The 56,974-nt window shown below is 72.7% G+C and carries 51 protein-coding genes (1 of these 51 only partly in view); 26 read left to right on the top strand and 25 right to left on the bottom strand.

Annotated elements, in window-relative coordinates; genetic code table 11:
- Window positions 1-50: 50 nt before the first annotated feature.
- Entirely contained in the window at window positions 51-1,298 is a 1,248-nt protein-coding gene (locus tag QQM67_RS11970) for an aminotransferase class I/II-fold pyridoxal phosphate-dependent enzyme (protein ID WP_399066293.1), read from the bottom strand.
- A gap of 227 nt (window positions 1,299-1,525) precedes the next feature.
- Between QQM67_RS11970 and bioB the strand changes: the two genes are divergently transcribed.
- The 4 genes from bioB to QQM67_RS11950 all read left to right on the top strand — a co-directional run bounded on the left by bioB (window position 1,526) and on the right by QQM67_RS11950 (window position 5,451).
- Window positions 1,526-2,608, top strand: coding sequence for a biotin synthase BioB (gene bioB / locus QQM67_RS11965; protein WP_314173679.1), 1,083 nt, complete (start codon window positions 1,526-1,528; stop codon window positions 2,606-2,608).
- 13 nt (window positions 2,609-2,621) lie between these two features.
- A complete protein-coding gene (locus QQM67_RS11960; protein ID WP_314173785.1) occupies window positions 2,622-3,968 on the top strand; it encodes an adenosylmethionine--8-amino-7-oxononanoate transaminase in 1,347 nt (448 codons plus the stop codon).
- 3 nt (window positions 3,969-3,971) lie between these two features.
- The gene (bioD, locus tag QQM67_RS11955) at window positions 3,972-4,700 is read left to right on the top strand and encodes a dethiobiotin synthase (protein WP_314173678.1); all 729 of its coding nucleotides are present in this window, start codon (window positions 3,972-3,974) and stop codon (window positions 4,698-4,700) included.
- 73 nt (window positions 4,701-4,773) lie between these two features.
- Window positions 4,774-5,451, top strand: a complete 678-nt coding sequence (locus tag QQM67_RS11950; protein ID WP_314173677.1) for a class I SAM-dependent methyltransferase — start codon at window positions 4,774-4,776, stop codon at window positions 5,449-5,451.
- Between the two features lie 57 nt (window positions 5,452-5,508).
- On the opposite strand, the gene QQM67_RS11945 is transcribed toward QQM67_RS11950, so the two are convergent.
- Window positions 5,509-5,880, bottom strand: coding sequence for a fic family toxin-antitoxin system, toxin component (locus tag QQM67_RS11945; RefSeq protein ID WP_314173676.1), 372 nt, complete (start codon window positions 5,878-5,880; stop codon window positions 5,509-5,511).
- Window positions 5,877-6,122, bottom strand: coding sequence for a toxin-antitoxin system HicB family antitoxin (locus QQM67_RS11940; protein ID WP_314173675.1), 246 nt, complete (start codon window positions 6,120-6,122; stop codon window positions 5,877-5,879). The genes QQM67_RS11945 and QQM67_RS11940 overlap by 4 nt, the downstream gene beginning before the upstream one ends.
- Before the next feature lie 165 nt (window positions 6,123-6,287).
- Between QQM67_RS11940 and QQM67_RS11935 the strand changes: the two genes are divergently transcribed.
- The 6 genes from QQM67_RS11935 (at window position 6,288) to mug (ending at window position 12,470) form a co-directional block, all read left to right on the top strand.
- Window positions 6,288-6,668 carry a hypothetical protein gene (locus tag QQM67_RS11935; protein WP_314173674.1) on the top strand — a complete coding sequence of 127 codons (381 nt, stop codon included), beginning with the start codon at window positions 6,288-6,290 and terminating at the stop codon, window positions 6,666-6,668.
- Window positions 6,669-7,009: 341 nt separating this feature from the next.
- Entirely contained in the window at window positions 7,010-8,359 is a 1,350-nt protein-coding gene (locus QQM67_RS11930; RefSeq protein ID WP_314173673.1) for a hemolysin family protein, read from the top strand.
- Complete coding sequence (locus tag QQM67_RS11925) at window positions 8,356-9,384, top strand: hemolysin family protein (protein WP_314173672.1); 1,029 nt, start codon at window positions 8,356-8,358, stop codon at window positions 9,382-9,384. The genes QQM67_RS11930 and QQM67_RS11925 overlap by 4 nt, the downstream gene beginning before the upstream one ends.
- Window positions 9,385-9,429: 45 nt before the next feature.
- Window positions 9,430-10,347, top strand: a complete 918-nt coding sequence (locus QQM67_RS11920; protein ID WP_314173671.1) for an SGNH/GDSL hydrolase family protein — start codon at window positions 9,430-9,432, stop codon at window positions 10,345-10,347.
- A 33-nt stretch (window positions 10,348-10,380) separates the two neighbouring features.
- Complete coding sequence (gene purB, locus QQM67_RS11915; RefSeq protein ID WP_314173670.1) at window positions 10,381-11,811, top strand: adenylosuccinate lyase; 1,431 nt, start codon at window positions 10,381-10,383, stop codon at window positions 11,809-11,811.
- A gap of 56 nt (window positions 11,812-11,867) precedes the next feature.
- Window positions 11,868-12,470 carry a G/U mismatch-specific DNA glycosylase gene (gene mug, locus QQM67_RS11910; RefSeq protein WP_314173669.1) on the top strand — a complete coding sequence of 201 codons (603 nt, stop codon included), beginning with the start codon at window positions 11,868-11,870 and terminating at the stop codon, window positions 12,468-12,470.
- On the opposite strand, the gene QQM67_RS11905 is transcribed toward mug, so the two are convergent.
- Window positions 12,467-12,907, bottom strand: a complete 441-nt coding sequence (locus QQM67_RS11905; protein ID WP_314173668.1) for a hypothetical protein — start codon at window positions 12,905-12,907, stop codon at window positions 12,467-12,469. The two genes, mug and QQM67_RS11905, sit on opposite strands and share 4 nt — an antisense overlap.
- A 161-nt stretch (window positions 12,908-13,068) precedes the next feature.
- On the opposite strand from QQM67_RS11905, the gene QQM67_RS11900 reads away from it, so the two are divergent.
- On the top strand, window positions 13,069-14,232 hold the full coding sequence (locus QQM67_RS11900) for an ROK family protein (RefSeq protein ID WP_314173667.1): 1,164 nt from the start codon (window positions 13,069-13,071) through the stop codon (window positions 14,230-14,232).
- A gap of 22 nt (window positions 14,233-14,254) precedes the next feature.
- Here QQM67_RS11900 and QQM67_RS11895 read toward each other — a convergent pair whose 3' ends face one another.
- Entirely contained in the window at window positions 14,255-15,067 is an 813-nt protein-coding gene (locus tag QQM67_RS11895; protein ID WP_314173666.1) for a GntR family transcriptional regulator, read from the bottom strand.
- A gap of 219 nt (window positions 15,068-15,286) precedes the next feature.
- Between QQM67_RS11895 and QQM67_RS11890 the strand changes: the two genes are divergently transcribed.
- Complete coding sequence (locus tag QQM67_RS11890; RefSeq protein ID WP_314173665.1) at window positions 15,287-16,045, top strand: SDR family oxidoreductase; 759 nt, start codon at window positions 15,287-15,289, stop codon at window positions 16,043-16,045.
- 76 nt (window positions 16,046-16,121) lie between these two features.
- Here QQM67_RS11890 and QQM67_RS11885 read toward each other — a convergent pair whose 3' ends face one another.
- The gene (locus QQM67_RS11885; protein WP_314173664.1) at window positions 16,122-17,015 is read right to left on the bottom strand and encodes an RNA polymerase sigma-70 factor; all 894 of its coding nucleotides are present in this window, start codon (window positions 17,013-17,015) and stop codon (window positions 16,122-16,124) included.
- Between the two features lie 170 nt (window positions 17,016-17,185).
- On the opposite strand from QQM67_RS11885, the gene QQM67_RS11880 reads away from it, so the two are divergent.
- Window positions 17,186-18,058, top strand: coding sequence for an alpha/beta fold hydrolase (locus QQM67_RS11880; protein ID WP_314173663.1), 873 nt, complete (start codon window positions 17,186-17,188; stop codon window positions 18,056-18,058).
- 94 nt (window positions 18,059-18,152) lie between these two features.
- Here the strand turns inward: QQM67_RS11880 and QQM67_RS11875 are convergent, their stop codons facing one another.
- The 4 genes from QQM67_RS11875 to QQM67_RS11860 all read right to left on the bottom strand — a co-directional run bounded on the left by QQM67_RS11875 (window position 18,153) and on the right by QQM67_RS11860 (window position 22,584).
- Complete coding sequence (locus QQM67_RS11875; protein WP_314173662.1) at window positions 18,153-19,199, bottom strand: glutathione S-transferase family protein; 1,047 nt, start codon at window positions 19,197-19,199, stop codon at window positions 18,153-18,155.
- Window positions 19,200-19,300: 101 nt separating this feature from the next.
- A complete protein-coding gene (locus QQM67_RS11870) occupies window positions 19,301-19,735 on the bottom strand; it encodes a VOC family protein (RefSeq protein WP_314173661.1) in 435 nt (144 codons plus the stop codon).
- A gap of 189 nt (window positions 19,736-19,924) precedes the next feature.
- On the bottom strand, window positions 19,925-21,451 hold the full coding sequence (locus tag QQM67_RS11865) for an amino acid permease (RefSeq protein WP_314173660.1): 1,527 nt from the start codon (window positions 21,449-21,451) through the stop codon (window positions 19,925-19,927).
- A gap of 113 nt (window positions 21,452-21,564) precedes the next feature.
- Window positions 21,565-22,584 (bottom strand): hypothetical protein, encoded by a 1,020-nt coding sequence (locus tag QQM67_RS11860; RefSeq protein ID WP_314173659.1) that lies wholly within the window; start codon window positions 22,582-22,584, stop codon window positions 21,565-21,567.
- A 672-nt stretch (window positions 22,585-23,256) separates the two neighbouring features.
- On the opposite strand from QQM67_RS11860, the gene QQM67_RS11855 reads away from it, so the two are divergent.
- From QQM67_RS11855 to QQM67_RS11840, 4 genes are all read left to right on the top strand, one after another.
- Window positions 23,257-24,855: an alkaline phosphatase D family protein gene (locus QQM67_RS11855; protein WP_314173658.1), complete on the top strand. Its 1,599-nt coding sequence runs from the start codon at window positions 23,257-23,259 to the stop codon at window positions 24,853-24,855.
- An 89-nt stretch (window positions 24,856-24,944) separates the two neighbouring features.
- Window positions 24,945-25,550, top strand: a complete 606-nt coding sequence (locus QQM67_RS11850; RefSeq protein ID WP_314173657.1) for a DUF1990 family protein — start codon at window positions 24,945-24,947, stop codon at window positions 25,548-25,550.
- A gap of 254 nt (window positions 25,551-25,804) precedes the next feature.
- Window positions 25,805-27,163 (top strand): GNAT family N-acetyltransferase, encoded by a 1,359-nt coding sequence (locus QQM67_RS11845; RefSeq protein ID WP_314173656.1) that lies wholly within the window; start codon window positions 25,805-25,807, stop codon window positions 27,161-27,163.
- 89 nt (window positions 27,164-27,252) lie between these two features.
- The gene (locus tag QQM67_RS11840) at window positions 27,253-28,956 is read left to right on the top strand and encodes a DUF885 domain-containing protein (protein ID WP_314173655.1); all 1,704 of its coding nucleotides are present in this window, start codon (window positions 27,253-27,255) and stop codon (window positions 28,954-28,956) included.
- Window positions 28,957-29,137: 181 nt separating this feature from the next.
- Here the strand turns inward: QQM67_RS11840 and QQM67_RS11835 are convergent, their stop codons facing one another.
- From QQM67_RS11835 to QQM67_RS11805, 7 genes are all read right to left on the bottom strand, one after another.
- Window positions 29,138-29,968: an SDR family oxidoreductase gene (locus QQM67_RS11835; RefSeq protein WP_314173654.1), complete on the bottom strand. Its 831-nt coding sequence runs from the start codon at window positions 29,966-29,968 to the stop codon at window positions 29,138-29,140.
- 81 nt (window positions 29,969-30,049) lie between these two features.
- Window positions 30,050-33,238, bottom strand: coding sequence for an SMC family ATPase (locus tag QQM67_RS11830; protein WP_314173653.1), 3,189 nt, complete (start codon window positions 33,236-33,238; stop codon window positions 30,050-30,052).
- Window positions 33,235-34,506 carry an exonuclease SbcCD subunit D gene (locus tag QQM67_RS11825; RefSeq protein WP_314173652.1) on the bottom strand — a complete coding sequence of 424 codons (1,272 nt, stop codon included), beginning with the start codon at window positions 34,504-34,506 and terminating at the stop codon, window positions 33,235-33,237. Before QQM67_RS11825 ends, QQM67_RS11830 begins: the two co-directional genes overlap by 4 nt.
- Window positions 34,507-34,781: 275 nt before the next feature.
- Entirely contained in the window at window positions 34,782-35,594 is an 813-nt protein-coding gene (locus QQM67_RS11820; protein ID WP_314173651.1) for an SDR family NAD(P)-dependent oxidoreductase, read from the bottom strand.
- A gap of 35 nt (window positions 35,595-35,629) precedes the next feature.
- Window positions 35,630-37,474 carry an asparagine synthase (glutamine-hydrolyzing) gene (gene asnB, locus QQM67_RS11815; RefSeq protein WP_314173650.1) on the bottom strand — a complete coding sequence of 615 codons (1,845 nt, stop codon included), beginning with the start codon at window positions 37,472-37,474 and terminating at the stop codon, window positions 35,630-35,632.
- A gap of 180 nt (window positions 37,475-37,654) precedes the next feature.
- Window positions 37,655-39,229, bottom strand: coding sequence for a DHA2 family efflux MFS transporter permease subunit (locus QQM67_RS11810; protein WP_314173649.1), 1,575 nt, complete (start codon window positions 39,227-39,229; stop codon window positions 37,655-37,657).
- A gap of 155 nt (window positions 39,230-39,384) precedes the next feature.
- Window positions 39,385-40,011, bottom strand: coding sequence for a YigZ family protein (locus QQM67_RS11805; RefSeq protein WP_314173648.1), 627 nt, complete (start codon window positions 40,009-40,011; stop codon window positions 39,385-39,387).
- Between the two features lie 75 nt (window positions 40,012-40,086).
- On the opposite strand from QQM67_RS11805, the gene QQM67_RS11800 reads away from it, so the two are divergent.
- Window positions 40,087-40,494: a CoA-binding protein gene (locus QQM67_RS11800; RefSeq protein WP_314173647.1), complete on the top strand. Its 408-nt coding sequence runs from the start codon at window positions 40,087-40,089 to the stop codon at window positions 40,492-40,494.
- A 34-nt stretch (window positions 40,495-40,528) separates the two neighbouring features.
- Window positions 40,529-41,020, top strand: a complete 492-nt coding sequence (locus tag QQM67_RS11795; protein WP_314173646.1) for a GNAT family N-acetyltransferase — start codon at window positions 40,529-40,531, stop codon at window positions 41,018-41,020.
- A gap of 51 nt (window positions 41,021-41,071) precedes the next feature.
- Here QQM67_RS11795 and QQM67_RS11790 read toward each other — a convergent pair whose 3' ends face one another.
- Both QQM67_RS11790 and QQM67_RS11785 read right to left on the bottom strand, forming a co-directional pair.
- A complete protein-coding gene (locus QQM67_RS11790; protein WP_314173645.1) occupies window positions 41,072-41,623 on the bottom strand; it encodes a YbaK/EbsC family protein in 552 nt (183 codons plus the stop codon).
- A gap of 43 nt (window positions 41,624-41,666) precedes the next feature.
- Window positions 41,667-42,239 carry a helix-turn-helix domain-containing protein gene (locus QQM67_RS11785; RefSeq protein WP_314173644.1) on the bottom strand — a complete coding sequence of 191 codons (573 nt, stop codon included), beginning with the start codon at window positions 42,237-42,239 and terminating at the stop codon, window positions 41,667-41,669.
- Window positions 42,240-42,361: 122 nt separating this feature from the next.
- Between QQM67_RS11785 and QQM67_RS11780 the strand changes: the two genes are divergently transcribed.
- Window positions 42,362-43,231, top strand: coding sequence for a DMT family transporter (locus QQM67_RS11780; protein WP_314173643.1), 870 nt, complete (start codon window positions 42,362-42,364; stop codon window positions 43,229-43,231).
- Between the two features lie 49 nt (window positions 43,232-43,280).
- Here the strand turns inward: QQM67_RS11780 and QQM67_RS11775 are convergent, their stop codons facing one another.
- Window positions 43,281-44,084, bottom strand: a complete 804-nt coding sequence (locus tag QQM67_RS11775; protein ID WP_314173642.1) for an acyltransferase — start codon at window positions 44,082-44,084, stop codon at window positions 43,281-43,283.
- Between the two features lie 57 nt (window positions 44,085-44,141).
- Here QQM67_RS11775 and QQM67_RS11770 point away from each other — a divergent pair, with 57 nt between their 5' ends.
- A complete protein-coding gene (locus tag QQM67_RS11770) occupies window positions 44,142-44,684 on the top strand; it encodes a gamma carbonic anhydrase family protein (protein ID WP_314173641.1) in 543 nt (180 codons plus the stop codon).
- A 40-nt stretch (window positions 44,685-44,724) separates the two neighbouring features.
- On the opposite strand, the gene QQM67_RS11765 is transcribed toward QQM67_RS11770, so the two are convergent.
- The 4 genes from QQM67_RS11765 to tuf form a co-directional block, all read right to left on the bottom strand.
- On the bottom strand, window positions 44,725-45,426 hold the full coding sequence (locus QQM67_RS11765) for a DedA family protein (protein ID WP_314173640.1): 702 nt from the start codon (window positions 45,424-45,426) through the stop codon (window positions 44,725-44,727).
- A 214-nt stretch (window positions 45,427-45,640) separates the two neighbouring features.
- Window positions 45,641-46,096, bottom strand: a complete 456-nt coding sequence (locus QQM67_RS11760) for a DUF4442 domain-containing protein (protein ID WP_314173639.1) — start codon at window positions 46,094-46,096, stop codon at window positions 45,641-45,643.
- Between the two features lie 64 nt (window positions 46,097-46,160).
- Entirely contained in the window at window positions 46,161-47,009 is an 849-nt protein-coding gene (locus QQM67_RS11755; RefSeq protein ID WP_314173638.1) for a spermidine synthase, read from the bottom strand.
- Between the two features lie 93 nt (window positions 47,010-47,102).
- The gene (tuf, locus tag QQM67_RS11750; protein ID WP_314173637.1) at window positions 47,103-48,278 is read right to left on the bottom strand and encodes an elongation factor Tu; all 1,176 of its coding nucleotides are present in this window, start codon (window positions 48,276-48,278) and stop codon (window positions 47,103-47,105) included.
- Window positions 48,279-48,750: 472 nt separating this feature from the next.
- Here tuf and QQM67_RS11745 point away from each other — a divergent pair, with 472 nt between their 5' ends.
- From QQM67_RS11745 to QQM67_RS11725, 5 genes are all read left to right on the top strand, one after another.
- Entirely contained in the window at window positions 48,751-49,509 is a 759-nt protein-coding gene (locus tag QQM67_RS11745) for a TVP38/TMEM64 family protein (protein ID WP_314173636.1), read from the top strand.
- A 78-nt stretch (window positions 49,510-49,587) separates the two neighbouring features.
- A complete protein-coding gene (locus QQM67_RS11740; RefSeq protein WP_314173635.1) occupies window positions 49,588-50,484 on the top strand; it encodes an undecaprenyl-diphosphate phosphatase in 897 nt (298 codons plus the stop codon).
- 177 nt (window positions 50,485-50,661) lie between these two features.
- Window positions 50,662-51,654, top strand: a complete 993-nt coding sequence (locus QQM67_RS11735; protein WP_314173634.1) for a DMT family transporter — start codon at window positions 50,662-50,664, stop codon at window positions 51,652-51,654.
- 1,286 nt (window positions 51,655-52,940) lie between these two features.
- Entirely contained in the window at window positions 52,941-55,022 is a 2,082-nt protein-coding gene (locus tag QQM67_RS11730) for a bifunctional polysaccharide deacetylase/glycosyltransferase family 2 protein (RefSeq protein WP_314173633.1), read from the top strand.
- 574 nt (window positions 55,023-55,596) lie between these two features.
- A complete protein-coding gene (locus tag QQM67_RS11725; RefSeq protein ID WP_314173632.1) occupies window positions 55,597-56,562 on the top strand; it encodes an LCP family protein in 966 nt (321 codons plus the stop codon).
- Between the two features lie 45 nt (window positions 56,563-56,607).
- Here the strand turns inward: QQM67_RS11725 and QQM67_RS11720 are convergent, their stop codons facing one another.
- Window positions 56,608-56,974: the final stretch of an IlvD/Edd family dehydratase gene (locus QQM67_RS11720; RefSeq protein WP_314173631.1), read on the bottom strand. Its footprint extends 1,412 nt past the window's final position; only the last 367 of its 1,779 coding nucleotides appear in the window; its start codon lies off the right edge, out of view — the gene reads right to left on this strand; it ends in the stop codon at window positions 56,608-56,610.

Here is a 56,974-nt window from a genome sequence, read left to right as displayed (position 1 = left end):
GGCCGCAGTCGCACGAGGGTTGTCATGGGTGCGGGAGGCGCACCGCCCGTTCAGCGCGCGCCGGGCGGTGCGCTCCGCACGACCGTACGGGCCGCCGACTCCAGTTGCGCGTCGCTCAGATCGGCCCGCGCCGTCAGACGCAGCCGGGAGACCCCGTCCGGCACCGACGGCGGGCGGAAGCAGCCCACTTGGACTCCGGCGGCACGGCAGTCCGCGGCCCAGCGCACGGCGTCCTCGGGCGTGGGCGCGCGTACGGAGATGACCGCCGCGTCGGGGCGGCCCGCGTGCAGCCCGCCCGCGCTCAGCCGCTCGTACAGGGTGGCGGCGGCGCGACGCACCCGCACGGCGCGCTCCGGCTCACGCCGCAGGATCCGCAGCGCGGCGAGCGCCGCCCCGGCCGCCGCGGGAGCGAGCCCCGTATCGAAGATGAACGTGCGGGCGGTGTCGACGAGATGGCCGATGACGTGAGCCGGTCCGAGCACCGCGCCGCCCTGGCTGCCGAGGGACTTGGAAAGGGTGACGGTCGCGACCGTGCCCGCGGAACCTGCGAGACCGGCGGCGTGCACGGCTCCCCGGCCGCCGTCGCCGACCACTCCGAAGCCATGGGCGTCGTCGACGACGAGCGCCGCGCCGTGCGAGCGGCAGATCGCGGCGAGGGCGGACAGCGGTGCCGCGTCGCCGTCGACGGAGAAGACGGAGTCGGTGACGGCCAGCGCCCGGCCGTCGTGGCCGTCCAGCACCTTGCGAACGGCGTCGGGGTCGGCGTGCGGGACGACGGCGGTCTCCGCCCGCGAGAGGCGGCAGCCGTCGATGAGGGACGCGTGGTTGCCGGCGTCGGAGACGAGGAGGCTGCCGCGCGCGGTGAGAGCGGTGAGGGCGGCGAGGTTCGCCGCGTAGCCCGAGGAGAAGACGAGCGCCGCCTCGAAGCCGCAGAACGCGGCGATCTCCGCCTCGAGTTCGGCGTGCAGGGCAGTGGAGCCGGTGACGAGGCGCGAGCCCGTCGAGCCCGCGCCCCATTGGCGGGCGGATCCGGCGGCGGCCTCCGTGACCTCAGGGTGGCGGGCCAGCCCGAGGTAGTCGTTGCCCGCGAGGTCCAGCACGACGGAGCCGGCCGGGCGGGGCCGCAACTCGCGCACCAGCCCGGCCCGTTCCCGCGCGGCCCGGGCCTCGCCGGTCCAGGCGAACGGGTCGGCGTACGCGTCGCGGGGCGGCACGGGCGGCCCAGGCGGCGCAGGCTCCCCGGAGGCACCGGACGCGCCTGACGAGCCGGTGGCGGGGGCTTCTGGCTCATCGGGCATGGCGGTGTCCTCCTCGGATTCCGTCCGGTCCGCGGCGGGCGGCGACCGGACGGCACCGGGGTCCCGGAACGCGCATCCGGAACTCCGGCACGTGCTTTTGTCGGCAGTCCATAGACCGTAATCCCTGCCCGGGCGGCCTGTGATGTGGCGATACACACACCCTCCGCGGGCGGTGTTGTGCGTTCTCTCCTTGGCCTTGAGCGGGGAAATCGGCAAGGATCGCCGTCATGGACCTGCTGAACACACTGGTGGACAAGGGCCTGCGACGCGAACTTCCGGAACGCGACGAGGCCCGCGCCGTTTTGGAGACCTCCGACGACGAACTGCTCGATGTCGTGGCCGCCGCGGGGAAGGTGCGGCGCCACTGGTTCGGCCGGAGGGTGAAGCTCAACTATCTCGTCAACCTCAAGTCGGGCCTGTGCCCTGAGGATTGCTCGTACTGTTCGCAGCGGCTCGGTTCGAAGGCCGAGATTCTCAAGTACACGTGGCTGAAGCCGGACGAGGCCGCCTCGGCCGCCGAGGCCGGCCTCAAGGGCGGTGCGAAGCGGGTCTGTCTGGTGGCAAGCGGACGCGGGCCGACCGACCGCGACATCGACCGTGTCTCGCAGACGATCTCCGCCATCAAGGACCAGCACGAGAGCGTCGAGGTCTGTGCGTGCCTCGGGCTGCTGTCCGAGGGCCAGGCGGCGCGGCTCCAGGAGGCCGGGGCCGACGCGTACAACCACAACCTCAACACGTCCGAGGCGACGTACGCCGACATCTGCACGACGCACGACTTCTCCGACCGGCAGGAGACGGTGCGCCAGGCGCAGGGCGCCGGCCTGTCGGCCTGTTCCGGGCTGATCGCGGGCATGGGCGAGAGCGACGAGGACCTGGTGGACGTGGTGTTCGCGCTGCGCGAGCTGGACCCGGACTCGGTGCCGGTCAACTTCCTCATCCCGTTCGAGGGGACGCCGCTCGCGGACGAGTGGAACCTGACGCCGCAGCGCGCGCTGCGGATTCTCGCGATGGTGCGCTTCGTGCATCCCGACGCCGAGGTGCGGCTCGCGGCCGGACGCGAGGTGCACCTGCGCTCGATGCAGCCGCTCGCGCTGCACCTGGCCAACTCCATCTTCCTCGGCGACTACCTCACCAGCGAGGGGCAGGCAGGCCAGGCGGACCTCGACATGATCGCGGACGCCGGGTTCGTGGTCGAGGGCACCGACACCACCACCCTGCCCGAGCACCGCGAAGGCGCCGGGAACCGCGCCGGGGACCTGGTCGCCGTGCGCCGGCGCGGAGCCGGCACCGCGCTGCCCCCCAATGCCTGAGACCGGATCGCCCATGGCCCGCACCGCCGCCGCTGCCGCCCTCGCCGAGGGAGCCGCCGAACACCCGCTGAGCGCGGGCGAGTTGCTCGACCTGGACCGGCGGCACGTATGGCATCCGTACGGGCCCATGCCCGGCCGCAGCGCGCCGCTGGTCGTCGAGTCGGCGGCCGGGGTGCGGCTGCGTCTGGCCGAGGAGTTCTGCGGGCACCGGGAGCTCGTGGACGGGATGTCCTCGTGGTGGTCGGCCGTGCACGGCTACAACCACCCGGTGCTCAACAAGGCCGCCCGCTCCCAGCTGGAGCGGATGAGCCATGTGATGTTCGGCGGGCTGACGCACGAGCCTGCGGTGCGGCTCGCGAAGCGCCTCGTGGAGATCACCCCGCAGGGTCTGGAGCACGTCTTCCTCGCGGACTCCGGATCGGTCTCGGTCGAGGTCGCGGTCAAGATGTGCCTCCAGTACTGGCGTTCGCGGGGGCGGGGTGCCAAGCGCCGGCTGATGACGTGGCGCGGCGGATACCACGGCGACACGTGGCAGCCGATGTCGGTGTGCGATCCGGAGGGCGGCATGCACGAGTTGTGGTCGGGCGTGCTGCCGCGGCAGGTCTTCGCGGACGCGCCGCCCGGCGGTTTCGACACCGCCCCGGACGAGAGTTACGTACGTCATCTGCACGAGACGGTCGCCGCGCACGCCGGCGAACTGGCCGCGGTGATCGTGGAGCCCGTGGTGCAGGGAGCGGGCGGCATGCGCTTCCACTCCCCCGCGTACGTACGGGCGCTGCGCGAGGCGTGCGACGAGCACGGCGTACTGCTGGTCCTCGACGAGATCGCCACCGGATTCGGCCGCACGGGAGCCCTGTTCGCGGCGGAGCACGCCGGGGTCACACCGGATGTGATGTGCGTGGGCAAGGCGCTCACGGGCGGCTACCTCACGCTCGCGGCGGCCCTGTGCACGCCGCACGTCGCCGAAGGGATCTCGCAGGGCGAGGTGCCGGTCCTGGCGCACGGCCCGACGTTCATGGGCAATCCGCTGGCCGTCGCCGTCGCGGACGCCTCGATCGGGCTGCTGCTCTCCGGGGGCTGGGAGGACGACGTGCGCCGCATCGAGGACGGGCTGCGCAGGGGGCTGGCCGGTGCCACGGAGTCGCCGGGCGTGACGGACGCCCGGGTGCTGGGCGCGATCGGCGTGCTCCAGCTGGACCACGAGGTCGACGTCGCCGCGGCGACGCGGGCGGCGGCGCGCCACGGCGTGTGGCTGCGTCCGTTCCGCGACATGGTCTACGCGATGCCTCCGTACGTCACGGGCGACGAGGACGTGGCGGCGATCTGCGCGGCGATGCGCGCCGCGGCGGCGGAGGGCTGAGGCATGCGGGGAATCACCGTCGTCACCGGGACGGGCACGGAGGTCGGCAAGACCGTCGCCACGGCGGCGATGGCCGCGGCGGCTCTGGAGCGGGGGCTGTCGGTGGCGGTGCTCAAGCCCGCGCAGACGGGTCTGGCCCCCGGCGAGCCAGGAGACGTCCAGCACGTGCGGCATCTCGCGGGCGGGGAGGTCACCGTCGCCGAACTCGCCCGCTATCCCGAGCCGTTGGCGCCCGCGACGGCCGCACGGCGGGCCGGTCTTCCGTACGTCGGGCCGGTCCAGATCGCCGGGGAGGCGCGGCGGCTCTCGGAACGGCACGACGTCGTCCTCATCGAGGGAGCGGGCGGGCTGCTCGTGCGGTACGACGAGGCGGGCGCGACGCTCGCCGACACGGCGCGGCTGCTGGAGGCCGGGGTGGTCGTGGTCGCCGCCGCCGGTCTGGGCACCCTCAACGCCACGGCGCTGACGACGGAGGCGCTTCGCTCCCGCGGCCTGCGCACCCACGGGGTGGTGATCGGCAGCTTCCCCGCGGAGCCCGACCTGGCGACGCGCTGCAACATGGACGACCTGCCGGAGGCCGCCGGCGCCCGGCTGCTCGGCGTGCTGCCCGCCGGGGCGGGCGGCATGGCACCCGCCGACTTCCGTGCGGCGGCGCCGAGTTGGCTCGACCCCGCACTGTGCGGCAGCCACGAGGGACGCTGGGCCTCTCCCGCCCACCTCCTCCTCCCCTGACCGCCGGACGGGCAGAATCGGAGGCATCCTGCCGCGCAACCCGGCGCGGCAGGCGTCGACGGAGGAGACGGCCATGCCCGCACGGAACGAGGAGTCGCCAGGCAGGACCTCTGTCCGTCACCCGTTGTTCGCGCGCTTCTACGAGCGGCTGAGCGAATCGGCCGACGCGCGGGCCGGGGTGCGGGCGCACCGGCAGGAGCTGCTGGCCGGGCTCACCGGCCGCGTCATCGAGATCGGGGCGGGCAACGGCCTCAACTTCGCGCGCTACCCCGAGGGCGTCTCGGGGGTCACGGCCGTAGAACCCGAGCCGCGTCTGCGCGCATCGGCCGTCGAGGCGTCCCGCAGCGACCGCGTACGGGTGCCGGTGCATGTGGTGGCGGGCACGGCGCAGGCACTGCCCGCGGAGGACGAGTCGTACGACGCGGCGGTCTGCTCGCTGGTGCTGTGCTCGCTGCCGGATGTCTCCCTGGCTCTGGGCGAGGTGCGGCGGGTGCTGCGGCCGGGCGGGGAGCTGCGCTTCTACGAGCACGGCCGCGCCGAGGGGCGGCCCGGCATGCGGCGGTTCCAGCGCGCTGCGGACGCCACGGTGTGGCCGCTGCTCTTCGGGGGCTGCCACACGTACCGCGACCCGGTCGGGGAGATCGAGGCCGCGGGCTTCACCGATCTGTCGTTCCGGCGGCTGCGCGTGCCGGAGGACGGGCCGGCGCTGCCGGCCTCGTTCCACGTGCTGGGCAGTGCGCGCCGGCCCTGAACGCCCGGATTCCGCGGGCCGGTCGGGAAAGTGCCCCGGCTGGCAGGGGGCGCCGTGTCAGCGCGTCCAGCCGCGCAGTTCGAGGGCGATGTCGCGCACGCCCGCGGAGCCGTCCTTGACCAGCCAGGCCAGGTCGCGGATCTTCTCCGGCGAGGTGCTGACCGACAGGCCGCTCGCGACGAGGTAGCCGTAGGCGACGGCGGACGCGAAGAGGGCATTGCCGCGCTCCAGCGCCGGGACGTGGAGCAGCAGTTGCAGCAGCGCGGCGGCGCGGTCGTGCGGTTCCGCGTAGACGGGTCGCTCGAATATGGTCGCTTCGTGCCTGCTCACGGCCGCGACGAGGGCACCGTAGTCGGTGACCCGGGGGTCGCCCGGGGCCTTCGCCTCCGCCACCATCAAAAGCCAGGCGAGGTCGATGCGGAGAGTCACGTACGCGGAAGGCCCTCGCTCTCGCGCCGGCCGGGTTCGGGGAATTCCTCCGCGAAGACGGACTCATAGCTCTTCATGAAGTCCGACGCCGCTTCAACGAACGTCTGGCCCGCCTCGCCCGCGTCCCGCTCGACGAGCTCCTCGATGTAGCGGTTCATGCTCACCCCCCGCTCCAGGGCGCGCTCGCGCGCGGTCTGTGCGGTCGCCTCGTCCACGCGGACGTTCAGCTGAGTCTTCGACACGCCTCCACGCTAGCACCGATCCGCTAGCAACGGCCAGGGCGCCTGCGCGGAGGCCTCGGCGGCCGGGCCACCGGCCGGTGTCAGTGCCCGGCTCTAGTGTTCTGGGCCTCGGGGAAGCTGCGGGGCCGATCCGCCGGACAGGCGGGAGGCAGAGGGGGAAGAGGCGTGCACTGGGCGGGATGGATCGTGGTGGCGCTCGTCGCGGTCACGGGCGGGTGGATGCTCTTCGACGGGCTGCACGCCCTGATCGCGGGCGACTTCGTGACGCCGGGCAGCGGCGCGCACGCCGGGCGGTTGGGCCCGTGGGCGCAGCTGGTCTCGGGCGCCGGGCTGGAGCCGCGGTCGCTGCTGGTCAAGTGGCTCTTCGTCGGCTATGCCGCGGCGTATCTCATATCGGCCGCCGCCTTCGCGGCCGGGACGGCGGGGGCATGGTGGGCGATGACCGTCCTCGCCGTGCTCGGGCTGTGGTATCTCCCCGTCGGGACGGTCGCGAACCTCGCGGTGCTGGCGCTCCTGCTCACGCCGTCGCTGCGGATACGCGGCTGACGGACCGCGCGGCCGCACCGGCTGCCATACCGGAGCCCGAGGCGCGTGGATCCTCCGGGCGGGCGCCTGGTCCGGGCGCATATTGGCGCCGTTCCCGGGGAACTCGCCGCCGCACTGTCCGGCTACGATGAACGACCGACGTCACTGCACCGGCTCACCCCAGTGACGCCCGCGCCGCCGCGCTCAGCGGGGGCGGCCCTGACCGAAAGGTGTGAGAGTCCGCCCATGGGCGACCCTCCCAACAGCACACAGCACCAGCGGCACCGCGTGCCCGCCACCGACAGCGCCCCGCCGCTCTCCGCGTCCCGCCCGGCCTTCCCGTCGGCAGTGGAGGCGGCACCGTGACCGAGGTGCTCTTCCTCGTCGTCGCACTTCTGCTCGCCGTGGCCTGCGGTGCCTTCGTCGCCGCCGAGTTCTCGCTGACGACGGTCGAGCGCGCCGATCTGGAGCGCGCCGTGCAGCGCGGCGAGCGGGGTGCGCACAGCGCCATGGCGGCCGTCCGGTCGCTGACCTTCCAGTTGTCCGGGGCTCAGCTCGGGATCACGGTCACCAACCTCGTCGTCGGCATGCTCGCCGAGCCGTCGATCGCCAAGCTGATCGCGGGCCCGCTCCGGGCGGCCGGTGTGCCGTCCTCGGCCGCGCCCTCGGCCGCGCTCGTCCTCGGCACCGCCCTGTCCACGCTCGTCCTCATGGTGATCGGCGAGCTGGTGCCGAAGAACTGGGCGATCTCCCGTCCGCTGCCCATCGCCAAGGCGGTCGCCACACCGCAGCGCGTCTTCTCCGCGGTCTTCCGCCCCCTGATCCGGCACCTGAACAACACGGCCAACCGGATCGTGCACATGATGGGGCTCGAACCCACCGAGGAGCTGGCCTCGGCCCGCTCACCGCGCGAACTGGCCGCGCTCGCACGCCACTCGGCGAAGGAGGGCGCGCTGGAGCCGGACACCGCCGACCTGTTCGTCAGGACCCTGCACCTGGCGGAGCTGACCGCGGAGAACGTGATGACGCCGCGAGTGCAGGTCACGTCGCTGGACGTACGGGCCAACGCCGAGGACGTCGCCAACGCGACCCGCGCCACGGGCCTGTCCCGCTTCCCGGTGGTGCGCGGCGGGCTCGACACCGTCGTCGGGATCGTACGGATCAAGGACGTGCTGGCGGTGTCCGCCGACGAGCGTCCCCGCTATCCGGTGACGGAGCTGATGACGGAGCCGCTGCTCGTGCCGGAGTCGCTCACCGTCGACCGGCTGCTGGACCGCATGCCCGGCGGCGAGCGCAGCATCGCCGTCGTCATCGACGAGTACGGGGGCACGGCGGGCGTTGTCACCCTCGAGGACATCATCGAGGAGGTCGTCGGCGAGGTCCGCGACGAGCACGACCCCCAGGAGCCCCCGGACCTGGCCCCCGCGGGCCACGATCCGGACGGGCGGCGGGTGTTCGACGCCGACGGCGCCACCCGCACCGACCATCTGGAGGCCATCGGCATGCGCGCCCCGGAGGGTCCGTACGAGACGCTCGCCGGGCTCGTCGCCACCGAGCTGGGGCGGATCCCCGAGCGCGGCGACGCCCTCGATGTCGCCGGCTGGCACATCGAGGTCGTGGACGCGCACGGGCGCCGGGCCGCCCGCGCGCAGCTGACCGCTCCGCCGGAGCCCGACGACGAGGACGAGACAGGCGCGGAGGAGGAGCGATGACCGCGGTACAGCTGTTCATCGGCCTGCTGACGCTCGTCGCCAACGCCTTCTTCGTGGGAGCCGAGTTCGCCCTGATCTCGGTGCGCCGGGCGCAGATCGAGCCGCGCGCGGAGGCGGGCGACCGCCGGGCGCGCAGCGTCATCTGGGGCCTGGAGAACGTCTCGGCGCTGCTGGCCGCCGCGCAGCTGGGCATCACGCTGTGCACGCTGGTGCTCGGTGTCGTCGCGGAGCCCGCGATCGAGCATCTCCTGGAGCCGCTCTTCCACTTGATGGGGGTCGGCGACGGGCTCGCACGGATCATCTCCTTCGTCATCGCGCTGGCGGCGGCCACGTACGCGCACATGCTGCTGGGCGAGATGGTGCCGAAGAACGTCGCGCTCGCGGGTCCGGAGCGCGCGGCTCTGCTGCTGGGGCCCTCTCTCGTCGCCCTGTCGCGAGCGCTGCGGCCGGTGATCTTCACGGTCAACGCGTTCGCCAACAGCCTGCTGAAGCTGCTGCGGGTCGAGCCGAAGGGCGCGGTCGAATCGACGTTCTCGGACGACGAACTGGCGCAGATGGTGGCCGACTCCAGCGAGGCGGGACTGCTGGACGAGCGCTCCACGGAGCGGCTGCGCGACGCGCTGGAGCTCGGGCGCCGTCCGGTCGGCAGGATCGCGAAGCCGACCGAGAACGTCGTCGCCGCGCGCCTCGGGGTGACCCCGGAGGAGCTGGAGCAGCTGTCGGCCAGCTCGGGCTTCTCCCGCTTCCCCGTCGTCGACAGCAAGGGCCGCGCGCTCGGCTATCTCCACGTCAAGGACGCGCTGGACGCCCTCCCCCGCGACGCCGCCTTCCCGGCGACGGCGATGCGCCCGATCGCGCGCGTCCGCGCGTCGATGCCGCTCGACGACGTGCTGGGAGCGATGCGCTCCAGCAGCACGCATCTCGCGGCGGTGATGGGAGAGGACGGACGCACTTCGGGTGTGGTCACGATGGAGGACGTGCTGCGCGAACTGGTGCGCCGCAGGCCGGAGGACGTACCGCAGTGAGAGCGGTGAACGGCCGCTCAGCGCAGGCGGATACGATGGCCTGCCGTGACCAGCACGCAGGACTCTCCCAGGCCCAACGATTCCACGGGACCCGCCGCGACCCCCGTCCGGAGCTTCGTCGCTCTCGGGGACTCCTTCACGGAAGGCATGTCGGACCGGCTGCCGGACGGCAGCTACCGAGGCTGGGCCGATCTGCTCGCCGCGCGCCTCGCGGCCCGTGCCGCCGAGGCTCCCGGGCGCGCTCAGACGTCCGGGACCGGCAAGGCACCCGAGGGCGGCGAGACGCCCGACGACGCCGGGAGCACCGAGGACGGACGGGCCTTCCGGTACGCGAATCTCGCCGTGCGCGGCAAGCTCATAGGGCAGATCGCCGCGGACCAGGTCGACGCCGCGGCGGCCATGGACGCCGATCTGGTCACGCTGGTGGGCGGCCTCAACGACACCCTGCGTCCGCGGTGCGACATGGCCAGGGTGTGCGGCGTACTGGAGGAGTGCGTCGAGAAGCTCGCTCCGCGCTGCGGCCGGCTGGTGCTGATGCGCAGCCCGGGCCGCGAGGGCCCCGTACTGGAGCGCTACCGCGCGCGCATGGAGCAGCTGTTCGCGTTCATCGACGAGCTGGCGGAGCGGCACGGCGCGACCGTCGTGGACCTCTACACCGGTGCGCCGCTCGCCGATCCGCGGCTGTGGGCCGACGACCGGCTGCATCTGAGCGCCGAGGGCCACCGCCGGGTCGCGGAGGCGGTGTGGCAGCGGCTCGGCTACCCCGCCCTCTCGGACTGGCGTACGCCGCTGCCGCCCTCCCCCGCGCCGTCGTGGCTGGCGCGGCGGCGTTCCGATCTGCGCTTCACGCGCGAGCACTTGGTGCCCTGGATAGGCCGGCGGCTGACGGGCCGCTCCAGCGGCGACGGCCGCGCCCCCAAGCGCCCGGAGCTGACGGCGCTGGCCTGCGAGGACACCCCGTAGGAGGCCGGGCGCTACCCCGTAGAATCGGGCGGTGTGACTGACAAGCCGCGCATCCCCGACGTACTGGCCTCCCGCTACGCCTCCGCCCCCCTGGCCCGGCTGTGGTCCCCGGAAGAGAAGGTGGTGCTGGAGCGGCGGCTGTGGCTCGCGGTGCTGCGGGCCCAGCGCGATCTGGGCGTCGACGTGCCGGAGACGGCGGTCGCCGACTACGAGCGCGTGCTCCACGACGTCGATCTGGCGTCCATCGCGGAGCGGGAGCGGGTCACCCGGCACGATGTGAAGGCCCGCATCGAGGAGTTCAACGCACTGGCGGGGCACGAGCACGTGCACAAGGGCATGACCTCCCGGGATCTGACGGAGAACGTCGAGCAGCTCCAGATCCGGCGCTCCCTGGAGCTGGCCCGCGACCGCTGCGTGGCGTTGCTCGCGCGGCTGGGACGGCTGGCCGGCGAGCACGCCGAGACCGTCCTCACCGGGCGGTCGCACAACGTCGCCGCGCAGGCCACCACCCTCGGCAAGCGCTTCGCGACGGCTGCCGACGAACTCCTCGCCGCGTACGGGCGGTTGACGGACCTGCTCGCGCGCTACCCGCTGCGCGGCATCAAGGGCCCGGTCGGCACCTCGCAGGACATGCTGGACCTGCTGGACGGCGACGAGGGCAAGCTGGCCGAGCTGGAGCGCAGGGTCGCCTCGCACCTCGGGTTCGCGCACGCGCTCACCTCCGTCGGGCAGGTCTATCCGCGCTCGCTCGACTTCGAGGCCGTCTCGGCGCTCGTGCAGCTCGCCGCCGCGCCGTCGTCGCTGGCGAAGACGATCCGGCTGATGGCCGGGCAGGAGCTGGTCACGGAGGGCTTCAAGGAGGGCCAGGTCGGCTCGTCGGCGATGCCGCACAAGATGAACACCCGCTCGTGCGAGCGCGTCAACGGGCTGATGGTCGTGCTGCGCGGCTATGCGTCGATGACGGGCGAACTGGCCGGCGACCAGTGGAACGAGGGCGACGTGTCCTGTTCCGTCGTGCGGCGCGTGGCCCTGCCGGACGCCTTCTTCGCCTTCGACGGGCTGATGGAGACGATCCTGACGGTCCTGGAGGAGTTCGGCGCCTTCCCCGCCGTCGTGGAGCGCGAGCTGGACCGCTATCTCCCCTTCCTCGCCACGACGAAGGTGCTGATGGCGTCCGTACGTGCGGGGGTCGGCCGGGAAAGCGCACACGAGGTCATCAAGGAGCACGCCGTGGCCTCGGCGCTGGCGCTGCGCGCGGGCGCCGAACGCAACGAGCTGCTGGACCGGCTGGCCGGGGACGAGCGGATCCCGCTGCGGCGCGAGGAGTTGGCGGCCCTCATGGACGACCGCCTCGCCTTCACCGGCGCCGCCGCCGGTCAGACCGCCGCGGTGATCGCCCGCATCGAGGAGATCACGAAGGAGCACCCCGAGGCCGCGGCCTACGCGCCGGGGGCGATCCTCTGACCGGCGATCCCACGACGCCGCGCGCTCCCCGCGGCTCCCCCTCGGTTCGCCGGGAAGTGCCCCGCGGGGAGGAGCTGGAGGCCGCCCGCGGCAAGCTGGTCCCGGATGTGGCGGCGGAGGGGCTCCGTGTGCTGTTCTGCGGCATCAACCCCGGCCTGATGTCGGCGGCCACAGGGCACCACTTCGCCCGGCCCGGCAACAGGTTCTGGCCGGTGCTGCACGCCTCCGGGTTCACACCGCGACGCCTGCGGCCGGACGAGGAGCGCGAGTTGCTCTCGTACGGTCTGGGCATCACCAACGTCGTCCCGCGGGCCACCGCCCGCGCCGACGAGCTGAGCGACGAGGAGTACCGGGAGGGCGGACGGCAGCTGGCCCGGAAGGTCTCCCGGCTGCGGCCGGCGTGGCTGGCCGTGGTCGGCGTGACGGCCTACCGGACGGCCTTCGGCGAGCGCGGCGCTCAAGTCGGGCCACAGGAGCGGCTGTTCGGCACGACGCGGGTGTGGGTGCTGCCCAACCCGAGCGGTCTCAACGCGCACTGGACGCCGCAGGCGATGGCGGAGGAGTTCTCCCGCCTGCGGGATGCGGCGGACGCTCAGGGGACGGCGGAACGGCAGGCCGGGGCTACGGAGCCGCCGGCCGGCGCCGAACGCCCCGCCTAGGGCGGGTCGTTGACGGTGACGGCGGCGATCAGCTGGAACGGCAGCTCGCGGTCCTGCTGCGAGACGCCGACCGCTATCCACCGTCCCTCCGCCCGCCACAGCTCCACGTACGGAATGCCGGCGCTCATGCCCTGCCAGGGCTCCGGTATCTCCTCGCCCTCCGTACTGCGGATCAGGGCGCTGTTCAGGCTGAAGCGCTGCGGCTCGCCCCAGCGTCGGGTGAGCAGGGCGCTGAGCGCGCCGCACTCCGCCTCGTACTGCTCCTCGGCCGCGAGCCGCCCCGTACCGTCGTCCTCCCAGAACTCCTCGCTCGTGGACAGCTCCGCGAAGTGATAGCCGGGACCGCTGACCACACCGTCCTGTCTGCCGTGCCGTGCCGGGAAGGCACGGGCACGTAACAGCTCGATCGTGGCGAGGTGTCGGGCGAGATCGCACATGCTCCAAGTAAACCGTCCGGGGCCGACGATGGGCAGGTCACCGTACCTGCGTGCGACGGCACGGGGGCGCTCGCCGGTCGCACGCTGACGGGAACCCCGTACTCGCGGTAACCGCGGGTACCCGATACGATCCGGCCCAGGGCACAGGCAGGGAGGCGGACTTGGCGCGGCTCTCCGGCAGAGACCCTTCTCTGCTGCGACGTATCAACTCGACCGCCGTGCTGCGCGTGCTGCGCTCGGAGTTCGGCCGGGCGCCGCTGACTCTGACGGACCTCGCCCAGGCCACCGAGCTCTCCCGGCCCACCGTCGAGGGCGTGATCGAGGGACTCGTCGACGCGGGTCTCGCGGCGGAGGCGCAGGAAGCTCCGGGAGGCGGCGAGCACGCCGCGCGGCGCGGGCGTCCCGCGCGCCGGTTCCGCTTCCGCGCGGAGGCCGGCCACGCGATCGGCGTCGAGATCGGATCCCGTCGCATCGCCGCCGTGATCTCCGATCTCACGGGCGGGATCACCGGCAGGGTCACACACGACGTCGACGAGGAGGCACCGGCGGCGGAGCGGCTGCAACAGGCGCACAGCACCGTCTCCGAACTCATCAGCGTGAGCGAGGTGGGCTGCGAGTCGCTGCGGGCGGTGGGCGTGGGCACCCCCGGCGTCATAGAGGCCGACGGCACCGTGCGGCTGAGTACGGCGCTGCCCGGCTGGACCGGGCTGGCGCTCGGCGAGAAGCTGCGCGAGGCGGCCTTCGACTGCCCGGTGATCGTCGAGAACGACGCCAACGCCGGTGTCCTCGCGGAGCATTGGCAGGGCGCGGCGGCCGGCGCCGAGGACGCCGTCATGGTGCTGGTCGGGCTGAGCCCCGGGGCCGGTTCGCTGATCGGCGGCCGGCTGCACCGCGGCTTCGGCGGTGCGGCCGGGGAGATCGGCGCACTGCATCTCCTGGGACGCGAGGCCACCCCCGAGCGGCTGCTCTCCACCACGGGCGAGCCGCTGCACCCCCTGGACGAGACGGCCGTGGCACGGGTCTTCGCCCTGGCACGCGCGGGCGACGAGCGCGCCGAGCGGGCCATGGAGCGGTTCGTGCAGCGGCTCGTCCACGACGTGGCGGCGCTGGTGCTCGCCCTCGATCCGGAGCTGGTCGTCGTCGGCGGCTGGGCCTCGGGCCTGGACGACGTACTGGAGCCGCTGCGGGGCGAGTTGGAGCGCTACTGTCTGCGGCCGCCGCGCGTGGCCCTGTCGATGCTGGGCGAGGCGGCGGTGGCGACCGGCGCGCTGCGGCTCGCTCTCGACGAGGTCGAGAGCGAGCTGTTCAGCGTCAACGCCGACTGAAGAGTCAGATCCGGCTGAGCCGTCAGATACGGCTGAGCCGCGCTCCGGGGCGGTGCCGCCGGGGAGCCGACTCGTGCGCGGCGCCCTCGGAAGCGGCCCTGACCGGCTCGGGCACCCTGTCGCCGAAGGTGAGGCGGCAGGTGTCGGCGCGGTAGGTGGAGACCGCCACGGCCGCGGTGGTGCCGCCCTGCGCGACGTAGCGCGTGGTCACGACGAGCACCGGGGCTCCGGGCAGCCGGTCGAGCTGGCGTGCGTCGTCGGCGCGTGCCGAGCCGAGCTCCACCGTCCGCTCCTGGCCCGCCAGTTCGAGGCGTTGCAGCTCGCGCAGCACCTCACGGCCGCGCGCGGCGCCGCCGGCGGACGCCGAGGCGGGCAGCCCGGGAACCGAGGACTCCGGCACGTAGAGCAGCTCCGTCGCGACCGGCTGGCCGTGCGTCATGCGCGTACGGCGCACGGAGTGCACGGTCTCCCCCGTGTCCTGGCCGAGGAATTCGGCGACGTTGGCGGGCGGCGCGATCTCCTCGCTCTCGCCGGTCTGCCACGCGTCGTCGGGAGTGCCCGGCCAGCTCTGGTCGACCGACCCGACGTCCACGCCGAAGCGCGGCGGGGCGACGGTGGTGCCGACCCCGCGCCTGCGCTGGAGGCGGCCTTCGAGTTCGAGCTGTTCGAGCGCCTGCCGGAGGGTGGCGCGGGCGACGCCGAAGCGGGCCGCGAGTTCGCGCTCGTTGGGCAGGATCTCGCCGACCGCGAACTCGGAGTCCAGCGCGTCCGACAGCACGGTCTTCAAGTGCCAGTACTTCGGCTCCGGCACCGCGTCCAGCTGTGTGGTCCCCACTGTGGCTCCGCCTTCCCCTGCATTCGCTGCATCCGCCGGCCCCGTGTGGGCGGGCTTTGTGCGTGCTTGTTTTTTAAAGGTCCTTGCGTATGCCCCGACCCTAGGGCTGGCCTGCTGGTTGGTCAAGACCAATCTGCCTGGGGACAGGGCTGGCCGCCGACTGTCCCGGGTGACATGATCGATCATCGTTCAGAAAACCCGGACATCGGGGAGGTCCTCATGGCTGACACTCCGCGGATCACTGTGGTCACGGGCGCGAGCCGGGGCATCGGTGCGGCCGTCGCCGTCCGCCTCGGGCGCGACGGGCACCACATCGCCGTCGGATACGAGCGCGCCCGCGGCGCGGCCGAGGAGACCGCGCGCGCCGTTCGAGCCGAGGGCGTCCCAGCGCTGCCCGTACAGCTGGACACCAGCGTCGAGGAGGACGTGGACCGTCTGTTCGACACGGTGCGCGAGGAGTTGGGGCCCGTGACGGGGCTGGTGAACAACGCCGGAGTGACAGGCCCCCTGGGGCGCTTCACCGAGACGTCCCCGGACGTCATGCGCCGCGTCCTCGACGTGAACGTCCTCGGTGCGCTGCTGTGCGCGCGGCGCGCGCTGCGGGAGATGTCGACCGCGCACGGCGGCGCGGGCGGCTGCCTGGTGAACATCTCCTCCGGGGCCGCCACCCTGGGCGCCCCGGGCGAGTACGTGCACTACGCGGCGTCGAAGGCCGCCGTCGACGCGATGACGGCCGGCCTCGCCAAGGAGTTCGGAGGGGAGGGCGTACGGGTCAACTCGGTGCAGCCGGGCGCCGTCCTCACTGGGATGCACGCCACGATGGGCGACCCGGACAGGCCGTGGAAGAAGGCGGAGGCGGCGATCCCGATGCGCCGCCCCGGCGAGCCGGAGGAGATCGCCGCGGCAGTGGCGTGGCTGATGTCGGACGAGGCGTCGTTCACGAACGGCGCCGTGCTGCGGGTCGCCGGCGGGGCCTGAACGGCGGCGCGCTCACGGGCTCCGCTGCCCCCCTTCAACCGCGTACGGCCCGTGTCGGCCGCCCCGTCAGCTCCCCTCAACTGGCCCGCAGGTGGCCGATCTTGTCCGGGTTGGCCAGCAGATAGACGCACTGGATGCGACCGTCGGCCACGTCGAGGAGCATCACGGCCGCGGGCTCGCCGTCGCGCGAACCCACCATGGCGGGCGCGCCGTTGAGCTCGGTGAGCGCGAACCGGAGGTCCGCCGCGCCCTGTTGGGCGATGCCCGCCATGAAACGGCCCACCTTGTCGGCCGTGGTGATGGTGCGCAGGGGGGCCTTGGCCTTGCCGCCGCCGTCGCCGACGAGGCGGGCGTCGGGTGCGAGCAGGGAGAGCAGCCCGTCGATGTCCCCGCGGGAGGCGGCGTCGAGGAAGCGACGGGTCAGCTCGCGCTGCTGCGCCGGGTCGACCTGGTAGCGGGGGGTGCGCTCGGCGACGTGTGTCCGGGCGCGCGCGGCGAGCTGCCGTACGGCCGCTGTGCTGCGGTCCAGCGCGGCGGCGATCTCCTCGTGCGGGAAGCCGAAGGCCTCGCGGAGCACGAAGACCGCGCGCTCCAGCGGCGAGAGGGACTCCAGCACCACGAGGACGGCGAGGGAGACGGACTCCGCCAGCATCACGCGCTCGGCGCCGTCCGGAACCGGCTCGGTGCGGACGTCGGTGGGCAGCGGTTCTGGCAGCCACGGGCCGACGTAGGTCTCGCGGCGCGACTGCGCGGAGCGCAGCCGGTCCAGGGCGAGGCGAGTGGTGGCACGTACGAGGAACGCCCGGGGCTGCCGCACCTCCGCGCGGTCCGCCGAGGCCCAGCGCAGCCAGGTGTCCTGGACGACGTCCTCGGCGTCGGCGACCCGGCCCAGCATGCGGTAGGCCACGCCCAGCAGGACCGGCCGGTGCTCTTCGAAGACCGCGGTCCCGTCGCTCTCTTCGGCGTCCACGCGCCCATGATGTCACCTGGTCCGGGACGGCCTTCACCCGGTACGTCCGTGTGTGGCCGCCCCAGGAGTCTTCCGTGACCGGCGACTTGCTGACATTGTGTCTACGAACGGGTGGGCCCCGCACAGGCCGTCCGGTGTCCGACGTACGAGAAGACCACCAGGAGTGGACCATGACCGCCGTCACCTCCCCCCACACGCCGGTGCCCGTCACCGAGTCCTTCGTGCATGTCTCCCCCGAGGGCAGGCCGGACTTCGACCTCGCCTACGAACGGCGCGGCAGCGGCGAACCGGTCGTCCTGCTGCACGGCATCGGGCACCACTGGCAGGCGTGGGAGCCCGTGCTCAGCGTGCTGTCCGCCTCCTGCGAGGTGATCGCGATCGACCTGCCGGGCTTCGGTGCCTCACCGCAGCTGCCCGACGGTGTCTCGTACGAACTGGACAGCGTCATACCGCTGTTGAGCGAGGCGTTCACCGCGCTGGGGCTGGAGCGCCCGCACGTGGTGGGCAACTCGCTGGGCGGGCTGCTCGCGCTGGAACTGGCCCTGCACGGGCACGCCCGGTCGGTCACGGCCCTCTCTCCCGCCGGATTCTGGAACGGGGCGGAGCGGCGCTACGCGTACGCCGTGCTGATGGGCATGCGCGCCGGTGCCAAGGGCATTCCGGACGGGCTCCTCCAGCGGATCGCGCGCAGCGCGGCCGGACGGGCGGCGCTCACCAGCACCATCTACGCCCGGCCCGGGCGCCGCTCGCCCGAGGCGGTCGTGGCCGAGACCCGCTCGATGCGTGCGGCCACCGGGTTCGCGCCGACGCTCAAGGTGGGGCGGAGTCCGAATGTGATCTTCGACCAGGACATCCCCGATGTGCCGGTCACGATCGGCTGGGGCGAGAAGGACCGGCTGCTGCTGCGCCGGCAGGGCACGCGCGCGAAGAAGGCGATCCCCGGGGCGCGTCTGGTTCCGCTGCCCGGCTGCGGCCATGTGCCGATGAACGACGATCCCGCCCTGGTGGCACGCGTGGTGCTGGAGACGGTGCGGGCCGTCTGACAGGTGAGGGCGGCGCTGGGCGGCGGGCCGAGGTGATGGCCGTTCCGGCGCCGGCTCGGGGCCCGGCGGGTGTGCCGGGCCCCGCACGCCGTCGTCAGGGCCTGTGCCCGGCGGGCACCTCTTCCCCCGCGGGCACGGAACCCGGCGGTGTGCCATCCCCGAAGGGACGCCCGCCCAGCTGCTCGCGGTGGTGCGGCGTCAGCCAGCCCGCGAGATCCGGGCCCGCGGGGACGATGGCCGTCGGGTTGATGCCGGTGTGCACCTGGTAGTAGTGCCGCTTGATGTGGTCGAAGTCGACCGTGTCGCCGAAGCCGGGGGTCTGGTAGAGGTCCCGGGCGTACGCCCACAGGACGGGGTCCTCGGTGAGCTTGGAGCGGTTGCATTTGAAGTGGCCGTGGTAGACGGCGTCGAAGCGGACGAGGGTCGTGAACAGGCGGATGTCGGCCTCGGTGATGGTCTCCCCCACCAGGTAGCGGCGGGAGACGAGCCGTTCGGAGACCAGGTCGAGGCGGCGGAAGACGTCGCCGTAGGCCGCCTCGTACTCCCCCTGGCTCGTCGCGAATCCCGCGCGGTAGACGCCGTTGTTCAGATCGCGGTAGATCCCGTCCATCACCTCGTCGATCTCGTCGCGCAGCGCGGCCGGGTACAGGTCCGGGGCGCCGGCGCGGTGCAGCCCGCTCCACTCCGTGGCCAGATCCAGGGTCAGCTGCTGGTAGTCGTTGGTGACCAGCCGCCCGCTGGGGACGTCGACGACGGCGGGGACGCTGACGCCGCCGGGGTACTCCTTCTCGCGTGCGTCGTACGCCTCGTGGAGGTAGCGGATGCCCAGGACCGGGTCACGGTCTCCGGGGTCGAGCGTGAAGCGCCAACTGCGGTCGTCCTGAAGGGGATCGGTGACGGCGAGCGACAGCGCGTCCTCCAGGCCCAGCAGCCGGCGTGAGATCGCCGCGCGGCTCGCCCACGGGCAGGCCCTGCTGATGACGAGCCGGTAGCGGCCCGGCTCGACGGGCCAGCCGTCGGCGCCGTCGGCGGTGATCCGGTCCGCGAAGTGGCTCTTGGACCGTTTGAAGGGCTTCTTGCCCAATGAAGTGTTGCTCCGGGCCGTGTCGCCGTTGGTGCTCGCCTCGCCGCTGCGGCTCAATGTGCGTTTCCTTCCGTCTCGGTCTCCGGTGATCCTTTACCCCGGCGCGGGCGAACACACCGCCGCAGGGCCGGGCGTTCACGGACGCGGGCGGCGGCGCTTCAGCCCGTACGGTCGTTGGACCAGCCGCGGGTCGAGAGCACCAGGCGGTAGCCGTCCGGGTCCTGCACCGTCACACCCCAGGTGTCCCAGTACGGGTTGCGGGCGGGCACGCGGGTTCCTCCGCACTCCTCCAGACGCTCGACGAGGCCGTCCGGCACCGGGCCGTCCAGATAGACCACCAGCAGGTCCTCGTCCGTCGGGGCGGGTGCCACCGGGGCGTGCGGATCGAGGGCGAGCTCCAGATGCCAGGACGCGTCGCGCCAGCCGGCCATCAACAGGGCGTACCGGCCGGCGTCTTCGCCGGGCCGCGGCGGCGTCGCCGGCGGGGCGGCGCGGTGGAGTACGTCCATGCCGAGCCCGTCGGCCCAGAAGCGCTCGGCGGCGGCGAGGTCCTTCGACGGACGTGCGACGCGGATGTGGTGACGGCCGTGCACGGCGGCTCCCTGGCTCTTCGGTGATGGCGGCGGTCGCCGCCGGGGGGGCGGCACACCGGCACCGTAGGCGCAGGGTCCGGCCTGGGCATCGGGCGCCGGTTCGAGGAGACCTCGGACGGTGGACCGGGGACCGGCGACCGCGCCGGGCGGTGCCCGTGCATCCGGGCACCTGCTCCGCGCTCGTTCCCGTCAGACGATCTCGTCGCTCATCTCGGCGAGCTCGCGGTCGCCGCTGCCGCTGCTGAAGGTCGGCGTCGTGTACGTGCCGCGCCCGGCGACCGCCCACCACAGCGACGCCAGCCCCAGCACGCAGACCAGCGCGATGGGCGCGTAGTTGAAGGAGTCCACGTCGACCGGGCTGGTCTGCGGGAGGCAGAAGAGCACGCTGACGAAGGCCACCCACACCACCGCCGTCCAGCCGATCGGGACGCTCCAGCGGCCGAGGTTCCACTTGCCCTGCCGGAAGCGCTCCTTGTACCGCAGCCGCAGGAAGACCGGGATGACGTAGGCCGGGGTGATGCCGATCACGGCGATGGCGGTCACGGCGGCGTACGCCGCCTTGCTGTAGAGCGCGGGGAGTGCGAGCAGCGCGGCCACGACGACGGTCAGCAGGACGGCGCGGGCGGGTGTTCCGTTGCGGGCGCTGACGCGCCGCCACTGGGCGGAGAAGGGCAGCGCACCGTCGCGGGAGAAGGCGAAGACCATGCGGCTGGTGGCGGCGACCTCGGCGTTGCCGCAGAAGAGCTGCGCGACGATCACGATGAGCAGCAGCAGCTTCGCACCGGTCAGGCCCACGGCGTCGAGGAAGATCTGCGCGGGCGGCACGCCGGTGGCGCTGTTCTGGGTGCCCGCGTAGTCCTGGATGGCGAAGGTGACGCCCGCCAGCAGGACGAAGCCCGCGACCCACGACCATCCCACGGCGCGGACGATGCCGCTCGCGGCGCTGACCTCGGCGTCGGTGGTCTCCTCGGACAGATGGGCGCTGGCGTCGTATCCGGTGAAGGTGTACTGCGCGAGCAGCAGCCCGATCATCACCACGTACAGCGAACTCGACCATCCGGTGTCGTTGACGAACTCCCCGAACACCCAGGACGTGGCGCGGTGTTCGGACGGTACGAACCACAGCGCCGCGACGATGACGGCGACGCCCGCGAAGTGCCACCACACGCTCACGGAGTTCATGAGGCTGACCAGCCGTACACCGAAGAGGTTCAGCGTCGCGTGCAGCACCAGGATGCACAGGAAGATCACCATCACGACGCCGGGCGTCGGGTCCAGGCCCCACTGGAGGTTGAGCAGCGCACCGGTGAACATGGCCGCGCCGTAGTCGATGCCTGCGAGCGTGCCGAGCAGCCCCAGGAGATTCAGCCACCCCGTGTACCAGCCCCACCGGCGGCCACCGAGCTGGTCGGCCATGTAGTACAGCGCTCCGGAGGTGGGATAGGCGCTGGTGACCTCGGCGAGCGCGGCTCCGACGAACATCACCATGAGCCCGACCAGCACCCAGCCCCACAGCATGACCGCCGGCCCGCCGGTGGTCAGCCCGAAGCCGTACAGCGTCATGCATCCGGAGAGGACGGAGATGACGGAGAAGCTGATGGCGAAGTTGCCGAAGGGACCCATGCGCCGGATCAGCACTGGGTGGTAGCCCAGATCGCGCAGCTTGGCATCGTCGTCGATCCGGTCGTCACGACGCTGCCGGACGGTGGGGCTCAACTGAACCTCCTGGGTGGTACGAGGGGACGGAAGCGGGGGCGTGAGGGATGTGGACGGTCCCGGACTGGCCGGGCGGCGGGGAGACGGATGCGGCGGCGGCGCGGGTGGGGAGGTCAGCTGTCCGCCGCGAAGGCTTCTTCGCGTGCCCGGCAGTACTCCGCCCTGGCCGATTCGGGACGTTCGGGATCCTCGGCGACCTGGAGCCAGGGCTGCTGCGTGAAGTACGGGCCCAGCGCGGCGAAGACACGCGCCGCGTCGGCCGCGCGGTCACCGGCCCACAGGGCGTGCGCCAGGTGGTTGAGGTCCAGGACGGACTGGCTGGTGGGGTCGGTGTGGTCGAACCAGCCGTGCAGCGCGGTACGGGCGTCGAGCGCGATGGGGTCGTGCGCCCACTGCTGCCGCAGCAGCGGATCGTTCCGTCCTTCGGCGATCTGGCGCCGGTACTGCTCGACGTAGGCGTAGAGCGGGAGCGCCAGCAGCGCCGAGCCGGCCGGGGCCCACGAGGAGACCCAGCGCACGAAGTCGACCGCGGAGGCTCGCGTGGAGAGGCTTCCCTCGGAGTGCGAGTGCAGGAAGTGCAGCATGCGGTGGTGCGCCTCGCGGTTGTATCTGTCGCGTTCGTAGACCCGGTAGAGCAGCCCCCACGGGCCCGGCGGCAGCATCGGCTCCGCGGCGCGCTCGCGGTGCTCACCGCGCTCCTGGCGCTCGTCGAGGCGGGCCAGCGCGAGGAGGCACACCCACGGCACCGGGTCGGCGGGGAGTGCTTCGGCGGCGGCCTGGCACTCCTGACGCGCCGTCTTCTCCAACTCCCCCGCGCTGTGGTGGTGTTCACGACGGCCGCGGAACGCGCGCTCCACCGCCACCCGCGCGAGCATCATCTGCGCGTCGGGGCTGCGGGGGTCCTCCTGCAACCAGGCCTCCACCACCTGCGAACCCGCCGCCACGACGCCCAGCACCTGCGAGCGGGCCGTGCGCAACCCCCATGAGGTGCCCGTACGTTCGAGCAGCAGGCGCATGGCCATCCAGCGGCCCGCCCTCAACTCCTCCAGGGCGCCCCGCAGTTCGTTGTCGAAGCCGGCCGGGCTGTAGACGGGGCGGATCCCGCGCCCATGGCCCCCGGTCGTCCGCCGCATCAGCCGTGCTCCGTGCCCGCCCGGCGCGACGGTGAACGGCGCGGCACGCGGAGGGGCGAGAGCGGCGGGGGGTGCGGCATCACAGCGGTTCCTCAAGGACAGGCGCGGGGACCGCGGCAGCCTCCCGACGGTGCACGCCGCGCGAACGGGAATGCGTGACCACGTGTCCCGGATTCATCACCGAACCTAACTCTTCGGAGGTCACGAGCCGACACTGGGGAATGTGACGGTCCTGCGCCGAAAGCCCGCGACCGGAAGGGGATTTGGTGTTCTGGCCGCTTCTGCTGCCCTGTGCGCCGGGCTTCATTCCCGCTGCGGCCCGCGGGCGGAGTCAGGGTGTGCGGTCACGGGCGTCGTGCGCACGCGAAGCCGCACCGACGCCCCAGGTCAGGAAGCATGGAGAGAGCTTGAGGGCAGAGGGGTCGGCCGTCAAGCCTCCGGCAGCGACGCTTCCCTGTGGCAGTCGGGCCCGCGGGACGGACCGGGCGAACGCGGAACCCTTTCTGCCGTCGCGGCGTCGGTGTTCACTGAGTCCGGTGTTCACCGCCGCGCTCGCCGAGGTGTCGCGTGCACCGCTCACGAGGCGGTGGTACGTATCGCCCCGGACGCCCGTACCGCACTGCTCCGTCCATCCGGCCTGCTCCGTCCACCCGCGATCCAGGAGGCACGTCCATGGCGCACGAGGACCCCATCTCCCGCACCACCGGCGGCACGGCACCGGGACGGCGAGCGATGCTCCGCGGCTCAATCGCCGCGTCGGCCGCGCTGTCGCTCCCCGCGCTGTCGGGGGCGGCCCCGTCGCAGGCGCTCGCCGGACGCCCGCAGGCGAAGTGGGGCGTACAGGCGGGCGATGTGACGACGTCTTCGGGTCTGGTGTGGGTACGGTCCGACCGCCGCGCGCGGATGCTCGTGGAGACCTCCGCGACGGAGACCTTCCGCGGCGCGCGCCGCTGGCACGGTCCCGTCGTGGGGCCGGACACGGACTACACCGGCGTCACGACGGTGCGCGGGCTCCCCGCCGGCGAGCAGGTCTTCTACCGCGTCACGCTCGCGGACCCCGACGACCCGCGGCGCACGGGGAAGCCCGTGAGCGGGACGTTCCGCACCGCGCCGGACGGGCGGCGGCAGAGCGTGCGCTTCCTGTGGTCCGGCGACCTCGCGGGGCAGGGCTGGGGTATCAACCCCGACCGGGGCGGCTACCGGATCTTCGAGGAGATGCGGAACCTGGACCCGGACTTCTTCCTCAACAGCGGCGACACCATCTACGCGGACGCGCCCATCCAGGAGAAGGTCGAGCTTCCGGACGGCGGCGTGTGGCGCAACGTCACCACGGAGGAGAAGTCCAAGGTCGCCGAGACCCTCGCCGAATTCCGCGGCAACTTCCGCTACAACCTGCTGGATGAGAACCTGCGGCGCTTCCAGGCCCAGGTGCCCTCCATCGTCCAGTGGGACGACCACGAGGTGCTCAACAACTGGTATCCGGGCGAGATCCTGGACGACGACCGCTACGAGGTGAAGGACGTCGACACCCTCGCCGCCCGCTCGCTGCGTGCCTTCGCCGAGTACCACCCGATGACGACGCTGCCGGCCGGGGACCAGGACGGACGCGTCTACCGCGTCGTCCACCACGGCCCCCTGCTGGACGTCTTCGCCCTCGACATGCGCACGTACCGCAACGCCAACTCCCCCGGCACGCAGCAGCACGATCCCCAAGGCATCCTGGGCGAGGCCCAGTTGACGTGGCTGAAGAAGGCGCTGTCGCGCTCCCGCGCCGTGTGGAAGGTGATCGCGGCGGACATGCCGCTGGGCCTCGCGGTGCCGGACGGCAAGACCGACTTCGAGGGCGTGGCGCAGACCGACCCGGGCGCGCCTCTCGGACGGGAGCTCCAGATCGCCGAGCTGCTGCGGCACATCAAGCGCCGGCGCATCACCGGCACGGTGTGGTTCACCACGGACGTGCACTACACCTCGGCCCAGCACTACGACCCGTCACGGGCGGCGTTCAAGGACTTCGAGCCGTTCTGGGAGTTCGTCTCGGGGCCGCTGAACGCGGGCGGCTTCCCGGCACTCAAACTGGACGGCACGTTCGGGCCGTCGCAGCCCTTCGTCAAGGCGCCGCAGAAGGCCAACACGCCGCCGAGCGACGGGGGTCAGTACTTCGGTCAGGTCGACATCGACGGCGGCAGCGGCGAGTTGACCGTACGGCTGAGGGAGCAGGGCGGCGAGGTGCTGTACACGAAGGTGCTCCAGCCGGGCCGGGTCGGCCAGTGAGCCGCTGGCCGGTGAACGCCGGGCCCGTGAGCCGGAGCCCGTCGGCAGGGCACATGTGAGCAGGAGCAGGTGAGCAGGGGGTGGGCGCCGTGACCGGCAGCGCGGAACAGTTCAACTACCCGGGTGTCGGCGCCACTTCGCACGGCCCGGAGGTGTGGCCGGCGGGCTTCCGCCGGCTGCGCGTGAGCAGCCGGGTGGGCGACGGCGACGAGGACTTCGCCGTCGCGGCGGACGCGGTGATGACGTGGCGGCTGCACCGGGCCGCGGGGGTGCGCTTCGTCACGGACGCGCGCCGGGCGGCGCCCGAGGCGGTGGTCGTCGTCGGCCTGGGCATCGGGCGGCTGCGCTCGCGCGCACCGTGCCGCGTGGTGTGGACCCTGGACCGGCCGCGCCGCACGGGATGGGCGTACGGGACGCTGCCGGGTCATCCGGTGCGCGGCGAGGAGGCGTTCGTCGTCGTCCAGGACGAGGACGGCTCGGTCCGCCTGGAGGTGCTCGCCTTCAGCCGCCCGGCCGCCTGGTTCACGGTGGCGGCGGGCCCTGTGCTGCCGGTCTTCCAGCGCTGGTACGCCCGCAGGTGCGGGCGGGTGCTGCGGCGGCTCGTACGGGAGAGCCGGGCCGCCGCCGGACGGGGCGAAGGCGCCTTCGGCGGCGGCACGGGTGAAAGCGGTACCGAGCGGACAGAACATCCTTAACTCATCGGTCACAAGGCGTTCTTGATCGGGCAATGCCGGTGCGTGAGGGTGGTGGCATGACTGACATGTCACAGAACGAGCAGCCTGGCCGGCAGGGACTCCGAAGCCTCCTCTCGGGCGGCCTCGGCAGCTGCCGGTGGCTGCTCCGCCGACACCGACCGCAGTCAGGATCGCTGCACACGGGGGCCGACGCCGCGTCCGGCTCGACGTCCGAGGCGAAGTCCCGAGCAACGGGGGCGACTTCGCTGTGGCGCATGCGCACCACGGTGCCCGACGAGCCGGGCATGCTCGCGCGGCTGTGCGGGGCGTTCGCCCGGGAGGGGGTGGACATCGTCTCGTTGCAGACCTATCCCCTCGGGCTTCGCCCTGGGGAGACCCCAAGCCTCGGGCTTCGCCCCGGGGAGACCCCAAGCCTCGGGCTTCGCCCCGGGGAGACCCCAAGCCTCGGGCTTCGCCCCGGGGAGAGTGACCGTACGGAGAACGGGGACGGCAGCCGGACGGAGAACGGCACCGAGACGGCGAACGGGGGCGCTACGGGGAGCGCGGAGGCCGCGGACGCCGGGCAGGTGCCCGCAGGCGTCCTGCCCACGGGCGAGGAGGCCCTGGACGAGTTCGTGCTGCGCGCACCGGGGGAACTGGACGCCGACGCACTCGTACGGATCGTGAACGACGCGGGCGGAAGCCGCACTTGGGCCGAGCGCGCCGACGCGCACGACCTCGTGGACTCCCCGACCCGCGTGCTGCGCCTGGCCGCCCGTACGGCCCTCGACAGTGCCGAACTGCCGCTCGCGCTGCGGCAGTTGCTCGGCCGCTGCACCGTGCGCTCCGTGCCGCCGGTCTCGCCGTACTCCGGCGTGCGGTCGTTGCTGGAGGTGCCGCCGGAGGGCGTGTGCGAGGAGACCGTGCTGCGCCTGCCCGACCCGGCCGGGGGTGTCATCGTCATCGAGCGGCCCCAACTGCCCTTCACACCGGCAGAGTTCGCACGGGCCGGCGCCCTGGTGGAGCTGGACCGCGTGCTGGGCGCGGGCGCCCGCGTGCCCCGCTCCCCCGACAGGCTGACGCTGCCCGACGGCCTGCCGGTCACGGTGCGCCGGGCGGACACCAGCGATCTCCAGGCAGCGCTGGACATGCACGAGCGGTGCTCGAAGGAGACGCTGGCCCAGCGGTACCACGGGCCCGTCAGCGAGGCCCACCGCTATCTGCGGCATCTGCTCTCGCCGCGCTTCGGCCAGACCCTGGCCGCCCGTACGGCGTCGGGGAAGCTCGTGGCGCTCGGGCATCTGCTGTGGGACGGCGACGAGACCGAGGTCGCCCTCATCGTCGAGGACGACTGGCAGCACCGGGGCATCGGCAGCGAACTGCTGCGCCGCCTGGCCCGGTTGGCCCGCGAGGCCGGTTCCACGGACGTCTACGCCGTCACCCAGGCGTCCAACACGGCCATGGTCGCGGCGATGCGCAAGCTGGGCACGCCGCTCGACCACCAGGTCGAGGACCGTACGCTCGTGATCACCGCCCGGCTGACCGGTGCCGGGGCACCCGCCCGCGCGGCTTCCGCTTCGGGTTCCGCTTCCGCACCGGCCGCCGCGTCGTCCGCCTCCGACGGCCGGAACTGAGCCGGCCCCGGCAGGGCGGGCGGGCACCCGGGCCCCCGGCACAGTTGATGCTGATGACGCCGGGGGCCCGCGCGTACCAGGATGGGAGCATGTCCGATCCCATGAACCCCACCCCCCTGCCGCGACAGGTGGCCGACGCCTACGTCGACGCCCTCGTCGAACTCGACCCGATCACCGGCACGTACCTCGGAGTGCCCCAGAGCCACAGCCGTCTCCCCGACTTCTCGCCCGCGGGTCAGGAGGCGCTCGCGGAGCTGAGCCGCTCGACGCTGCGGCGGCTGGCCGAAGCCGAGGAGCGGCCCGGAGCCGACAGCGACGCGGAACGGCGCTGCGCCCGCCTGCTGCGGGAGCGGCTGACGGCGGAACTGGCGGTGCACGACGCCCAGGAAGGGCTGCGTGCCGTCAGCAACCTCCACTCCCCCGTTCACGCGGTGCGGGGGATCTTCACGGTCATGCCGTCCGAGACGCTGGAGGACTGGACAGCCGTCGCCGAGCGGCTGCGCGCCGTCCCCGACGCGCTGGACGGCTACCGGGAATCGCTCGCGGCCGGGCTGGAGAAGGGCCTCCATGCGGGGCCCCGGCAGGTCTCCACCGTCATCGGGCAGTTGGACGAGTGGGTCGGCGACGGCGAGGACGGCGACGGCAAGGGCTGGTTCGCGGCGTTCGCGGCCGAGGGCCCCGACGCGCTCACCGAGATCCTCGCGTCGGCCGCCGCGGACGCGACCGGCGCCGTGCGCCGGCTGCGCGACTGGCTGCGCGAGGTGTACGAGCCGGGCGTCGCGGGATCGCCGGAGACAGTGGGCCGCGAGCGCTACGCACGCTGGGCCCGCTACTGGAACGGCGCCGATCTGGATCTGGACGAGGCGTACGCGTACGGCTGGTCCGAATTCCACCGTCTGCTGGGCGAGATGCGCGTCGAGGCGGAGAAGATCCTGCCGGGCGCGGCCACGCCGTGGGAGGCACTGCGTCACCTCGACACGGAGGGCGAGGCCGTCGAGGGAGTCGACGAGGTCCGCGAGTGGCTCCAGGGGCTCATGGACGAGGCCATCGACAAGCTCGACGGCACGCACTTCGAACTGGCCGAGCGGGTACGGCGCGTGGAGTCCCGCATCGCTCCCCCGGGCAGCGCGGCCGCTCCGTACTACACGCAGCCGTCGCTGGACTTCTCCCGGCCGGGCCGCACGTGGCTGCCCACGATGGGAGAGACCCGCTTCCCCGTCTACGACCTGGTCTCCACCTGGTACCACGAGGGCGTGCCCGGCCATCACCTCCAGCTGGCGCAGTGGGCGCACGTCGCCGACGAACTCTCCCGCTACCAGACGACGGTGGGCATGGTCAGCGCCAACGCCGAGGGCTGGGCGCTGTACGCGGAGCGGCTCATGGACGAACTCGGGTTCCTCGCCAACGCCGAGCAGCGGCTGGGCTATCTGGACGCGCAGATGATGCGGGCGACACGCGTCATCGTCGACATCGGCATGCACCTCCAGCTGCGGATTCCCGACGACTCTCCCTACCATCCCGGCGAGCGGTGGACGCCCGAGCTCGCGCAGGAGTTCTTCGGGATGCACAGCGGGCGCCCGGCGGACTTCGTGGAGAGCGAGCTGGTGCGCTATCTGGGCATGCCCGGTCAGGCGATCGGCTACAAGCTGGGCGAGCGCGCCTGGCTGACCGGCCGCGAGGCGGCACGCGAGGCGCACGGCGAGGAGTTCGACCCGAAGAAGTGGCACATGGCGGCGCTGTCGCAGGGGTCGCTCGGGCTGGACGACCTCGTCTCGGAGCTGTCCGCGCTCTGAGCGGCGATCCGCTCCCTCGGGGACGGAAGCGTAACTGAACGCGCGGTGTGCGACGGCCGGTTGAGGCGGTCGCACACCGCGCGTACGTCATGAGAGTCGGGTCTATGGAGCGACTTGGCGACAAATCGGCCCGTCGACTGGTCGGTTCATTGACCACTCCCCCCTCGGCCACCGCGCTCGATCAACGGGCGAAGCCGTTCTCGGAGTTGATGACCTCGCCGGTGATCCACGCCGCCTCGTCCGTGGTGAGCCAGGAGACGAGCCGGGCGGGATCGTCGGGCACGGCCCAGCGGCCGCCCGGGAAGAGCGCGGCCACCGCGGCGTGGTCCTCGCCGTCCCGGTAACCGGTGTCCACGGGGCCGGGGTTGACCGCGTTCACCGTGATGCGGGGCGCCAGCGCGGTGGCGAGCGTGCGTACGGACGAGGCCAGGGCGCCCTTGGCGAGGCCGTAGCAGATCTCTTCGGGCATGCCGCCGCGCACGTCCTGCCCCGAGGTCATCACCACGACCCGTCCGCTGGGGGCGTCGTCGGGGCGGGGCAGGCGGGCGAACGCCTGGATCAGCAGGATCACGGAGCGCGTGTTCACAGCCCAGTGGGCGTCGAGCATCTCCGCGTCGACGGAGTCCAGCGGGCCGTCGCTGCCGCTGAGGGCGTGGTTGGCGACGAGGATGTCGAGGCCGCCGCCGCCCAGCGCCTCCGACGCCCGGGCGATCAGGCGTGCCGGTGCGTCCGGCTCGGTCAGATCTCCGGGGCCGTGGGCCACGGTCGCGCCGGGTGCGGCGCTCTCCCGCACGGTGTCGGCCAGCGCTCCGGGACCGTCGGGGTCGGTGCCCCAGGGCTGTGCGGAGTCGTGCGGGCGGTGGTGGTGCGTATAGACGCTCGCGCCGTACGCGGCCAGGCGGCGGGCGACGGCATGGCCGATGCCGGCGCGGCGGCTCGCGCCGGTGACGAGTGCGGTGCGGCCGCGCAGCGGCAGCGGATCACGGTGGAGCGGCGGGGAGGAGTTAGGCATGCGGGACAGCGTGGTGTGCCGCCCCCTCGGCCGTCAGCTGAATTTCCGCCGCCCGGCGATCGGCGGCGGGTGCCGCTCCCCTCAACTGCGGGCGGGTGCCGAGCGGTGGCGCAGCGCCGAGCCGTGCCGGGACTTGGTGACCTCCAGCTGTACGGGGATGCGCTGCCGCAGGTCGGCGACGTGGCTGACGATGCCGACGCACCGGTCGCGCTCCCGGAGGGAGTCCAGGACGTCGAGGATCTCGTCGAGCGTCTGCTCGTCGAGGCTGCCGAAGCCCTCGTCGATGAAGAGCGTCTCCAGCCGTGTGCCGCCGGCCTCGTCGGTGACGACGTCCGCGAGGCCGAGCGCGAGGGCGAGGGAGGCGGAGAAGGTCTCGCCGCCGGAGAGCGTGGCCGTGTCCCGCTCGGCGCCCGTCCATGCGTCGATGACGTGCAGGCCGAGCCCCGAGCGTGCGCGCCCGCCCGCGCGGGCGTCGGAGTGGACGAGGGTGTAGCGGCCGGCCGACATCCGGGCCAGCCGCGCGCTCGCGGCCGCGGCGACCTGTTCGAGCCGCGCGGCCAGTACGTAGGACTCCAGGCGCATCCGGCGCTCGTTCTCCGTGGAGGTGCCTGCCGCCAGGCCCGCGAGGCGTGCGACGCGCTCGTGCGCTTCGCGGACGGGCGCGAGCTCCCGTGCACCGGCGAGCGCCTGCCGGGTGAGCCCGTCGAGCTCCGCGCAGCAGGTGCGGGCGGCGTCCTCGGCGGCCGAGGCAGTACGCAGCCGGCGGGTGGCCTCGTCGGTTGCGCGCTGCGCGGCATCGGCGTCGGCGGGCGGCAGCGCCGCGGCGGCGGCCAGCTCGGGGTCCTTCAGCTCCGCGCCGACGGTGACCTCGATGGCCCGCCACTCCTCCAACCGGGCCTCCATGACGCCCTGTTCGGCATCGCTGAGCGTTGCCGCGGCCACTGCCGCGGGGTCTTCGAAGCCTGCCTGGGCCGCGGCGCGGGCGAGTTGGGCGGCGGTCTCCTCGACGTGCCGCCCGCTCTCGTGCGCCCTGCGGGTCGCCTCCGCCGCCTCGGTGAGCAGGCCGGTGCGCTGCCGCAGGGTCTCGGCCCGCTCGGCCACGCTCGATGCGTCACCGCGCGCCTGCTCCAACTCGTCGCTGAGCGTGGCCCGTTCGCGCTGAAGCGCCTCCCGGTGCGAGGTGCGTGCCGCGAAGCGCCGCTCGGCGGCCTGCTGCTGGGCGAGGCGCTCGGAGTGCTCCCGCTCGGCGCGCGCCAGGGCCTCGCGGGCGGCGTGGGCGTCGGCCGCTTCGTTGTGGGCGCGGGCATGCGCGTCCTCCCACTCGGCGACGGACGCGGCCAGCGCGTCCGTCTCCTCACCCGCCGACTCGGCGCGGGCCGCTGCGAGTTCCTCCCGTACACGGTGTGCCGCGGCGTCCGCCTCCTCGCGGGCCGCGTCGGCGCTGCGGTACGCGGCGAGGGCTCCGTCCTCGGCGGCCTGGCCGACGGCTCCTGCCTCGGGCCGGGCGGGGTCGGGGTGTGCGGTGGCTCCGCAGACGCCGCAGGGCTCGCCCTCGCGCAGTCCCGCCGCGAGTTCGGCGGCGATACCGCGCAGCCGCCGGTCCTTCAGCCGCAGCCACTCCTCGTGGGCGTCGGACGCGGCTTCGCGCGCTTTCAGCAGTTCCTGCTCGGCGTCCCGGCTGTGCTGCGTGAGTTCGTCGCGCCGCCGGGCCGCGGCCAGGCGCCGGCGCGCGGGCTCCAGCTGCCCGGCGAGCTGTTCGGCACGGGTGGCGGCTTCGTGGGCGGCGTCGACGCGCCGCTGGAGCGCGTGGCGTTCGCTCTCCCAGCCGGAGAGCCACTCCGAGGCCTCGCGCAGCACCTCGTCGTCCGTACGCGATTCGCGCTCCAGCGCGGCGAGTTCGGAGTCGACGGCGCGGAGGCGCTGTTCCGCGCGGCGGGCGGCCTCCAGGGAGCCGAGCTCCTGGCGGTACTCCCCCGCGAGGCGCGTCAGCTCCTGCGCGGATTCCTCGCGCAGGTCCAAGGGCAGCAGGGCGCGGTGGTGCCGCTGCGCGGACCGGGCCTTCTCGTCGGCCGCAGCGGCCGATTCGTGCAGGGCGACGGCCGGGGCGACTCCTGCGGCGGCGCGGGCCCGGTCGAGCCGCCGCCGCATCTCCTCGCGCTCGCCGGCGCGGGCTTCGAGCTCGCGGGCGCGCCGCTCGGCGTCGGCGAACTGCCGCTGCTTCCGGGCCAGTTCACGCGTCTCCTCCAGGCGCGACATGGCCGCGGCGTGGGCGGCCTCGGCGGTCGCCGAGGCGACGGCGGCGATGTCGAGGCGCTCCCGTGCCGTCGTACGGGCCAGGGCCGCCCACTCCAGTACGGCCTCGGTCAGGCCGGGGGCGCCGGGCGTCAGCACGTCGTCGTTCGCGGTCTGCCCCTGCGGGGCGCGACGGCGCTGCTCCGCCCGGCGGGCGGCGGGGTCGCGCTGGCCCGGCAGCCCGGACGCGCCGGACTCGCCCGGGACACCGGTCTCCCCCGAGGCGCCGGGGGTTCCGGGTGTCTCGGCCTCGCCGGCGAGCAGGACGCCCGCGCCCGCGAGGGCGTCGGGGCCGCCGCCGGTGCCGAGCGCCTGCCGCATCCGGTGGAGCAGGCCCAGCAGCGCCTCGTCCCCGGCACGCACCTCGTCCTGCGCGGTGCGGCGCATCCGCGCCAGCTGCTCCTCCGCCGCGGCGAACCGGCCCGTGTCGAAGAGCCTGCCGAGGAGCTTCGCGCGGTCCTCGGCGCTCGCCCGCAGGAAGCGGGCGAAGTCTCCCTGCGGAAGCAGCACCACCTGGCAGAACTGGTCGCGGCTCATCCCGGTGAGCTGCGCCACCTCCTCACCGATCTCCTGGTGGGAGCGGCTCAGGGCGCGCCACTCGGCGGCCCCCGCGTCGTACTCACGCAGCCAGGACTGGGGGCGCTCGCGCGTGCTGCCGCTGCCGCGCCGCTTGGGGCGGTTCTGCTCGGGACGGCGCGTGATCTCCAGGCGGCGGCCGGAGACGGTCAGGTCCAGCACGACCTCGGTGAGGGTGCCCGGTGCGGCGTGATCGCTGCGCAGCGTGCCGCCCGGCTGCTGGCGCGCTCCGGGGACCGTGCCGTAGAGGGCGAAGCACACGGCGTCGAGCACGGAGGTCTTGCCGGCGCCCGTCGGGCCGTGGAGCAAGAAGAGCCCGGCGGCGGACAGTTCGTCGAAGTCGACGTGCTGGGTGCCGGCGAAGGGCCCGAAGGCGGTGACCGTCAGCCGGTGCAGCCTCATCCGCGGGCCTCCGCCTGCTCCGGGAGGAGCCCGTCCGGGCGGGGCCCGGAGTCGTGCCGGGCGCCGGTGCCGTGGTCGGCGCGGGCACCAGGCGGCGGGCTGTCGCGTGCCGCCTCCGCCGCGTCCTCGGCGCGGGCCGCCTCCAGGGCCTCGCCGAGCATGCGCCGCTCACGGCTGTCGGCTTCCCGGCCCGTACGGACGTGGCCCACGAAGTCCTCTGCGATCTCCTGGTCGCTGCGCCCCTTCAGCCGCCGTGCGTACGAGGCGGGCGCCCGTGTCTCCGCCCCCGGCTCCGGGTCGAAGACGAGGCTCACGATGTGCGGGAAGCGCTCGGACAGTTGGGCCATCGGGGCGTGCGGCCGTGCCGCGTCGGTGAGCGTGGCCTCCACCCATGCCTCCTCGTACGGGGTGTGGACGGGATCGTTCAGCAGCTCGTCGAGGCCGCCGCGCAGCCGGGCCAGGGGCCGCGGGACGGGGCAGTCGATGCGCCGTGCCTCGACGCCGCCCGCCGCGTCGAGGTCGACGAGCCACATCGACTTGCGGTGCGCGGCCTCGGAGAAGGAGTAGGCGAGCGGGGAGCCCGAGTAGCGCACACGCTCGCTGATCGTCTGGCAGCCGTGCAGATGGCCGAGCGCGGCGTAGTGCACGCCGTCGAAGACGGACGCGGGAACGGAGGCGACTCCGCCGACGGTGATGTCCCGTTCGCTGTCCGAGGACTCGCCTCCGTGGACGAAGGCGTGGGCGAGCACGACGGAGCGGGTGCCGGGCCGCCGGGTCTCGAGATCCGCGCGCACCCTGTCCATCGCGGCCCGGAGCACCGCCGTGTGGCCGCCGCCCTCCGCGCCGAGGGCGGCGGAGACGAGCGCCGGCTCCAGGTAGGGCAGCCCGTAGCAGGCGACGTCGCCGTGCGCGTCGGAGAGCAGCACCGGGGTGCCGCAGCCCTCCGGGTCCGTACGCAGATGGACACCGGCGTGCTCCATCAGCCCGGAGCCGACGCCGAGGCGCCGGGCCGAGTCGTGGTTCCCGGAGATCATGACAGTGGGCACGCCCAGCTGCGCGAGCCGGTGCAGGGCATCGTCGAAGAGCGAGACGGCCGCCAGCGGGGGGACCGCCCTGTCGTAGACGTCTCCCGCGACGAGGACTGCGTCGGCCTGCTCCTCCTCCACGGTGGCCAGCAGGTGGTCGAGGAACTCCCGCTGTGCGTCGAGCAGACTGACGCGGTGAAAGCTGCGCCCCAGATGCCAGTCCGATGTGTGCAGCAATCTCACAGCACTGCTCCCGCCCGCACGCGCGCTCCTCCTGATCGTCAGGCCGACTGAACACCGACTGGTTTATCAGCAGGCACTGACAACGCAGGAATCACCTCGTACGGCGGCGAGTTCGCCGCACCTCTCCCGGCCTCGGTCCCAACGGCCGTGCGGCGCGGCAGAACTGACCGGATTTCAGCGCTCGGGACCGCCGGCAACGCCGGCAACGTCCCGGCAACAACCCGCCCCGGGCCCAAGCGCCTTCGCCCCGGGCCGAGTTCGACTCGCCGAAGCCCTCACCCCGCCGCGGGCCGCAGCCGCAGCCCCTGCATCCCCCCGTCGACCGCGAGTTCCGTCCCCGTGGTCGCACCGGCCGACGGCCCGGCGAGGTAGCACACCGCGGCGGCCACCTCGCCGGCGGAGACCAGCCGTCCCGTCGGCTGCCTCGCCTCCAGGGCGGCCCGCTCGGCGCCGGGATCGGGAGCGGACTCCAGGAGCCGCCCGATCCACGGGGTGTCGACCGTCCCCGGATTGACGCAGTTGACGCGGATGCCCTCGCGGATGTGGTCGGCGGCCATCGCCCGCGTGAGGGCGAGCACGGCGCCCTTGCTCGCGGAGTAGAGAGCGCGCTGGGGCAGGCCCGCGGTCGCGGCGACGGAGCAGGTGTTGACGATGGCCGAGCCGGTGCCCGGACCCGCGCCGTCGCCGTCGCCCGCGGCGGCTCGCCGCAGCAGCGGCAGGGCTGCCGCACTCGTACGGGCCATGCCGGTGACGTTGACGTCCAGGACGCGCCGCCACTCCTCGTCGTCGTTGTCCTCGACGGTGCCCTGCGCGCCGATGCCGGCGTTGTTCACCAGGACGTCCAGCCGCCCGAAGCGCTCCTCGACACCCTCCAGGGCGGCGTTCACCGACGCCCTGTCGGTGACGTCGCAAGGCAGCCCGAGGAGCCCTTCCGGCAGCGCGTCTCCCGCGATGTCCAGGACGCACACCCGCGCGCCCCGCCGCGCCAGTTCCCGGGCCACGGCCAGACCGATGCCGGAGGCGCCCCCGGTCACGGCGGCGACCCGGCCGCCGAACTCGCCCTCGGTGGATGCCGCTTGCTGTGCCATAGCCGCTTCGCCGTCCGTCGTTCGTACGTGCTGACTCAGGAGAGCGTAAGGGCAGGCCCGTACATGTCGATCCAGAGGGCGATGTCGAGAGCGTGCTCCAGACCGTGCCTGCGGGCGGGGGAGATCCCCGCGGCGTCCGTCTCCACGGCACGCCGCAGCCAGTCCCTGCTGACGAGGTCGAACACCGGGTGCGAGGGCGCGGCCAGCACCTCGGCCGCGGACTTCTGCACAGCGGTGACGTAGCCGGGGTCCTGCGTCGAGGGGTACGGGCTCTTGACCCGGTCGTAGACGGAGCGCGGCAGCACGTCGGCGGTGGCCTCGCGCAGGAGGCTCTTCTCCCTGCCGTCGAAGGACTTCAGGCTCCACGGCGCGTTGTAGACGTACTCCACGAGCCGGTGGTCGCAGAAGGGGACGCGCACTTCCAGCCCGACGGCCATGCTGGCGCGGTCCTTGCGGTCCAGGAGCACGCGGACGAACCGGGTCAGGTGCACATAGCAGATCTTCCGCATGCGGAACTCGAAGTCGCTCTCGCCCGCGAGGCGTTCCACGCCGGAGACGGCGTCGTCGTAGGCGTCCTGGGTGTAGGAGTCGAGATCGAGTGCCTTGCGGGTCTCGTCGGTGAGGAACCCGCCCTGTTCCCCGGCCATCTCCTTCAGCCGCACCAGCCAGGGGAAGGTGTCCGCCCGCTGCGCGGCCGGGTCGAAGAACTGCTTGTAGCCGCCGAAGACCTCGTCGGCGGACTCGCCGGACAGCGCGACCGTCGAGTGCTCGCGCACCGCCTTGAAGAGCAGGTACAGGGAGGTGTCCATGTCGCCGAAGCCCATCGGCAGGTCGCGCGCCCGTATCATCGCCGACCGCAGCCGCAGATCGGCGAGTTCGCCGGAGCCGAGGACGATGTCCTCGTGCCGTGTCGCCGCGCTCTTCGCGACGTCGTGCACGAACGGCCCGTCGGGGGTGTCCCGCAGGGCGTCGGCCACGAAGTTCTCCGTGTGCCCGACGAAGTCCACGGCGAAGCTGCGGACGCTCTCGCCCTGCGCGGCGAGCTGCTGCGCGGCCATCGCGGTCAGCGCGGAGGAGTCGAGGCCGCCGGAGAGCAGGGTGCAGCGCGGTACGTCGGCGACGAGCTGGCGGCTGACGATGTCTTCGAGCAGGTCGCGTACGTGGGCGACGGTCTCGTCCCTGCCGTCGGGGTGCGGCCTGGTCTCCAGGGACCAGTAGCGCGTCGTGCGGATGCCGCCCTGCCCGACGGTCACGACGGTGCCCGGCTCGACCTCGCGCATGCCCTCCCAGATCGCCTGCCCCGGCGTCTTGACGAAGGTGAACAGCTCGCGCAGTCCGTCCGGTCCGACCGCGGGGCGGGCCAGCGGATTGGCGAGAATCGCCTTGGGCTCCGAGCCGAAGAGGACGCCGTCGTCCGTCGGGTAGTAGTACAGGGGCTTGATGCCCATGCGGTCGCGGATCAGCACCAGCTTCCGCTCGCGCTCGTCCCAGACGGCGAACGCATACATGCCGTTGAGGCGTTCGGCCACCGCCTCGCCCCACTCCAGATAGCCCCGCAGGACGACCTCGGTGTCGGAGCCGGTGCCGAAGTGGTGGCCGCGGGAGCGCAGTTCGCTGCGCAGGCCCTCGAAGTTGTATGTCTCGCCCGAATACACCATGGCGGCCGTGCTGTCCGACGACGCCTCGGCGCTCATGGGCTGCCGTCCTCCGGGCAGATCGATGACCGCCAGCCTCCGGTGGCCGAGCGCGGCCGGCCCCTCGATCCAGGTGCCGCTGTCGTCGGGGCCGCGGCAGGACATCGTCTCCGTCATCGCCTCGACGGTCTCGCGTTCACGCGACAGGTCGCGCTCGTACGAGACCCAGCCGGCGATTCCGCACATGCTCTCCCCCTCCGGGCCGGCCGCCCACGGGCACCGGCCGCTGGACAGTTGTATTAGGCAACTACATCGCCAGCATCAGCCCGGACCGCTCTCCGGGTCAACTCGGCCCCGGCGCCGACCCGTTCGTTTCCGGACGCTCGCGGCGCGCGGCACTCCGGCCTCCGTCCGGCCGGTGCGCGCTCACGCCTCCTCCTCGGCCCCCTCGCCCGTCGTACGGCCGGCCACCAGGTCTTTCGGGCGCCCCCGCTGGTACAGAAGAGCCGAGACGACCAGGCCCGTCGCGAAGAATCCGGTCGCGGTCCAGTAGGCGACCGCGAAGCTGTGGACGTTCGCCCGCGCCATCAGGTCCGGGGTGCGCGGGTGGCTGCGCACGTAGTCGGTGACCGCCTCGGCCGCCATGGTGTTGAACAGGGCCGTGCCGACCGAACCGCCCACCTGCTGCATCGTGTTGACGGTGGCGGAGGCGACCCCCTGGTCCCGCTTGACGATGCCGAGCGTGGCCAGGCTGATCGCCGACGGCATGACCAGCCCGAGCCCCACTCCCAGCACGAGCAGCGGCGGCAGCACGTGTGCCGCGTAACTGCTGTGCAGGCCGAGGGCGGTGAGCCAGATCAGCCCGGCCGACGCCATGCCCATTCCGGTGGGGACCACGGTCTTGGGCCCGATGCGCGGGATCAGCACGTTCGTCGAGAGCTGCGCCGTCGCCATCAGCGCGCCGACCATCGGCAGGAAGGCCAGACCGGTACGCAACGGCGAGTAGTCCAGCGTCCGCTGGAGGTAGAACGTCAGGAAGAGGAAGACGCCGAAGATGCCCGCGCCCGCGATGAAGATGCTGATGAAGGACGCGGCGCGGTTGCGGTCCCGCACGATGCGCGGCGGCAGCAGCGGATTGTCCGCGCGCGACTCGTGGACGACGAAGGAGGCGAGGAGCACGGCGCTGACGGTGAGGGACCCCCAGCACCGCCAGTCGCCCCAGCTCTCGGTGTCGGCGCTGGAGAAGCCGTAGACGAGGCAGAACAGGCCGCCGCCCACGAGCGCCGTGCCCGTCAGATCCAGCGTGGGACGGCGCGTGGGCCGGTGCGGTGGCAGGATCGCCATGCCGCACACCACTCCGACGACGGCGATGACGACGTTGACGTACAGCGTCCAGCGCCACGTCAGATTCTCGGTGAGCACGCCCCCCAGCAGGAGCCCGATGGCGCCGCCGGAGCCCGCGATGGCGCCGAAGACGCCGAACGCCCGTGAGCGCTCACGTGGTTGCGTGAACGTGGTGGTCAGCAGGGACAGCGCGGACGGCGCGAGCAGGGCCCCGAACATGCCCTGGAGGGCACGGGCGCCCACCAGCGCCATGAAGCTCCCCGCGGCGCCGCCCAGGGCCGAGGCGGCGCCGAATCCGATGAGGCCGACCACGAACGTACGGCGGCGCCCGATCAGGTCCGCCAGCCGGCCGCCGAGCAGGAGCAGGCTGCCGAAGGCCAGCGTGTAGGCCGTGATGACCCACTGGCGGCCGTCGTTGGAGAAGCGCAGGTCCCGCTGCGCGGAGGGCAGCGCGATGTTCACGATCGTCGCGTCCAGGACGACCATCAGCTGGGCCAGGGCGATCACCGTGAGCGCCCACCAGCGGTGGGGCGTGCGGTCCTCCTCGCCCGGGGCGGCGGGACCGGGGTCTGAACCGGAGTCGGGGCCTGAACCGGGGCCAGGGCCGGGACCACCGGTGCCGCCGCCGGCAGACGGTCCGGTCGGTCTGGGGGGCATCGGCGGACCTCTCGGCTCCACGGCTGACGGAACGGGGCACCTTGGCGGTATTCGTCACGCTATGTCCGTATCGAGGGAGCCGCAAAAGATCGGACGCCGGGGTGGGGAGGCCGGTTGGGCGGGCGCGGACCGGAGGCTGGTGAGGGCGGAAGAGGTCAGGGGCTGCCGTAGGTCTCGCCGCCGACGGCGAGGCGTGCCGTACCCGCGGTGCTGTCCGCCAGCCAGCCGCGGAACTCCTCCAGTTCCGACTCGGGCAGGCCCAGCCCGATCGTGACCTCCGCCCCGTAGTCCACCTCGCGGACCGAACGCCCGGCCGCGCGAAGGTCGTTCTCCAGCCGCCCCGCGCGCTGGTGGTCGGTGGTGACGGTCACCAGCAGGTGGCGCTGCCGGACGCATGTGCCGACGGCGTCCAGGGCCTCGCCGACGGCGCCGCCGTACGCGCGGATCAGTCCGCCGGCGCCCAGCTTCGTACCCCCGAAGTAGCGCGTGACGACGGCGACCGCGCAGCGGATCCCGCGGCGCGTGAGCATCTGGAGCATGGGCAGGCCCGCGGTGCCGCCCGGCTCTCCGTCGTCGTCGGACTTCTGCACGCCGCCGTCGGCGCCGATGACGTACGCCCAGCAGTTGTGCGTCGCCCCCGGGTGCTTCGCGCGCACCCGCGCGATGAAGGCCTTCGCCTCCTCCTCGGTCGCCGCGGGAGCCAGGGCGCACACGAAGCGCGAGCGGCTGACCTCCGTCTCGTGCGTGCCTTCGGCGGCGACGGTGACGTACTGCTCCTGCATACCGGAACCCTACGTGCGGCCCCGCGGCGGCAGCGGCCGGGAATGAGCGGGCCGCTGACGCCCGTTGAAGAGGGCATGTACGCAGACGCGGAGACGGTACGCAGGATTCTGACGGAGTCGGGCGACACCTGGGCGGTCGTCGGCCTGTCCACGAACAGGGCGCGCGCGGCGTACGGCGTCGCAGGCGTGCTCCAGCGCTTCGGCAAGCGCGTGGTGCCGGTGCATCCCAGGGCCGAGACGGTCCACGGCGAGCAGGGCTACGCGACGCTGTCCGACATCCCGTTCCCCGTCGACGTCGTGGACGTCTTCGTCAACTCGGAACTGGCGGGGAAGGTCGCCGACGAGGCCGTGGAGGCGGGAGCGAAGGCCGTCTGGTTCCAGCTGGGCGTGATCGACGAGGCCGCCTACGAGCGCACCCGCGCCTCGGGGCTGGAGATGGTCATGGACCGCTGTCCGGCGATCGAGATCCCGAAACTCGGATGAGCGGCACGGGCCGCCGTCGCTAGGGTGCGTGGCCGTGATCAGCACACGGATGGCAGGCCCGGACGACGCCCCGGAGCTGGTGCGGCTGCGCCGGCTGATGTTCCTGGGCATGCACGGGCGGGACGAGCCCGGCCCCTGGGAGCGTGACGCCGAGCGCATGGCCCGCCGGCGGCTGCGGCCGGACTCCGCCGGCGAGACCACGCTGGGCGCCTTCGTGGTCGACGGCGACGAGCCGGGCCCGCCGCATCTGGCCGCGTGCGCGGTGGGCACGGTCGAGGAGCGCCTTCCCGCGCCGGAGCATCCGGCCGGACGCTTCGGGTTCGTCTTCAGCGTCTGCACGGACGAGCGGTACCGGGGGCGCGGCTACGCGCGGGCGACGACCGAGGCGCTTCTGGACTGGTTCGCCGAGCGGCACGTGACGCGGGTCGATCTGCATGCGAGCGGGGACGCCGAACACCTCTACCGGGCAATGGGGTTCGCCGAGCACTCCATCCCGCTCTCGCTCGACCTGACGCGGCGCGGCTGACGGCGCCCGGGCCCCGGGACCGGACCTTCGAGGACCCGGAACCCTGGCCGCTCAGATGCCCAGGTCCTCCATGACGACGGCTCCCGGCAGCCCGGCCAGCGCCTTGCCCGGCACGATGAGCTTTTCGCGGCGGCGCCCGCTGCCGATCAGAGTCCACGTCAGATCGGCGACCGCCGCGTCGACGAGCAGGGGCCAGCCCTCGGGGAGTCCGATCGGCGTGATGCCCCCGTACTCCATGCCCGTCTCCTCGACGGCGGTGTCCATGGGCGCGAACGACGCCTTGCGCGCCTGGAGTTGGCGGCGGACGGCACCGTTGACGTCGACGCGCGTGGTGGAGAGCACCACGCAGGCGGCGAGAGTGCGTTCACCGCCGCGCTTCGCGGCGACGACGACGCAGTTGGCCGACGCTCCGAGGAGGTCCTCGCCGTAGTGCTCGACGAAGGCGGCCGTGTCGGCCTTGGCGGGGTCGGTGTCGACGTAGAGCAGCTGGTCGGCCGGAACTGCGCCCTTCCAGGCGCGGATCGCGTCGGCCGCCGGCCCGGTGAAGTGCTCGGTCCGCCCGGCGGGAGCGGCCGAGTCGAAGTCTCCGATGGGTGCGCGCATGCGCGGCACGTTAACACCGGGCGGCTAAGCGCGGGAGCGCCGGTCAGCGGGGGGCGGGCACGGAGATGGCCATGGTCATCTCGACCGGTTCGGCGCCCTGGTTGCTGTAGCCGTGCGGCACGTGCGCCTCGAAGGAGGCGGAGGTCCCCGCGGGCACCTCGTAGTCCTGACCCTCGACGCTCAGCGTGAGGCTTCCCTCGCGTACGTGCACGAGCTCGGTGGTGCCCGCCGGGTGGGGATCGGAACGGCTGCCCTCGCCGGGCATCAGCCGCCACGACCACAGCTCCAGCGGGCCCGGAGACTCCGCACCCGCCAGCAGCGTGCTGTGGCTGCCCGCCTCGGTCGACCACAGCCGCACCGCCTGCTCCGCCGGTACGAGCCGCACCTGCGGCTCCTGGTCGAAGTCGAGCAGGGTCGTGATGCTCACGCCGAGTGCGTCGCCGACCTTGACGATCGTGCCCACGCTGGGGTTCGTGCGGCCCTGCTCGATCTGGATGAGCATCCCCCGGCTCACGCCCGCCCGGGCCGCGAGGGCGTCGAGGGTGTAGCCGCGTTCCTGGCGCCTGCGCTTCAGATTGCGGGCCAGGGACTGCGTGAGGTGGTCGAGGTCCGTCACGGGCTCCGTACACCGTCCAATATTCTGGATGACAGAGTTCAGTTTCGTAAACTACGGTGAGCTGTGCTTCCGTCTTCGCGCTTGTTCGCGCTCGTTCACGTCACAGTACTGCGAGGTGCTTCATGACCGCCGCACTGGCCCTGGTCACCAGCCTGATGTGGGGGCTCGCCGACTTCGGGGGCGGGCTGCTGACGCGGCGCATGTCCGCGCTGACCGTCGTCGTGGTCTCCCAGGCGCTCGCGGCCGTCGTGCTGCTGGCCATCGTCGTCGCCACGGGCGGCTGGAGCGAGTGGGGCGGGCAGCTGTGGTTCGCGGTCGCGGCCGGAGTCGTGGGGCCGGTGGCCATGCTCTCGTTCTACAAGGCGCTGGCCCAGGGCCCGATGGGCGTCGTCTCGCCGCTCGCCTCGCTCGCCGTCGTCGTTCCCGTCGCGGCCGGGCTGGCCATGGGGGAACGTCCCGGCTGGGTCCAGGCCGCGGGGATCACCGTCGCCGTGGCCGGTGTGGTTCTCGCGGGCGGCCCCGAGCTGCGGGGTGCGCCGGTGCAGCGCAAGACGATCGCGCTGACGCTCGTCTCGGCGCTGGGCTTCGGCGCGGTGATGGCACTGATCGAGCACGCGGGAACGGGCACCATGGCGGGCCTCTTCCTCGCGCTGTTCGTGCAGCGTGTATGCAACGTCGCCGTGGGAGGCGCCGCTCTCTGGGCGCAGGTCCGGCGGGGGACCCCGGCGCTGCCCGCGGACGGAGGCGGCCGGGCCGTGGCCGCCGCGCTGCCCGCCCTGGCCTTCGTCGGCCTCGCCGACGTCGCCGCCAACGGCACGTACATGCTCGCCGCTTCGTACGGGCCGGTGACCACGGCCGCCGTGCTCGCCTCGCTCTATCCCGTCGTCACCGCGGTCGCGGCGCGGGGCGTACTGCGGGAGAGGCTGCGCGCCGTGCAGACCGTCGGGGCGGGTCTCGCGCTGATCGGCACGGTGCTGCTGGCCTCGTCCTGACGCCCGAGCACGGCGCGGGCACTCGCGGCCGGCGTACGTCCCGCGGGCTCTACTCCCCTTCCCCCGCGGCGAGTTCGGAGGCGGCCAGGAGCTGCTGCGGCGTCACGCCGTCGGGCACCGGCGCCGGCGCGGGCGTCCGCAGGGGCGGCTGCCAGCCCCGCTCGCCCTCCCAGCGGCGGACGATCCGCGCGGGAGCGCCCGCCACCACGGCGTGGCCGGGCACCTCACCCCGTACGACCGAACCGGCGGCGACGACCACGTTACGGCCCAGCCGCGCCCCCGGCAGGATCACCGCTCCCGCGCCCAGCCAGCTGCCGCTGCCGATCTCGACGGCGGCGCTGCGCGGCCACTGCTTGCCGACGGGCTCGTGCGGATCGTCGTAGGAGTGGTTGGTCGAGGTGATGTAGACGTACGGGCCGCAGTACACGTCGTCGCCGAAGGTGACGGCGCCCTGCACGTCCGCGATGACGTGGCTGCCCCGGCCGAGCACGACCCCGTTGCCGAGCGTGAGGAGCGCCTCCGGGCCGAGGTCCAGGCCCGGCAGCATCCCGGCTGCGAGCGTGACCTCCTGTCCGACGACGCAGTGGTCCCCGAGCTCGATCCAGGGCGTGCCGAAGACCGTGCCCTGCGGGAAGGCGAGCCGGGTGCCGGTCCCGATGCGCCGGAAGGCATACGGTCCGGGGCGCTCGGCCGAGATGGCACCGGCGTACTGCGCCCGCCGCCATATGCCGTGCACCGCGCGGGACGCGAGCGCGGCGAAGGGTTTCCGGATCGATGGCACGCCGTCACGGTAGTGCGGCCCGCCCCGGGCGGGACCGCGCAGCCCGTGTGATCTTCCGCCCACCCATCGCATACGGTTCAGGGAGGGGGCCGGTGACGATCCGGCCGGGGATCGAGCGGAGACGAGACGATGACCGAGCAGCGACCGGTGATCGCGGCAGTGAGCGGCAAGGAGCCCAAGCTCGACGAGGACGCGTATGCCGCACCGACGTCGGTGGTCGTGGGGTCCGTGACCTTGGGTGCCGCCTCCAGCGTCTGGTACGGGGCCGTGCTGCGCGGGGACTGCGACGTGATCACGGTCGGCGACGGCTCCAACATCCAGGACAACAGCACTGTCCACGCCGACCCGGGCTTCCCCACGCACATCGGCGCCCGCGTCTCCGTGGGGCACAACGCGGTGCTGCACGGCTGCACCGTGGAGGACGACGTCCTGGTGGGCATGAGCGCGACCGTCCTCAACGGCGCCCGCATCGGCTCGGGTTCGCTGATCGCGGCGCACGCACTCGTACCGCAGGGCATGCACGTACCGCCGGGGTCACTCGTCGCGGGCGTACCGGCGAAGGTCAAGCGGGAACTGACGGCGGAAGAGCGGGAAGGCATCAAGGCCAACGCCGAGCTGTATCAGCACCTGGCGCGCGAGCACCGCGACGAGAGCTCGCCGGCCGGCGGCTGAGCGGAAGGGCCCGAGGCCCTGCGGGCGCCGCCGGATACCGTCAGTCTCCGGTACGGGCCGCGCCCGAGCCGGCGCGGTCCTCCTGTCCGGCCCCGGCTCCGGGTTCGCCCGCTGCGGCCGCCGCGGCCGCATGTTCGGCGTCGGCCTTACGTGCGCGCCGCCGCAGCACGATCATGGAGCCGAGCCCGAAGAGCAGGGCGACCAGGAGGCCCATCCAGGAGAAGCGCTTGAGCCAGGCCTCGGCGACGATGCCGACGTAGTAGATGACGGCGGTCGTACCGCCGGCCCAGACGATGCCGCCCAGCACGTTCGCCGTGACGAACTTCCAGTACGGCATCCGCAGCACGCCCGCGAGCGGCCCGGCGAAGATCCGCAGCAGCGCCACGAAGCGCCCGAAGAAGACCGCCCACATCCCCCATCGCTCGAAGGCCCGTTCAGCCGTCGCGACGTGGTGCGGCCCGAAGTGCCGTGGGAACTTCCCGCCGAGCCAGGTCAGCAGCGGCTTGCCGCCCTTGCGCCCGATCGCGTAGCCGATGGAGTCCCCGATGATCGCGCCCGCGCTGGCGCAGGAGCCCAGGATGAGGGGGTCGATCTCGCCGTGCTGGGAGGCGAGGAGCGCGGAGCTGACGAGGACGATCTCGCCCGGGAGCGGAATGCCCAGGCTCTCCAGCCCGATGACCACTCCGACCAGGAGGTAGACGCTCACGGCCGGCACGCTCTCGAGCCACTCCTGGACGTGCAACTGGGCTTCCTCCCGCCGGTGTTGGGCGCGGGGAGGCGTCGGTCGGCCGCGTCCCGCGCACGCGCCCGGAAGTCCGCGGGCACGTGTGCGGGAAGCCTACTCGATGCGATGGAACGAAGGTCGGCGCCGCGGACGGCCGCAGCAGGTCAGGGGCTGCGCCCGGCGGCGGTTCCGGCTCGTCGGAGCCACTTAGAAGCAGCGGGGCCGCGCGGGCTCAGCCGTGCGGGCGCAGCGTCCAGACGATGGTCATCTCGCCCGTGACGGCGCCGTCCTCGCGGGCGATCTCCACCTCCACGGGGAATTCGGGCCGCTCCCCCGCGTCCAGCTCCGCCAGTACGTCCGCGACCGGCCGGCCCAGCACGGCGGTCGCCGTCACGCGCCCCATGGCCAGCTTCTTGTATCCGATCTCGGCGCGTACGGCCAGCGGAACCGCGCGCTGCAACTGGTCGCCGAACGCGGCGAGGACGATGGCCCCGCTGGCCGACTCGGCGAGCGTGAACATGGCGCCGGCGTGGGGCCCGCCGACGTGGTTGTGGTAGGCGCTCTGGTCGGGCAGCGCGACGACGGCCCGCTCGGCGCCCGTCTCGATGAACTCGAGTCCGAGGGTGCGGGCCATGGGCACCGTGTCCGCCATCATCTGGCCGATGGACGGAAGGGAGTCTGTGGACATGAAGCGAAGTTACCACTCAGTACCTATGTGCGGCCAGGGCGGCTCTGCCTGAGCACCGTCGTCCTCAGCCGATGGTGAAGGCGCCGTCCGGCGGCTCCGGGGAGGGTGCCGCATCGCCGTCCCCGACGGGTGCGGCCCCGCCCGTCAGCCGCTCAAGAGCCGCCCCGTGCTCGACCCGTGCCGGGAAGACGTCCGACGCGGCACGACGGGCCAGCGCGTCGACGGGGAACGGCTCGTGCGACGCCACCAGCACGATGTTGCCGAAGCGCCGGCCGCGCAGCACGGACGGCTCGGCGACGAGGCACGCATGCGCGAACGCCGTCCGGAACGTGGCGACTTGGGAGCCGGCGAAGCGGAACGGCACGGCGTCGGCCACGTTGACCACGCAGACGCCGCCCTCCCGCAGCACGCGGCGGACGGCCCCGGCGTAGGAGACCGTCGTCAGATGCGCCGGCACATGCACTCCGCCGTAGACGTCGGCGATCACGACGTCCGCCGACGCGGCCGGCGACGCGTCGAGGAAGTCGCGCGCGTCCTGGGCCGCCAGCTCGATGCCCGACGCCGGCGGCAGCGGCAGGTGCTCCTCGACGAAGGCGAGCAGCTCCGCATCGGTGTCGGCGACCCGCTGCCGTGAACCCGGCCGGGTCGCCGCCACGTACCGGGGCAGGGTGAGGGCGCCGCCGCCCAAGTGCACGACATCCAGGGCCTGTTCGGGCGGCGCCGCCAGATCCAGCACGTGGGCGACCCGGCGCGCGTACTCGAACTCCAGATACGTGGCGTCCCGCAGATCGACGTACGACTGGGGCGTGCCGTCGACCGTGAGCAGCCAGCCGCCCTCGTGGTCGACGTCGGGCAGCAGCTTCGCGGTGCCGCCCTGGACGGCACGCGTGACGGGTATCGGCTCCTCGTCCACCGTGCCATTGTGCCGCCGGCCCGGACGTGCGAAGCCATGCCTGCACACGTCCGGGCCGGGGTCACGCCGGGCGACGGCCCGGATCGCCGCCGCTCATTCCTCGCCGACGCCGGTGACGGTGCCGGCACCGACGGTGCGGCCGCCCTCGCGCACGGCGAAGCCGAGACCTTCTTCGAGCGGCACCTCGTAGCCCAGCTCGACGGTGAGCGTCACGGTGTCGCCGGGCAGTGCGACGCCGTCGTCGCCGAGCGTGACCTCGCCGACGACGTCCGCCGTGCGCAGATAGAACTGCGGACGGTAGCCGCTGTGCACCGGGGTGCGCCTGCCGCCGTCCCGTGTGGAGAGCAGCCGGACCCGCGCGGTGAAGCGCCTGCGCGGCGTGAGGCTGCCGGGCACGGCCACGATGTGACCGCGCCGGACCGCGTCCCGTGGCACGCCGCGCAGCAGCAGCGCGACGTTGTCCCCGGCCTGGGCCTCCTCCATCGGCTTGCCGAAGGTCTCGACGCCCGTCACGACGGTCTCGGTGCCGGCCCCGAGGACCTCGACCTTGTCGCCGACGCGCACCGTGCCGCGCTCGACGGCTCCGGTGACGACGGTGCCGCGACCGGTGATGGTCAGCACGCTCTCCACCGGGAGCAGGAAGGGCGCGTCGAGATAGCGCTCCGGGACGGGGACGTAGGTGTCCACGGCGTCCAGCAGCGCCTCGATCGCTCCCGTCCAGCGCGGGTCGCCCTCCAGCGCACGCAGCCCGGAGACCCGTACGACGGGAAGGGTGTCCCCGGCGTACCCGTGTGCGGTCAGCAGCTCGCGCACCTCCAGTTCGACGAGCTCCGTCAGCTCTTCCTCTCCGGCGTCCGCCTTGTTGAGCGCGACGACGATGTGCTCGACGCCGACCTGCCGCGCGAGAAGCACATGCTCGGCGGTCTGCGGCATCACGCCGTCGACGGCGGAGACCACGAGGATCGCGCCGTCGAGCTGGGCGGCGCCGGTGACCATGTTCTTGATGAAGTCCGCGTGACCCGGCATGTCGATGTGCGCGTAGTGCCTGGTCCCGGTCTCGTACTCGACGTGGGCGATCGTGATCGTGATGCCGCGGGCCGCCTCCTCTGGCGCCTTGTCGATGCGGTCGAACGGTACGAACGCGCCGCTGCCGCGGTCGCTGAGGACCTTGGTGATGGCCGCCGTGAGGGTCGTCTTGCCATGGTCGACGTGGCCCATCGTGCCGATGTTCAGATGCGGCTTGGTGCGCACGTACGCCTGCTTGGCCATGTTCTTCGTTCTTCCTCGTCAGATGCGCCGCTCGGCGCGAGGTGGGATCGGGACCCCTGAAGCCGGCCGACCCTCCCCCTGAGGGGTCCTCGGTGCGATCCGGGAAGGGTCAGCCTCGGGCGCCGTCGGCGGCCATGGCGGCGGCAGCGCCTGCGGCCGAGGCGGCCGTGACGCGGCAGGTGATCGAGAAAGCGGCAGCCCTCGGCGTGCCCGCTGCCGCGGGCCGTGCCGTGTAAGGGGTCTGCCGGAACATGACCATGATGGTGGCGCCCCAACGGCCGTACGTCGACTGATTTTTCTCACGCCCGGACCCTCGCTGCCGGGCCGTCCGGCCGTACGGCGAAGCCGCCGCTGAGAGGGGGTGCGGTGCGTCGCAGGCCCGTCCCGGCCGTCGCAGCTTGTGACCGCTTCGCACCGGAGCGATGCGGTTCTCGCCCGGCGGGCGGCCGCATCTGTCGGTTACGCTCGCCGCGTGTCCGTCCCCTCGCAGCAGTCAGGCGGTCTCCCCAACCGGTTGGCGCAGACGCTGCTCTCCCCGAGGTGCCGGCTCGTGGTGTTGCTGGTACTGCTGTGCGCCGCGGGGATATCGATGCTGGTGTACGAGCCGCAGCGGTTCGTCACCCACGGACTGCCGGCGCATCTCTCGGGCGGCCTCGCCGGCGTCCTGTTCACGGTGGCGTACGGGCTGTGCACCGCTGCCTTCGTTCCGCGTCCCGTCCTCAACGTCGCCGCCGGAGCCCTCTTCGGGGCACAGGCCGGCACGGTCGCGGCCGTCGCCGGTACGGTCATCGGCTCCGCGCTCGCCTTCGGGCTCGGCAGGATCCTCGGCCAGGACGCGCTCCGCCCGCTGCTGCGGGCCCGCTGGCTGACCGCCGCCGACCACCAGTTGAGCCGCCACGGCTTCCGCTCGATGCTGATCGTCCGGCTGCTTCCCGGTGTCCCCTTCGCGGCCTCCAACTACGGTGCCGCCGTCTCCCGCATGGGATGGACGGCCTTCCTGACCGCGACGGCCGTGGGCGTGGTGCCCAACACGGCCGCCTACGTGATCGCCGGCAGCCACGCCGCCGCACCCACCTCGCCCGTCTTCATCGCCGCGTTCGGCTTCATCGCGCTCTCCGGTCTCGGAGGCGCGGTCCTCGCGTGGCGCAAGCGCGCGCTGCTGAGGGTGGCCGCGCCGCACCGTACCGCCGTCGACGGGAGCCGGTACGGCGGGGACGTCTCCCGTTCTTGAGGCCGCGTCAACACGCCATCCGGGTGGCTGTAGTCTGCTGCGCGTGATCATTGCCGCGGCGAGGACGGGTCAGCGTAAATGTCTTGGTTCGAATCGTTCATTCTCGGGCTCGTCCAGGGACTGACCGAGTTTCTCCCCATCTCCTCGAGCGCCCATCTGCGGCTCACCGCGGCGTTCGCGGGGTGGCACGACCCGGGTGCCGCGTTCACCGCCGTCACGCAGATCGGCACCGAGGCAGCGGTCATCATCTTCTTCCGCAAGGACATCTGGCGGATCATCTCCGCGTGGTGCCGCTCCCTGGTCGACCGCTCGATGCGGCACGACCACGACGCGCAGCTGGGCTGGCTGGTGATCATCGGCTCCATCCCGATCGGCGTTCTGGGGCTGCTGTTCAAGGACCAGATCGAGGGCCCCTTCCGCGATCTCCGGCTGATCGCGACCACGCTGATCGTGCTGGGCGTCATCCTCGGCATCGCCGACCGGATCGCCGCCCGCGACGCGAACAAGGACAAGGGCCGGCACGGGCGTTCGCGCAAGACGATCGAGGAACTGTCCGTCAAGGACGGCCTGCTCTACGGCTGTGCCCAGGCGCTGGCGCTGGTCCCCGGCGTCTCACGGTCGGGCGCGACCATCAGCGGCGGACTCTTCATGGGCTACACGCGCGAGGCCGCCGCCCGCTACTCCTTCCTCCTCGCCATCCCGGCGGTCATGGCCTCCGGCTTCCTGGAGCTGACGGAGATCGGCAAGGGGCACGTCTCGTGGGGCCCGACGATCTTCGCGACGGTTCTCGCCTTCGTGGTGGCGTACGCGGTGATCGCCTGGTTCATGCAGTACATCTCCACGCGCAGCTTCATGCCGTTCGTGATCTACCGCGTCCTGCTGGGAGTCGTGCTGCTCATACTCGTCGCCACGGGCGTCCTCACCCCGCACGAAGGCGCCTCGTCGGGCGGTGGCGGCGTCTCCTCGGGCGGCTGAGCGCGGCTCGGCGGCAGTCGGGCCCGGTCGGCCAGTCAGCCCTGCGGTGCACATGAGTCCGCGTGTGTACTCCTGAGGCCGTACGGCAGGACTCACCCGCCGGACGAGGACAGCGCGCGGAACACGAGGCATCGTTGACGGTATGAACCGGATGTGGACATTCCGCCTGGATCGTCCGTGAGTGCCCTTCTGGCAGCGGTGCTCCTGTCGGTGGTGTCGGCCGTCTGCTACGCCACCGCAGCCATCGTCCAGGAACGCATCGCGGCGACGACACCGCCCAGCCGGTACGGGCTGCTGCGCTCGCCCCGCTGGTGGGGAGCGGTCGCGCTGAACAGCCTGGGCGCGCTTCTGCACGTGGGGGCGCTGGGGCTGGGGCCTCTCACCGTCGTGCAGCCGCTCGGGGTCCTCACGCTGGTGCTGGCGGCGCCTCTCGCCGCCGTACTGGTACGACGTCCGGTCAGCGCCGCGGCGTGGCACGGCATCGTCATCGTCTCGGGCGGCCTGGCCGTGCTCCTCGTGCTCACCGGATCCACGCCTGTACGCGGTCTCGGCGGGGCCGAGCAGTTCGCCCTGGCGCTGGCGGTGGCCTGCGCGCTCGCGCTGCTGCTGGTGACCGCGACGACCGTGGGACGCCGGGTACGGATGCTACGGTCCGTCACGCTCGCGGCGGCGGCGGGCGTGGCCTACGGCGCCGCGTCGGTATTCATCAAGACGGTCGCCGACACCTGGCACGCCTCCCTCCCGGGCTTCCTCGCCACCGCGCCCCTGCTGGCGCTGATCGGCGTGCTGGCGGCGGGCGGGCTGGCGGCCTCGCAGGCCTCGTACCGGGGCGGCGGGCTGGCCGCGCCGCTGGCGACGATGACGGTGGTCAATCCGGCGTTCGCGGCCGCCGTCGGCATCATCATGCTCGGCGAGGGGTTCCGGTTCGGGACGCCGGGCGCCGTGGGGGCGCTGATCGCCGGCGCCGTGACCGCCTGGGGGCTGCTCGTGCTGTCGGCCGACAGCGCCGGGCACAGGCTGAGACGGTCCAGACGTCCGCAGGTTCCCGTCGAGGGGCCCGGCCCGGTGGTCATCCGCGCTCCCGGACGGCTGTCCGGCGCGGTGCATCAGGCCGTGGACCGGATGCCTCCCGTGCGGCCGCACATGCGAACGCCCGCGTCGCGCCGCTGAACACCCGGAATTCCGGCGGCCGTTCCGCGGTCGCCGGGGCATTCATGTACCGGGGTCGCTGACGGCCTGCGCGCAACACTGCGGGCACAGGATCTTCACACTGAGTTCATATTCGCTGCGTCCGGTGACGGGCGGCGCCGACCGCGTGCCGAATGTCGTGTTTCAGTGGATGCCTCCCCTTCATTCGGGCTCATAGAATTCGTCTCCGAATGAGGGAAAGAAAAGCTCTTTTCCGCAAGAAGGGTTACGCCAGGTATTCGCAAGTTCCTTGTGGAATTCGGGCCGGACTCGCAGCAATACATGGTGGGGGTGACCCGCCGGTATAGACCGATCGCTTCAAGCCAAAGTCCTGGGGCGGTGCGGCCGATTCACGTCGAGGCGACCACCTGTCAAGTCACCATGAAAAGGGCAGAACGGGATGGCATCCGTATGCGCTTCCGCGGTCCGCACGGCCTCGGTCCGACTACCCGCCCGGTGCGCTCAATTCGCCTCTGAACAGGGGTTCTTCGGCATCTCGGGCTGCTCCCCCGGACACCGGAAACCGACACGGAGAGCCCGTTCGTAAAGTCGCCGCGGTGTGCCGGGGCGGATTTCCGCGCCACCTGTCCTCAGCTTGTCGCTGCGGTCAGGACAAGCCCTTCGTTCCGCACCCCAGCACACGGCAGCTCAAAAGCGGCATCATGCCGTGAGGGGACCGGGGGGAACCGACCAGCCCGATCAAGAGTGGTGGACCATGCGATTCAGAAGACTTCTCAGCGACCCCCCGACCAGGGCGACACAGTTCACAGATGGATTACTGAATCTTTCCGCGTCGCTCGTGTTCTCGGCTGGCTACACTCACGCCCCATGCGATCCATGAACCACAGCCGGCGGAGGCGTGCAGACGAGAATCACCCGATATTCATTGCCAGTTCAGGTCGGCGGAGACGTCTCGTCCGATATGCGGCAGTGACGGTCGGGTGCGCCTGCACCGGGTACATGGCGCTCTTCGTAGCTGTGTTCGGTGGCGTGCACCAGCCGTCGGGGAATCAGCCCCCGCGTATGGACGAGCCGCTGCCGAGCAGCTCTTCACAGGACGACTCCGATGTACCGGCGGGTGCGCATTTCCCGGCCCGCTCAGCCTCCCCCCACAATTCGTCCTCCCCCCACAACCCCTCCCCCCACAATCCCCCGGGTTCGACCAAGCCCGGCGGCAAGACCACACCCCCCACCCCCTACACCGGCCACGAGCCTCAACAGACCACCCCCACGCCTGCCACCTCGGCCCGTCCCGGCGGCTCGTCCAGGTGAGCCGGCACGCGCTGCGACGCGACCCGCGCGGGCACTGGCTGCTGCTGGTGCTCTTCCTCCCCGTGGTCACAGCGGCCCTGCTCTTCGAGGGCTGGACCAACCACGAGGTCGACGCCGCACGCAGCAAAGCCCCCTGCAACACCCCGATTCCCCGTGCCGCCGACAACGGGGACCCGGTTCTGCGCCTCGACGGCGACAAGGTGCAGACGGCCTCGATGCCGGCCCGCACCGCCGCACTCACGTTCAACGGCGGGCCGGACCCGGCGTGGACACCGCGCATCCTCGACCTCTTGCGCGATCACCACGCCAAGGCCACGTTCTTCGTCTACGGATCGCAGGCGACCCGCCATCCCGAACTGGTCCGGCGCATCCGCGCCGAGGGCCACGAGATCGGGTCGTACACGTACACGGGCGGCGACCTCGGCATCGCCTCGCCCATCCGCTCCCAGCTGGAGCTCTCGCTCACCCAGACCGCGCTCGCCGGCACGGCGGGGGTGAACACGAGTCTGCTGCGCCTCCCCCACACCAAGGCGGCGGACACGATGTGCGGAAAGGAGTGGACCGCGGCACAGCGCAGTGCCGAGCAGGGCTATCTCCTCGTCGCCACCGACCACAAGTCCCGCAAGCCCTCGCAGGGAGTGATACGGCAGTTCAGTCACACGGATCTCGGTTATCACGAAGCTGAGCAATTGCTGGGCAACCGGAACGTGGACAAGTTCACCACCGTCACAGGGGGGTTGGGGCAGCAGTCCTCGATGACGACGGTGACCGCGGACGAGCGGCTGCGGGGTGAGGGGCTGATATGGGCGCGGACCCTGGGCAGCTTCTTCACCAGCGCGATGGCCTGGGCCCTGGGCATCGCCGGAGGTCTCGGCGTGCTGCGGCTGCTGATGCTCGTCCTCTTCGCCCGGGTCCACATGCGGCGCCTCCAGAGGTTCCGTCCGGGCTCGCCCTGGCTGCGGGAGGTGACCGAACCGGTCACGGTGCTGGTTCCCGCGCACAACGAAGAGGCCGGGATCGAGGCCACGATCCGCTCGCTGCTCGCCTCGACGCACCCCTACCTCCAGGTCGTCGTCGTCGACGACGGGTCCACGGACCGGACCGCTCAGATCGCCGAGGGCGTGCGCGACCCGCGCGTGACGGTCGTACGGCAGCCCAACGCGGGGAAGCCCGGAGCGCTCAACACCGGTCTGGGCTACGCGCGTCACGACATCGTCGTGATGGTCGACGCGGACACCGTCTTCGAGCCCGACGCGCTCTACCGCCTCATCCAGCCGCTCGCGCATCCCGCGATCGGCGCGGTGAGCGGCAACACCAAGGTCGGCAACAGGACCAGGCTGCTGGGCAGATGGCAGCACCTGGAGTACGTCTTCGGGTTCAACCTGGACCGGCGGATGTTCGAGGTCCTGGAGTGCATGCCGACCGTGCCGGGCGCCATCGGTGCCTTCCGCCGCGACGCCCTGATGGGCATCGGCGGCGTGAGCGACGACACCCTGGCCGAGGACACCGACCTGACGATGGCGCTGTGGCGGGCGGGATGGCGCGTCGTCTACGAGGAGTCCGCGATCGCCTGGACCGAAGTCCCGGCGAGCCTGGGGCAGTTGTGGCGGCAGCGCTACCGCTGGTGCTACGGCACGCTCCAGTCGATGTGGAAGCACCGGCGCGCCGTACTGGAGGTCGGCCCGGCCGGGCGCTTCGGGCGCAGGGGGCTCAGTTATCTGGCGCTGTTCCAGATCGCCCTGCCTCTGTTCGCGCCGGTCGTCGACGTTTTCTTCCTGTACGGAGTCTTTTTCCGCGACCCGGCGCAGGCCGTGGGAGTCTGGCTCGGCTTCATGACCGTCCAGATGGTCACGGCCGCGTACGCGCTGAAGCTGGACAACGAACGGATGCGCGAGCTGTGGGCGTTGCCGCTCCAGCTGTTCGTCTACCGGCAGTTGCTGTATCTGGTGATCATCCAGTCCGTGGTGACCGCCATGCTCGGCAACCGCCTCAAGTGGCAGCGCATGCGCCGTACCGGCACGGCCGACGAGTACCTGCTCAGCGAGCCCGTACAGCGCAAGAGTCTGATGTCCAAGTGAACGACCGCACCTGACCGAATCGACGTGACCGAGGGAGAGTCGGACCATGAAGGACCCACTTGACCAGTGGGCCGAGGGTGAGACGCCTGGCGCGTATCAGGGGGATTCTCCGGGCCATACCGCCGAACTGGCCGGCGAGTGGAGGCACTACGGGCCCGGGGGCGCGAGCGTTCACGGGTGGAGCGGCACCGGCCAGGGCTGGGCCGTCTCGGACCCGGTGAACGTGAGGGGCCCGTCGCGTCACGGGGATTCGGACGTGCCGCTGCGCCCCTCGTGGGAGACCCGGGAGACGATCAGGGGCGAGGTGGCCGGATCGCGGACGGAGCCGGCGGGACGTCAGGCCGCCCCTCCCGTCCAGAACCCGGTGCCCGCCCCGGGAGCGGGGCAGCGGCCGCACCCCGGCAGACCGGGCGGGCCCGGTGGGCCGGTCGGGCCCGGGGGGCCAGGCGGCCCCGGAGGCCCCGGCGGACCTGCCGGCGGCATGGGGGGCGGGCCTCCCGCCGCCCGCGAGAACAACGCCCGCTTCGGTCCCACTCCCCCGCGCGCACCGCGCCGCCCCAAGCGCCGGAGGCCGATGCGGCGAGCGGCCATCGTGCTGCTCGCGACGATCCTCGTCGGCTCCGGCGGTACCTTCGCGTGGGCCGAGACGAAGCTCCAACGCGACGTGAACCTCGACAAGTTCAGCGGCCGCCCGGCCCCCGGCAAGGGCACCAACTACCTCATCGTCGGGTCCGACAGCCGCGAGGGCCTGTCCGCCGCGGACAGGAAGCAGCTGCACACCGGTGTGTTCGGGGGCCGCCGCACCGACTCGATGATCCTCATGCACAAGGGCGCGCACGGCACGACGATGATGAGCCTCCCGCGCGACTCGTGGGTGACGATCCCGGGGTACAAGCGCCCCTCCACCGGCAAGCGCTCCGAACCCGCGAAGAACAAGCTCAACGCCGCCTTCTCGCTGGGCGGTCCGGAGTTGCTGATCGCCACCATCGAGCACAACACCGGCCTGCGCATCGACCATTACGCGGAGATCGGGTTCGCGGGGTTCGTCAACATCGTCGACGCGGTCGGCGGCGTTCCGATGTGCATCGAGCGGGACATCAAGGACGACGACTCCGGCGCCGATCTGCGCAAGGGCTGCCAGACGCTCAGCGGGGCGCAGGCCCTCGCCTTCGTGCGCCAGCGCCACCAGGAGGCGCAGGGAGACCTCGGGCGTACGCAGAACCAGCAGAAGTTCCTCTCCGCCCTTGCCCGGAAGGCGACTTCGCCGCGCACGATGCTCAACCCGTCCGACATGTACCCGGCGCTCAGCGCCGGTCTGGACACGCTCGTCGTCGACCAGAACATGAGCATGCACGCGCTCACGACCATGTTCCGCTCCGTCCAGGGCGTCACGAAGGGCGGCGGGCAGCAGGTCAACGTGCCTACGGCGGGCGGCATTTCGACGCCGAAGGGCAGTGCGCTGCGCTGGAACACGGTGCAGGCGAACAAGCTGTTCGATCAGCTGAAGAACGACAAGCCGGTGACCGCGCCGCCCAAGTGACCGCGGTGGGCGGCGCGTTGCCGCCCACCCGGCGTCCCCGGCGTCTCAGTGCGAGTGGCGCGGCACCTCGCTCCCGCTGCCGCCGGTCAGGAAGTCCAGATCGGCGCCGCGGTCGGCCTGCATGACGTGGTCGGTGTACAGCTTCGCCCAGCCGCGCCGGGCTCCGCCGGGCCCGCCCCCGTCCGTACCAGCGCCGCTGCCGCTGCCGTCCGCGGACGACGCCGCCGCCTCCGCCTCGGCGCGCGCGGCCAGTTCGGCCTCGTCGACGCACAGGTCCAGCCGCCGCCCGGGAACGTCCAGTTCGACGGTGTCTCCCGTCCGTACGAGCGAGAGCGGGCCGCCCACCGCCGCCTCGGGAGCGACGTGCAGGACGCACGTGCCGTACCCGGTGCCGCTCATCCGCGCATCGCTG

Origin of the sequence: Streptomyces winkii, assembly GCF_032248595.1 — a bacterium.
Classification (GTDB): Bacteria; Actinomycetota; Actinomycetes; order Streptomycetales; family Streptomycetaceae; genus Streptomyces; species Streptomyces winkii.
Note: the sequence above shows the minus strand (reverse complement) of the source record. Positions and strands in the feature narration are given on the sequence as shown.

Coding starts and splice junctions, on each gene's coding strand:
- QQM67_RS11970 (WP_399066293.1), bottom strand. CDS start 1,298: ATGCCCGATGAGCCAGAAGCCCCCGCCACCGGCTCGTCAGGCGCGTCC.
- bioB (WP_314173679.1), top strand. CDS start 1,526: ATGGACCTGCTGAACACACTGGTGGACAAGGGCCTGCGACGCGAACTT.
- QQM67_RS11960 (WP_314173785.1), top strand. CDS start 2,622: ATGGCCCGCACCGCCGCCGCTGCCGCCCTCGCCGAGGGAGCCGCCGAA.
- bioD (WP_314173678.1), top strand. CDS start 3,972: ATGCGGGGAATCACCGTCGTCACCGGGACGGGCACGGAGGTCGGCAAG.
- QQM67_RS11950 (WP_314173677.1), top strand. CDS start 4,774: ATGCCCGCACGGAACGAGGAGTCGCCAGGCAGGACCTCTGTCCGTCAC.
- QQM67_RS11925 (WP_314173672.1), top strand. CDS start 8,356: ATGACCGCGGTACAGCTGTTCATCGGCCTGCTGACGCTCGTCGCCAAC.
- QQM67_RS11905 (WP_314173668.1), bottom strand. CDS start 12,907: ATGTGCGATCTCGCCCGACACCTCGCCACGATCGAGCTGTTACGTGCC.
- QQM67_RS11890 (WP_314173665.1), top strand. CDS start 15,287: ATGGCTGACACTCCGCGGATCACTGTGGTCACGGGCGCGAGCCGGGGC.
- QQM67_RS11880 (WP_314173663.1), top strand. CDS start 17,186: ATGACCGCCGTCACCTCCCCCCACACGCCGGTGCCCGTCACCGAGTCC.
- QQM67_RS11860 (WP_314173659.1), bottom strand. CDS start 22,584: ATGCGGCGGACGACCGGGGGCCATGGGCGCGGGATCCGCCCCGTCTAC.
- QQM67_RS11855 (WP_314173658.1), top strand. CDS start 23,257: ATGGCGCACGAGGACCCCATCTCCCGCACCACCGGCGGCACGGCACCG.
- QQM67_RS11845 (WP_314173656.1), top strand. CDS start 25,805: ATGCGCACCACGGTGCCCGACGAGCCGGGCATGCTCGCGCGGCTGTGC.
- QQM67_RS11840 (WP_314173655.1), top strand. CDS start 27,253: ATGTCCGATCCCATGAACCCCACCCCCCTGCCGCGACAGGTGGCCGAC.
- QQM67_RS11835 (WP_314173654.1), bottom strand. CDS start 29,968: ATGCCTAACTCCTCCCCGCCGCTCCACCGTGATCCGCTGCCGCTGCGC.
- QQM67_RS11830 (WP_314173653.1), bottom strand. CDS start 33,238: ATGAGGCTGCACCGGCTGACGGTCACCGCCTTCGGGCCCTTCGCCGGC.
- QQM67_RS11820 (WP_314173651.1), bottom strand. CDS start 35,594: ATGGCACAGCAAGCGGCATCCACCGAGGGCGAGTTCGGCGGCCGGGTC.
- asnB (WP_314173650.1), bottom strand. CDS start 37,474: ATGTGCGGAATCGCCGGCTGGGTCTCGTACGAGCGCGACCTGTCGCGT.
- QQM67_RS11810 (WP_314173649.1), bottom strand. CDS start 39,229: ATGCCCCCCAGACCGACCGGACCGTCTGCCGGCGGCGGCACCGGTGGT.
- QQM67_RS11805 (WP_314173648.1), bottom strand. CDS start 40,011: ATGCAGGAGCAGTACGTCACCGTCGCCGCCGAAGGCACGCACGAGACG.
- QQM67_RS11800 (WP_314173647.1), top strand. CDS start 40,087: ATGTACGCAGACGCGGAGACGGTACGCAGGATTCTGACGGAGTCGGGC.
- QQM67_RS11790 (WP_314173645.1), bottom strand. CDS start 41,623: ATGCGCGCACCCATCGGAGACTTCGACTCGGCCGCTCCCGCCGGGCGG.
- QQM67_RS11780 (WP_314173643.1), top strand. CDS start 42,362: ATGACCGCCGCACTGGCCCTGGTCACCAGCCTGATGTGGGGGCTCGCC.
- QQM67_RS11775 (WP_314173642.1), bottom strand. CDS start 44,084: ATGCGATGGGTGGGCGGAAGATCACACGGGCTGCGCGGTCCCGCCCGG.
- QQM67_RS11770 (WP_314173641.1), top strand. CDS start 44,142: ATGACCGAGCAGCGACCGGTGATCGCGGCAGTGAGCGGCAAGGAGCCC.
- QQM67_RS11760 (WP_314173639.1), bottom strand. CDS start 46,096: ATGTCCACAGACTCCCTTCCGTCCATCGGCCAGATGATGGCGGACACG.
- tuf (WP_314173637.1), bottom strand. CDS start 48,278: ATGGCCAAGCAGGCGTACGTGCGCACCAAGCCGCATCTGAACATCGGC.
- QQM67_RS11740 (WP_314173635.1), top strand. CDS start 49,588: ATGTCTTGGTTCGAATCGTTCATTCTCGGGCTCGTCCAGGGACTGACC.
- QQM67_RS11725 (WP_314173632.1), top strand. CDS start 55,597: ATGCGGCGAGCGGCCATCGTGCTGCTCGCGACGATCCTCGTCGGCTCC.